This is a genomic window from Aeromonas bivalvium, from assembly GCF_046078285.1.
Classification (GTDB): Bacteria; Pseudomonadota; Gammaproteobacteria; order Enterobacterales; family Aeromonadaceae; genus Aeromonas; species Aeromonas bivalvium.
This window is the reverse complement of the sequence record NZ_JBGXBV010000004.1, coordinates 115,343-170,108: the sequence shown is the minus strand read 5'-3', so window position 1 is coordinate 170,108 and position 54,766 is coordinate 115,343. Positions and strand designations below refer to the sequence as shown.

The 54,766-nt window shown below is 63.1% G+C and carries 52 protein-coding genes and 2 riboswitches (1 of these 54 only partly in view); of the genes, 15 read left to right on the top strand and 37 right to left on the bottom strand.

Annotation, left to right across the window (positions count from 1 at the left end):
* Positions 1-96: 96 nt before the first annotated feature.
* The 6 genes from ACEUCR_RS11805 to moaA form a co-directional block, all read right to left on the bottom strand.
* The gene (locus ACEUCR_RS11805; RefSeq protein WP_041996274.1) at positions 97-687 is read right to left on the bottom strand and encodes a cytochrome c3 family protein; all 591 of its coding nucleotides are present in this window, start codon (positions 685-687) and stop codon (positions 97-99) included.
* 94 nt (positions 688-781) lie between these two features.
* Positions 782-1,237 (bottom strand): nitrate reductase cytochrome c-type subunit, encoded by a 456-nt coding sequence (locus tag ACEUCR_RS11800; protein ID WP_041996271.1) that lies wholly within the window; start codon positions 1,235-1,237, stop codon positions 782-784.
* Between the two features lie 104 nt (positions 1,238-1,341).
* The gene (napA, locus tag ACEUCR_RS11795) at positions 1,342-3,831 is read right to left on the bottom strand and encodes a nitrate reductase catalytic subunit NapA (protein WP_408790321.1); all 2,490 of its coding nucleotides are present in this window, start codon (positions 3,829-3,831) and stop codon (positions 1,342-1,344) included.
* Positions 3,828-4,124, bottom strand: a complete 297-nt coding sequence (locus ACEUCR_RS11790) for a chaperone NapD (RefSeq protein WP_041996266.1) — start codon at positions 4,122-4,124, stop codon at positions 3,828-3,830. Before ACEUCR_RS11790 ends, napA begins: the two co-directional genes overlap by 4 nt.
* The gene (napF, locus tag ACEUCR_RS11785; protein ID WP_408774377.1) at positions 4,121-4,630 is read right to left on the bottom strand and encodes a ferredoxin-type protein NapF; all 510 of its coding nucleotides are present in this window, start codon (positions 4,628-4,630) and stop codon (positions 4,121-4,123) included. Before napF ends, ACEUCR_RS11790 begins: the two co-directional genes overlap by 4 nt.
* A 242-nt stretch (positions 4,631-4,872) precedes the next feature.
* A complete protein-coding gene (gene moaA / locus ACEUCR_RS11780; RefSeq protein WP_408760085.1) occupies positions 4,873-5,856 on the bottom strand; it encodes a GTP 3',8-cyclase MoaA in 984 nt (327 codons plus the stop codon).
* A riboswitch (molybdenum cofactor riboswitch) is annotated at positions 5,844-5,984 on the bottom strand. Its footprint overlaps the gene before it by 13 nt.
* 70 nt (positions 5,985-6,054) lie before the next feature.
* On the opposite strand from moaA, the gene narQ reads away from it, so the two are divergent.
* The 3 genes from narQ (at position 6,055) to ACEUCR_RS11765 (ending at position 9,085) form a co-directional block, all read left to right on the top strand.
* Positions 6,055-7,767: a nitrate/nitrite two-component system sensor histidine kinase NarQ gene (gene narQ / locus ACEUCR_RS11775; RefSeq protein ID WP_111872926.1), complete on the top strand. Its 1,713-nt coding sequence runs from the start codon at positions 6,055-6,057 to the stop codon at positions 7,765-7,767.
* Positions 7,767-8,405 (top strand): two-component system response regulator NarL, encoded by a 639-nt coding sequence (gene narL / locus ACEUCR_RS11770; protein WP_041996255.1) that lies wholly within the window; start codon positions 7,767-7,769, stop codon positions 8,403-8,405. The genes narQ and narL overlap by 1 nt, the downstream gene beginning before the upstream one ends.
* A 104-nt stretch (positions 8,406-8,509) precedes the next feature.
* Positions 8,510-9,085, top strand: coding sequence for an LON peptidase substrate-binding domain-containing protein (locus ACEUCR_RS11765; protein WP_408790318.1), 576 nt, complete (start codon positions 8,510-8,512; stop codon positions 9,083-9,085).
* Between the two features lie 448 nt (positions 9,086-9,533).
* Here the strand turns inward: ACEUCR_RS11765 and ACEUCR_RS11760 are convergent, their stop codons facing one another.
* Together ACEUCR_RS11760 and ACEUCR_RS11755 are read right to left on the bottom strand one after the other, a co-directional pair.
* Positions 9,534-11,621 (bottom strand): PAS domain-containing hybrid sensor histidine kinase/response regulator, encoded by a 2,088-nt coding sequence (locus ACEUCR_RS11760; RefSeq protein ID WP_408790315.1) that lies wholly within the window; start codon positions 11,619-11,621, stop codon positions 9,534-9,536.
* Positions 11,611-12,804: an FIST signal transduction protein gene (locus tag ACEUCR_RS11755; RefSeq protein ID WP_408790570.1), complete on the bottom strand. Its 1,194-nt coding sequence runs from the start codon at positions 12,802-12,804 to the stop codon at positions 11,611-11,613. The genes ACEUCR_RS11760 and ACEUCR_RS11755 overlap by 11 nt, the downstream gene beginning before the upstream one ends.
* A gap of 216 nt (positions 12,805-13,020) precedes the next feature.
* Between ACEUCR_RS11755 and ACEUCR_RS11750 the strand changes: the two genes are divergently transcribed.
* Positions 13,021-13,929: a gluconeogenesis factor YvcK family protein gene (locus ACEUCR_RS11750; protein ID WP_408747335.1), complete on the top strand. Its 909-nt coding sequence runs from the start codon at positions 13,021-13,023 to the stop codon at positions 13,927-13,929.
* 182 nt (positions 13,930-14,111) lie between these two features.
* On the opposite strand, the gene ACEUCR_RS11745 is transcribed toward ACEUCR_RS11750, so the two are convergent.
* The 6 genes from ACEUCR_RS11745 to ACEUCR_RS11720 all read right to left on the bottom strand — a co-directional run bounded on the left by ACEUCR_RS11745 (position 14,112) and on the right by ACEUCR_RS11720 (position 20,687).
* Positions 14,112-14,459 (bottom strand): Hpt domain-containing protein, encoded by a 348-nt coding sequence (locus ACEUCR_RS11745; protein WP_408790312.1) that lies wholly within the window; start codon positions 14,457-14,459, stop codon positions 14,112-14,114.
* A gap of 297 nt (positions 14,460-14,756) precedes the next feature.
* Complete coding sequence (locus tag ACEUCR_RS11740; RefSeq protein WP_111872922.1) at positions 14,757-15,518, bottom strand: Nif3-like dinuclear metal center hexameric protein; 762 nt, start codon at positions 15,516-15,518, stop codon at positions 14,757-14,759.
* Between the two features lie 102 nt (positions 15,519-15,620).
* A complete protein-coding gene (locus ACEUCR_RS11735; RefSeq protein WP_111872921.1) occupies positions 15,621-17,003 on the bottom strand; it encodes a sigma-54-dependent transcriptional regulator in 1,383 nt (460 codons plus the stop codon).
* On the bottom strand, positions 17,000-18,034 hold the full coding sequence (locus tag ACEUCR_RS11730) for a sensor histidine kinase (protein ID WP_408790309.1): 1,035 nt from the start codon (positions 18,032-18,034) through the stop codon (positions 17,000-17,002). Before ACEUCR_RS11730 ends, ACEUCR_RS11735 begins: the two co-directional genes overlap by 4 nt.
* Positions 18,035-18,141: 107 nt before the next feature.
* Positions 18,142-19,563 (bottom strand): sigma-54 dependent transcriptional regulator, encoded by a 1,422-nt coding sequence (locus tag ACEUCR_RS11725; protein WP_392444510.1) that lies wholly within the window; start codon positions 19,561-19,563, stop codon positions 18,142-18,144.
* A gap of 185 nt (positions 19,564-19,748) precedes the next feature.
* Positions 19,749-20,687: a DUF2726 domain-containing protein gene (locus ACEUCR_RS11720; RefSeq protein WP_408790307.1), complete on the bottom strand. Its 939-nt coding sequence runs from the start codon at positions 20,685-20,687 to the stop codon at positions 19,749-19,751.
* A gap of 193 nt (positions 20,688-20,880) precedes the next feature.
* Here ACEUCR_RS11720 and ACEUCR_RS11715 point away from each other — a divergent pair, with 193 nt between their 5' ends.
* From ACEUCR_RS11715 to ppx, 3 genes are all read left to right on the top strand, one after another.
* On the top strand, positions 20,881-21,393 hold the full coding sequence (locus ACEUCR_RS11715; RefSeq protein WP_041996227.1) for a glycine cleavage system protein R: 513 nt from the start codon (positions 20,881-20,883) through the stop codon (positions 21,391-21,393).
* Positions 21,394-21,473: 80 nt separating this feature from the next.
* Entirely contained in the window at positions 21,474-23,546 is a 2,073-nt protein-coding gene (ppk1, locus tag ACEUCR_RS11710; protein ID WP_111872918.1) for a polyphosphate kinase 1, read from the top strand.
* Positions 23,536-25,026 (top strand): exopolyphosphatase, encoded by a 1,491-nt coding sequence (gene ppx / locus ACEUCR_RS11705; RefSeq protein ID WP_408790304.1) that lies wholly within the window; start codon positions 23,536-23,538, stop codon positions 25,024-25,026. Before ppk1 ends, ppx begins: the two co-directional genes overlap by 11 nt.
* Before the next feature lie 61 nt (positions 25,027-25,087).
* Here ppx and mgtE read toward each other — a convergent pair whose 3' ends face one another.
* From mgtE to ACEUCR_RS11635, 14 genes are all read right to left on the bottom strand, one after another.
* Complete coding sequence (gene mgtE, locus ACEUCR_RS11700; RefSeq protein ID WP_408790301.1) at positions 25,088-26,428, bottom strand: magnesium transporter; 1,341 nt, start codon at positions 26,426-26,428, stop codon at positions 25,088-25,090.
* Positions 26,429-26,543: 115 nt separating this feature from the next.
* Positions 26,544-26,713: riboswitch (M-box (ykoK) riboswitch) on the bottom strand.
* Positions 26,714-26,832: 119 nt separating this feature from the next.
* The gene (gene flgL, locus ACEUCR_RS11695) at positions 26,833-28,038 is read right to left on the bottom strand and encodes a flagellar hook-associated protein FlgL (protein WP_408790298.1); all 1,206 of its coding nucleotides are present in this window, start codon (positions 28,036-28,038) and stop codon (positions 26,833-26,835) included.
* Positions 28,039-28,041: 3 nt separating this feature from the next.
* Positions 28,042-30,045, bottom strand: a complete 2,004-nt coding sequence (gene flgK, locus ACEUCR_RS11690; RefSeq protein ID WP_111872914.1) for a flagellar hook-associated protein FlgK — start codon at positions 30,043-30,045, stop codon at positions 28,042-28,044.
* A 3-nt stretch (positions 30,046-30,048) separates the two neighbouring features.
* A complete protein-coding gene (gene flgJ / locus ACEUCR_RS11685) occupies positions 30,049-31,107 on the bottom strand; it encodes a flagellar assembly peptidoglycan hydrolase FlgJ (RefSeq protein WP_392444500.1) in 1,059 nt (352 codons plus the stop codon).
* A gap of 248 nt (positions 31,108-31,355) precedes the next feature.
* The gene (locus tag ACEUCR_RS11680; RefSeq protein ID WP_111872912.1) at positions 31,356-32,456 is read right to left on the bottom strand and encodes a flagellar basal body P-ring protein FlgI; all 1,101 of its coding nucleotides are present in this window, start codon (positions 32,454-32,456) and stop codon (positions 31,356-31,358) included.
* 14 nt (positions 32,457-32,470) lie between these two features.
* Positions 32,471-33,142 carry a flagellar basal body L-ring protein FlgH gene (gene flgH, locus ACEUCR_RS11675; protein ID WP_041996208.1) on the bottom strand — a complete coding sequence of 224 codons (672 nt, stop codon included), beginning with the start codon at positions 33,140-33,142 and terminating at the stop codon, positions 32,471-32,473.
* Positions 33,143-33,155: 13 nt separating this feature from the next.
* Positions 33,156-33,944: a flagellar basal-body rod protein FlgG gene (flgG, locus tag ACEUCR_RS11670; protein ID WP_041996206.1), complete on the bottom strand. Its 789-nt coding sequence runs from the start codon at positions 33,942-33,944 to the stop codon at positions 33,156-33,158.
* A 13-nt stretch (positions 33,945-33,957) separates the two neighbouring features.
* Positions 33,958-34,704, bottom strand: coding sequence for a flagellar basal body rod protein FlgF (locus ACEUCR_RS11665; RefSeq protein ID WP_041996202.1), 747 nt, complete (start codon positions 34,702-34,704; stop codon positions 33,958-33,960).
* A gap of 136 nt (positions 34,705-34,840) precedes the next feature.
* The gene (flgE, locus tag ACEUCR_RS11660; RefSeq protein WP_041996199.1) at positions 34,841-36,181 is read right to left on the bottom strand and encodes a flagellar hook protein FlgE; all 1,341 of its coding nucleotides are present in this window, start codon (positions 36,179-36,181) and stop codon (positions 34,841-34,843) included.
* Between the two features lie 10 nt (positions 36,182-36,191).
* The gene (locus tag ACEUCR_RS11655; RefSeq protein WP_041996197.1) at positions 36,192-36,935 is read right to left on the bottom strand and encodes a flagellar hook assembly protein FlgD; all 744 of its coding nucleotides are present in this window, start codon (positions 36,933-36,935) and stop codon (positions 36,192-36,194) included.
* A gap of 17 nt (positions 36,936-36,952) precedes the next feature.
* Positions 36,953-37,372 (bottom strand): flagellar basal body rod protein FlgC, encoded by a 420-nt coding sequence (flgC, locus tag ACEUCR_RS11650; protein ID WP_041996194.1) that lies wholly within the window; start codon positions 37,370-37,372, stop codon positions 36,953-36,955.
* A gap of 67 nt (positions 37,373-37,439) precedes the next feature.
* Positions 37,440-37,841 carry a flagellar basal body rod protein FlgB gene (gene flgB, locus ACEUCR_RS11645; protein ID WP_041996190.1) on the bottom strand — a complete coding sequence of 134 codons (402 nt, stop codon included), beginning with the start codon at positions 37,839-37,841 and terminating at the stop codon, positions 37,440-37,442.
* Between the two features lie 62 nt (positions 37,842-37,903).
* Positions 37,904-38,728 (bottom strand): CheR family methyltransferase, encoded by an 825-nt coding sequence (locus ACEUCR_RS11640; protein WP_041996187.1) that lies wholly within the window; start codon positions 38,726-38,728, stop codon positions 37,904-37,906.
* Between the two features lie 18 nt (positions 38,729-38,746).
* Positions 38,747-39,658 (bottom strand): chemotaxis protein CheV, encoded by a 912-nt coding sequence (locus tag ACEUCR_RS11635; RefSeq protein ID WP_041996185.1) that lies wholly within the window; start codon positions 39,656-39,658, stop codon positions 38,747-38,749.
* A gap of 234 nt (positions 39,659-39,892) precedes the next feature.
* On the opposite strand from ACEUCR_RS11635, the gene flgA reads away from it, so the two are divergent.
* The 3 genes from flgA (at position 39,893) to ACEUCR_RS11620 (ending at position 41,321) form a co-directional block, all read left to right on the top strand.
* Positions 39,893-40,498: a flagellar basal body P-ring formation chaperone FlgA gene (flgA, locus tag ACEUCR_RS11630; RefSeq protein ID WP_041996590.1), complete on the top strand. Its 606-nt coding sequence runs from the start codon at positions 39,893-39,895 to the stop codon at positions 40,496-40,498.
* A gap of 89 nt (positions 40,499-40,587) precedes the next feature.
* Positions 40,588-40,908, top strand: coding sequence for a flagellar biosynthesis anti-sigma factor FlgM (gene flgM, locus ACEUCR_RS11625; RefSeq protein ID WP_041996183.1), 321 nt, complete (start codon positions 40,588-40,590; stop codon positions 40,906-40,908).
* Positions 40,905-41,321 (top strand): flagella synthesis protein FlgN, encoded by a 417-nt coding sequence (locus ACEUCR_RS11620; protein WP_408790295.1) that lies wholly within the window; start codon positions 40,905-40,907, stop codon positions 41,319-41,321. The genes flgM and ACEUCR_RS11620 overlap by 4 nt, the downstream gene beginning before the upstream one ends.
* A gap of 90 nt (positions 41,322-41,411) precedes the next feature.
* Here the strand turns inward: ACEUCR_RS11620 and yfcE are convergent, their stop codons facing one another.
* Positions 41,412-41,975 (bottom strand): phosphodiesterase, encoded by a 564-nt coding sequence (gene yfcE / locus ACEUCR_RS11615; RefSeq protein WP_408790292.1) that lies wholly within the window; start codon positions 41,973-41,975, stop codon positions 41,412-41,414.
* A complete protein-coding gene (locus ACEUCR_RS11610) occupies positions 41,972-43,630 on the bottom strand; it encodes a peptide ABC transporter substrate-binding protein (RefSeq protein ID WP_408790290.1) in 1,659 nt (552 codons plus the stop codon). Before ACEUCR_RS11610 ends, yfcE begins: the two co-directional genes overlap by 4 nt.
* A gap of 165 nt (positions 43,631-43,795) precedes the next feature.
* On the opposite strand from ACEUCR_RS11610, the gene ACEUCR_RS11605 reads away from it, so the two are divergent.
* Complete coding sequence (locus ACEUCR_RS11605; protein ID WP_408790287.1) at positions 43,796-44,698, top strand: DMT family transporter; 903 nt, start codon at positions 43,796-43,798, stop codon at positions 44,696-44,698.
* A 76-nt stretch (positions 44,699-44,774) separates the two neighbouring features.
* Here the strand turns inward: ACEUCR_RS11605 and rsuA are convergent, their stop codons facing one another.
* On the bottom strand, positions 44,775-45,467 hold the full coding sequence (gene rsuA, locus ACEUCR_RS11600; RefSeq protein WP_392444494.1) for a 16S rRNA pseudouridine(516) synthase RsuA: 693 nt from the start codon (positions 45,465-45,467) through the stop codon (positions 44,775-44,777).
* Between the two features lie 154 nt (positions 45,468-45,621).
* Between rsuA and ACEUCR_RS11595 the strand changes: the two genes are divergently transcribed.
* Positions 45,622-46,806, top strand: coding sequence for an HD-GYP domain-containing protein (locus ACEUCR_RS11595; RefSeq protein WP_408790284.1), 1,185 nt, complete (start codon positions 45,622-45,624; stop codon positions 46,804-46,806).
* Between the two features lie 52 nt (positions 46,807-46,858).
* On the opposite strand, the gene ACEUCR_RS11590 is transcribed toward ACEUCR_RS11595, so the two are convergent.
* Positions 46,859-47,050, bottom strand: coding sequence for a hypothetical protein (locus ACEUCR_RS11590; RefSeq protein ID WP_041996164.1), 192 nt, complete (start codon positions 47,048-47,050; stop codon positions 46,859-46,861).
* A gap of 223 nt (positions 47,051-47,273) precedes the next feature.
* Between ACEUCR_RS11590 and ACEUCR_RS11585 the strand changes: the two genes are divergently transcribed.
* Together ACEUCR_RS11585 and ACEUCR_RS11580 are read left to right on the top strand one after the other, a co-directional pair.
* Positions 47,274-48,167, top strand: a complete 894-nt coding sequence (locus ACEUCR_RS11585; protein ID WP_111872905.1) for an EamA family transporter — start codon at positions 47,274-47,276, stop codon at positions 48,165-48,167.
* 135 nt (positions 48,168-48,302) lie between these two features.
* Entirely contained in the window at positions 48,303-50,108 is a 1,806-nt protein-coding gene (locus ACEUCR_RS11580; protein WP_408790568.1) for an extracellular solute-binding protein, read from the top strand.
* Between the two features lie 88 nt (positions 50,109-50,196).
* Here the strand turns inward: ACEUCR_RS11580 and ACEUCR_RS11575 are convergent, their stop codons facing one another.
* Positions 50,197-50,589 (bottom strand): DUF2750 domain-containing protein, encoded by a 393-nt coding sequence (locus ACEUCR_RS11575; protein WP_041996162.1) that lies wholly within the window; start codon positions 50,587-50,589, stop codon positions 50,197-50,199.
* 202 nt (positions 50,590-50,791) lie between these two features.
* Positions 50,792-51,346 carry a hypothetical protein gene (locus ACEUCR_RS11570; RefSeq protein ID WP_408790282.1) on the bottom strand — a complete coding sequence of 185 codons (555 nt, stop codon included), beginning with the start codon at positions 51,344-51,346 and terminating at the stop codon, positions 50,792-50,794.
* A gap of 210 nt (positions 51,347-51,556) precedes the next feature.
* Between ACEUCR_RS11570 and ACEUCR_RS11565 the strand changes: the two genes are divergently transcribed.
* Positions 51,557-51,808, top strand: coding sequence for a TIGR02647 family protein (locus tag ACEUCR_RS11565; protein ID WP_041996156.1), 252 nt, complete (start codon positions 51,557-51,559; stop codon positions 51,806-51,808).
* A gap of 551 nt (positions 51,809-52,359) precedes the next feature.
* On the opposite strand, the gene ACEUCR_RS11560 is transcribed toward ACEUCR_RS11565, so the two are convergent.
* From ACEUCR_RS11560 to ACEUCR_RS11550, 3 genes are all read right to left on the bottom strand, one after another.
* Positions 52,360-52,569 (bottom strand): cold-shock protein, encoded by a 210-nt coding sequence (locus ACEUCR_RS11560; protein ID WP_005302803.1) that lies wholly within the window; start codon positions 52,567-52,569, stop codon positions 52,360-52,362.
* A 208-nt stretch (positions 52,570-52,777) separates the two neighbouring features.
* The gene (locus tag ACEUCR_RS11555) at positions 52,778-53,875 is read right to left on the bottom strand and encodes a dihydrolipoamide acetyltransferase family protein (protein WP_408790279.1); all 1,098 of its coding nucleotides are present in this window, start codon (positions 53,873-53,875) and stop codon (positions 52,778-52,780) included.
* Positions 53,876-53,969: 94 nt separating this feature from the next.
* Positions 53,970-54,766, bottom strand: the 3' portion of a protein-coding gene (locus ACEUCR_RS11550) for an alpha-ketoacid dehydrogenase subunit beta (protein ID WP_111872901.1). The gene runs 190 nt beyond the window's last position; 797 of the gene's 987 nt are visible here — the last part of the coding sequence; the start codon falls outside the window, past its right edge — the gene reads right to left on this strand; the stop codon is at positions 53,970-53,972.

The following is a 54,766-nucleotide window of genomic DNA, read 5'->3' as shown; positions in this document are numbered from 1 at the left end:
GGAGTTTCATCCGGGGTGGGAGCCCGGCCTGCCCGGGGCAAGACCCCGATGCAAAGAGGCCGGGATCCCCCGGCCTCTCGTTCTGGGTGGGCGGGATCAGAATCCCTTGACCCCTGTCATGTCGGGTAGCTGGTGCGCTATCCCCTTGTGGCAGTCGATGCAGGTGTTCTCACCGCTGGCCAGGTTGGTGGAGTGCATCTGGGCGGCGCGCCTGCCTTGCAGGGAGAAATCCATGTACTCGAAGTTGTGGCAGTTGCGGCACTCGCGCGAATCCGTGTCCTTCATCCGCTTCCACTCCCGCTCCGCCATCTCCCGGCGATGGGATTCGAACTTCTCGCGGGTATCCACCTTGCCGGTCATCTTGCCCCACAGCTCCTTGGATGCCTGCACCTTGCGAATGATCTTGTAGGTCCATTCATGGGGCACGTGGCAATCGGGGCAGCTGGCGCGCACCCCGGAGCGGTTGGCGTAGTGGATGGTATCGCGGTACTCCACGAACACATTGTCCTTCATCTCGTGGCAGCTGGTGCAGAAGGCCTCTGTGTTGGAGGCCTCCATGGCGGTGTTGAAGCCGCCCCAGAAGATGACGCCGCCGAAGAAGCCCATCATCAGCAGTACCCAGAGCGCCGCCTTCGACGGTGACTTGAAGGTGACCCAGAGTCGCTGTAAAAAGCCGGGTAATTTCATCTGTGGACTCCTCAGTTCAGGGCTTCATTCAAGGGGGACTTGAAGGTGTCTCGAAGGCACTGCCAAAAGCCGGATAATTTCATCTATGGACTCCTTAGTTCAGGGCTTCGACCGGCTTGAAGCTGTTGCCCACCAACGGCTTGGCATCCGCTTGCGGCACATGGCACTGCAGGCAGAAGTAGCGACGGGGCGACACTTCCCCCAGGGTCATGCCGTCCCGGGCCTCGAAGTGGGTGGGGCTTATCTTGGGGGCCTTCATGACGCTGGCATTCTTGAAGCTGTGACAGGCCAGGCACTTGTTGACCTTGGTGTCTATCTCGTAGTTGCGAATGTCATGGGGGACCAGCGGCGGCTGATGCATGTACTGGCGATCGTAAAGGTCGCCGTCCTTGCGAAAATTCTTCAGCTGGGCAGCCGGGGCCTCCACCGCCAGATCCGCACTGTTGCGCAGTGACTTGACGCCGCCGCTCTCCGTGGTGATCTGCCCCTGGGCGGCCATCAGACTCCCCGCCATCAGGCAGGCCAGCATTGCTCCAATCAGCTTCTTCATTATTGATTCTCCGAACATTTTTCCACAAAGGGCCAATCAGGCCCCCTGGGCAGCGAGCCCGTGCCCCCGCAAGCGGGGGGCAGGGGCGCTTATCTCCCGTCGCCTCAGGCCTTGACGACCTTGACCGCGCACTTCTTGTAATCCGTCTCTTTCGACAGCGGATCCGTGGCATCCAGGGTCAGCTTGTTGACCAGCTGACTCGCATCGAAGAAGGGCATGAACACCAGCCCCTTGGGGGGACGGTTGCGGCCGCGGGTCTCGACCCGGGTCTTCACCTCGCCTCGGCGGGAGGAGACGATCACCTCCTCGCCACGGCGCACGCCGCGGGCCTTGGCATCTTCCGGGTGCATGAAGAGCACCGCATCCGGGAAGGCGCGATAGAGCTCGGGGACCCGACGGGTCATGGTGCCGGTGTGCCAGTGCTCCAGCACGCGGCCGGTGGAGAGCCACATGTCGAACTCCTGGTCCGGCGCCTCGGCGGCGGGCTCATAGGGCAGCGCGAAGATCACCGCCTTGCCGTCCGGCTTGCCGTAGAAACGCACCCCCTCGCCTGCCTTCACATAGGGGTCGAACCCTTCGCGATAGCGCCACAGGGTCTCCTTGCCGTCCACCACGGGCCAGCGCAGGCCGCGCGCCTCGTGATACTGATCGAACGGCGCCAGATCGTGACCATGACCGCGACCGAAGGAGGCATACTCCTCGAACAAGCCCTTCTGCACGTAGAAGCCGAAGTGCTCGGCCTCGTCGTTCAGGGCCCCCTTGCTCTGCTCTTTCGGGAACTGGTTCACCTGGCCGTTGGCGTAGAGCACGTCGAACAGGGTCTTGCCCTTCACTTCCGGCATCTTGGCGATGAGCTCCGCCGGCCACACTTCTTCCACGGTGAAGCGCTTGGAGAACTCCATCAGCTGCCACAGGTCGGACTTGGCTCCTTCCGGCGCCTTCACCTGCTGGTGCCAGAACTGGGTACGGCGCTCGGCATTGCCGTAGGCCCCCTCTTTCTCCACCCACATGGCGGTGGGCAGGATGAGGTCGGCCGCCTGGGCGGTCACGGTCGGGTAAGGGTCGGAGACCACGATGAAATTGGCCGGGTTGCGATAACCGGGCAGCCCCTCCTCGTTCATGTTGGGGCCGGCCTGCATGTTGTTGTTGCACATCACCCAGTAGGCGTTGAGCTTGCCGTCCTTGAGCATGCGGTTTTGCAACACGGCGTGATAGCCCACCTGCTCCGGGATGGTGCCTTCCGGCAGTTTCCAGATCTTCTCGGCGATGGCGCGATGTTTCGGGTCTGTGACCACCATGTCCGCGGGCAGACGGTGGGCGAAGGTGCCCACTTCCCGCGCCGTGCCGCAGGCGGAGGGCTGGCCGGTCAGGGAGAAGGGACCCGAGCCCGGCTGGGAGATCTTGCCGGTCAGCAGGTGGATGTTATAGCAGAGGTTGTTGGCCCAGACGCCGCGGGTGTGCTGGTTGAAGCCCATGGTCCAGTAGGAGACCACCTTCTTGTCCGGATCGGCATAGATCTGAGCCAGCTTCTCTAGCTTGTCCTTGGGAACGCCGGAGAGCTTGGAGACGGACTCCAGGTCGTAATCCGCCACGAATTTCGCGAAGTCGTCGAAGCTCATGGGGGTCGAGTCGCCGCTGTCCGGGTTCTTGGCTTTCTGCTGGGTCGGGTGAGTCGGACGCAGGCCGTAGCCGATGTCGGTCACCCCTTTGCGGAACTGGGTGTGCTTGTTGACGAAGTCCCAGTTCACCTTGTCGTTCTGGATGATGTAGTTGGCGATGTAGTTGAGGATCGCCAGATCGGTCTGGGGCGTGAACACCAGGCCGTTGTCCGCGAGCTCAAAACTGCGATGCTCGAAGGTGGAGAGCACGTGCACCTGCACATCCGGGTGGGAGAGGCGGCGATCCGAGATGCGCGACCAGAGGATGGGGTGCATCTCCGCCATGTTGGAGCCCCACAGCACGAAGGCGTCGGCCTGCTCGATGTCGTCGTAGCAGCCCATGGGCTCGTCCATGCCGAAGGTACGCATGAAGCCGACCACCGCGGACGCCATGCAGTGACGGGCGTTGGGATCCAGGTTGTTGGTGCGAAAACCCGCCTTCATCAGCTTGGCGGCGGCATAGCCTTCCCATACGGTCCACTGACCCGAGCCGAACATGCCGACCGCGGTCGGGCCCTTCTCTTTTAGGGTGGCCTTGAACTTCTCGGCCATGATGTCGAAGGCCTGATCCCAGCTGATGGGGGCGAACTGGCCATTCTTGTCGAACTTGCCGTTGGTCATGCGCAGCATGGGCTGGGTCAGGCGATCCTCTCCATACATGATCTTGGAGAGGAAGTAGCCCTTGATGCAGTTGAGACCGCGGTTGACCGGGGCATCGGGATCCCCCTGGGTCGCCACCACGCGGCCGGCCTGGGAGCCCACCAGCACGGAACAGCCGGTGCCGCAGAAGCGGCACGGCGCCTTGTCCCAGGTGATGGCGGTCTTGTCGGTACTGGTGATCAGGTTTGCCGCCAGGGTGGGGGCGCTGACACCGGCCACAGCCGCCGCGGCTGCGACCGCGTTGGCCTTCATAAAGTCGCGTCGACTCAGCTTCATGACATTTCCTCACATTGCTTATCGTTGTTATCAAACTGGTGGTAGATGAGGCCGGCAGAGAGCACCCCTGGCATGGCCTGGATGGCATCGATGGCCGCCATGATGGGCCGCTGACTGGGTCCTTCCAGGGTGACCACCAGCTTGCCCTCCTCACTGATCACATGCACTTCGGCCCCGTCGAGGGCGCCAATCTGCTCGGCGAGCCGATGGCGCAACATAGGCTGGGTCAGCACCACCAGGCTGGAGACGTGATACTCCTGCTCCGGGTGCTCATCGGCGGAATGGGATTTCATTCGTGCTCCTTGTGGGCCGGGCTGGCCACCTTGATGCTGCCCACCGGGCAGTCGCCGACACAGGCACCGCATCCGGTGCACAGGTCCGCATCCACGCTCGGGGTGGGGACACGCCCCAAGACGGGGATAAAGCGGATCGCCCTCGCCTCGCAACTGTCCTGGCAACGCTGACAATAGACCTGACCATTGGCCAGGCAGCCTTCGGTTATCTGTGCAATATAGTCCCAGGGACGCTGATCCCTCGGGCGAAACAGGGGCTCCTGGCAGGCGCTGGCACAGTCACCGCAGAAGCTGCACTCGCCCAGGCCCAGGTCGAGGGCGGGAAAGCCGCCATCGCCCTTGATGATGATCTGCTCCGGGCAGGCACTCAGGCAGTCGCCACAACGGCTGCAATCGGCAACAAATTCGGGCCAGGGCAGTGACCAGGGCAGTTGGACGGCGGGGGCCGCAGCCTTGAGATGGCCGCGTAGCAGGTGTCGGCGTGACAGGTTTACCCCATCGGACATATCCACTCCTTGTGAGCCCCGAAAGCCCGACATCGCCAGGCGAAAGAAGAAGGGTATCTTGAATACCTATTCTGATAGTGGGCCTATATTGCGGACTCAACAAGCGGAGGGATATACCACCAGGGGGATAAACAGGGGGGATTATTGCGCTGGATCAAACCCTTGCCGCAAATAACAAAAAGGGATATCCCGCAGGATACCCCCAATGAGGTGATGGGATCGCGACCTGAGCCGCCGCTGACTCAGCCGCCGATGGAGGCGAGGTGGGGCGTCATGCCGGCATTGCCCTCGTGCAGGTGATGGGTGGCCGCCTTGCCGAGCAGGGCGGTGCGGATGCGCTCGATCAGCGCATCCTGCTGCTCGTCACCCGCCAGCAGATCCCGCAGCTCCACCCCCTGCTCGCCAAACAGACACAGGTGCAGCTTGCCCACGGAGGAGACCCTCAGCCGATTGCAGCCGGCGCAAAAGTCCTTGCTGTAGGGCATGATGAGGCCGATGCGCCCCCGGGAGGCCGGGTGCTGGAACACCTGGGCCGGGCCGTCGTCCACCCCCCGCAGCTGGGTCAGCCAACCCTGGGTCAGCAGTCTCGCCTTGATCTGCTCGCCACTGACGTGTCGATCACGAAACAGGCTGTCCATCTCGCCGGTCTGCATCAGCTCGATGAAACGCAGGTCGATGGGTTTGTCGCGGATCCAGGCCAGGAAGGCATCCAGCTGATGATCGTTGAGCCCCCTGAGCAAGACGGCATTGACCTTGACCGAGGGGAAACCCGCCTCGAGGGCGGCCTCTATCCCCGCCATCACCTCCTCCAGCTTGTTCTCGCCGGTGATCTGGTGGAACTGGCGCGGATCCAGGCTGTCGACGCTGACATTGAGGGCCGTCAGGCCGGCGGCGCGCCATTCGCCCGCCCGCTCTTTCAGGCGATAGCCATTGGTGGTCATGGCCACCTTGTCGATGCCCGGGGTATTGGCCACCGTCTCTATGATGCGGGTGAAATCACGGCGCAGGGAGGGCTCGCCCCCGGTCAGGCGCACCTTGCGGGTGCCCATGGCGGCGAAGCCGGACACGATGCGGCGGATTTCGTCCAGAGAGAGAAACGACTTGCGCCCATCCGAAGGGCGGTAACCGTCCGGCAGGCAGTAGGTACAGCGAAAATTGCACACGTCGGTGACCGACAGGCGCAAATAGTAAAAGCGACGGGAAAAACCATCTTCGAGTGGCAACATAAACACCTTTCCAAATACGGGAGGCCAGGGCATTTCTTTCCTGACCCTTACAGCGCGATACCTCGGCTGTCGGCGATTCCCCCCCTATCCGAAGACTTAGGTGAAAATGCTCGGAGTTCATCTAGTTTTTCGATGCTAGCACAACTTCGAGTACACTCCCACGCAACTTATGGGGTATTTCGAAGGGGTAGCGGCGCCATGGGACAATGGTTCAGAGTGCATTCGGTCAGCAGCGCCATAGGCCGCTCCATGATGCTGATCCTGTTCATGGCGAGCCTGATCGCCCTGGTGGCCATGGTCACCCTCTTCTACTCGGTGCCGGACGCCAAGGCGATCAACCTGTCGGGTTCCCTGCGGATGCAGGCCTACCGCATGGCCTACGAGATTGGCCAGGGCCAGGCCGCCATCAAGCGCTTGGAGCAGTTCGAGCAGACCCTCAACGCCGAGGAGCTGCAAGAGACCCAGCGCTGGATCACCCCGGCGGCCCTGCGTCTAACCTATGGCGAGGTGTTGCGCCAGTGGCAGCTGATGCGCGGCCACATAGAGCAGGCCACACCCCAGCGTTACATAGACAACACTGAGCAGTTCGTCGCCGCCATCGATGATTTCGTCAACCAGATGCAGTATCACGTGGAGTTCAAGGTGCGCATGCTGGCCCTGGCCGAGGGATTGGGGCTCATCGCCATCATCACCATCGCCTGGTTCACGGTGCGCTTCACCCGCCAGCAGGTGGTGGCGCCCCTCAATCAGCTGGTCCATTGCGCCCGCCAGATCCAGCGCCGGGAGTTCGATCTCACCCTGCCCCCCCACTGTGACAACGAACTGGGGGAGCTGTCAGGCGCCTTCGCCATCATGGCCACCGAGCTTGGCAAGCTCTATCGGGATCTGGAGAGCAAGGTGGAGGAGAAGACCGCCAAGCTGCAGCAGGCCAACGACACCCTCTCCTTCCTCTACACCACGGCCCAGAAGCTGCACGCCGCCCCCCTGAGCAGCCATACCCTGCAGAAATTGCTGGACAGGGCCGCCGCCCACCAGCAGATAGCCCACATCCGCCTGACCCGCTTCGAGCACGACGCCATGCCCGTCTACCTGACCGGGCGCAGCGGCTGGCCCGGGGATCTCGAGGCCATGGAGCACTTCGACCTGCAGATGGGGGACAGGGAGTTTGGCCGCCTCGACCTCATCAGTCGCCACCCCATCGACGAACGGCTGATGAAGAACTTCTCCATGCTGCTGGCCCAGGTGCTGCACAAGGATCAGACCCTGTTGCAGCAGCAGCGACTGCTGCTGATGGAAGAGCGCGCCGTCATCGCCCGCGAGCTGCACGACTCCCTGGCCCAGGCCCTCTCCTACCTCAAGATCCAGTCCACCCTGCTCAAGCGGGCCTTCGCCAAGGGGGACAACGACAAGACCCAGGCCGCCATGGAGCAGATCGACGAGGGGCTTGGCAGCGCCTACCGCCAGTTGCGCGAGCTGCTCGGCACCTTTCGCCTCAGCATCGGCGATGTCAATCTCGGCGAGGCGATCGGCGTCATGCTCGACCAGCTCAAACCCCAGACCCAGGCCGAGATCAGGCTTCATTACGGTCTGGCCCACGCCAACCTGGAGGCGGGTCAGCACATCCACATTCTGCAACTGATCCGTGAGGCAGTGCTCAATGCCATCAAGCACGCCAACGCGCAACTGATTGATGTTAGCTGTGAGACCCTCGCCGATGGTAACATCCAGATACAGATCACCGATGATGGAGTCGGGATCGGCGACGCCCGCTCGGCCATCAACCACTATGGCCTCAGCATCATGAACGAGCGGGCCAGCAAGCTCCACGGGGAGCTGACGATCGGCAACGGTCACCCCAAGGGCACCCGGGTGCACCTGACCTTTCCCACCAGCCTAACAAGAGATGCCTGATGGACGAGATGAAATACACGGTTCTGGTGGTCGATGACCACCCCCTGATGCGCAAGGGGATAGTTCAACTCCTGGCGCTGGAAGAGAATATGGAGCTATGCGGCGAGGCATCCAACGGCACTGATGCCATCGCCATGGCCAAAGCGTCCGAACCGGACCTGATCCTGCTCGATCTCAACATGAAGGGCCTCTCCGGTCTGGATACCCTCAAGGCCCTGCGCGCCGAGGAGATCACCTCCAGGGTGGTGATCCTGACCGTGTCGGACGCCCGCCAGGATGTGGTCGCCCTGCTCAAGGCCGGCGCCGATGGCTACCTGCTCAAGGACACAGAGCCAGAGGCGCTGCTGGCCCAGCTCGGCGAGGTGATGACAGGGCAGCAGATCCTGAGCGAACCGCTGCGCCCCTACCTGGAGAACATCTACGAGCTGGATCACCTGCAGCAGAAGCTGGAGAGCTTAACGCGTCGCGAAATGCAAATACTGCGCGAGATTGCAAAGGGCCTCTCCAACAAGCAGGTCGCTTCCGTGCTCCATATCTCCGAGGGCACCGTCAAGGTACACGTCAAGAGCCTGCTCAAGAAACTCGAGGCCCAGAGCCGGGTCGAGGCCGCCGTCATGTACCTGGAACAGCGCCACTAAGGGCCATTTCTCCCCCCAAAAAGCCACCGCCAGGTGGCTTTTTTCATCCTCTGGCACAGTCGCTGCATTGTCATATTCAGCAATGACTCAATGGAGGACGGAACATGAAAAATACCCAACTTGCACTGTTCCCTTTGCCGTCCCACATACTGCCGGGCGGCAAGCTGCCACTGCGATTGTTCGAGCCGCGCCACCTGCAGATGCTCAAGGAGTCGTTCGAACAAGACCGAGGCTTTGGCATAGTGATGGAAGAGGCGACCTCGGCGGGCACCGCCGGGCGCATACTCCCCGTTGGCACCCGGGTCAAGGTGACCGACTTCTATACCCTCAATGACGGTCTGCTGGGGGTCACGGTACTGGGGCTGGATCGCTTCTGCATCCACAGCATGACCACAGACGCCCAGGGGCTGTGCCGCGCCGAGGTGGAACCTCTGCCCAACTGGCCCAGCATCCACAGCGACTTCAGCGACGATCTGCTGGCCGACCGGCTGCGAGAGGTGTTCGAGCAATATCCAGAGCTCGATGAGCTCTACCCGGACAAGCAGTTCGAAGACGCCACCTGGCTATGCCAGCGCTGGCTGGAGATACTGCCCATGCCCATCTACGAGAAGCAGATGCTGATCGCCAAGCAAAATAGCGAGGCCGCCAGACAGTTCCTTCGTCGCTTGATTGCTCGCTGACGGGATAAGGCCATCCGGATCCTTGATGGCTTGCTGACGGGGTGCTGACAGGACAAGGATGGGGTGTTGGCCACTGACAGCAAGCGCCGGGAGAAGGGGCCGACGAGATCAATTGCATAATGCGAAAAATCTCATAATGAAAAGAAGATATTCGCAATTTGCAAATATCACCTGTCAAACACCGGCAGGTGCCCGCGGTGAATGTTCAGCTGAGGCCTGCTCCAGCCCGCCATCGCGGCACATGGTTCGACATGGAAAAGTTGGCACGTATTTTTCATATAGCTTTATACAACCCGATTTATCCCGTGCTCTCTTCAGTATTTGCTGAAGAATTGGTCAACTACCCAGTTGACCATTTTTTTTGCCTGCCATTCCCCCCTCTTCCCCGTCCACTCAGCCCCCTCTTCCCCGTCCACTCAGCCCCCTCACCATGACGGCGCCATGACATTCAGCAGTGTCGTTGCAGGCAGTCACGCAGCCGGGCGAGGCTGATGGGCTTGGCCAGGAAGTCCGTCATGCCTGCGGTCAGGCAGCAGGCCCTGTCTTCGGCCATGGCATTGGCGGTCAGCGCCACTATGGGCATGCGGTAACCGAGCTCGCGCAGCAAGCGGGTCGCCTCCAGTCCATCCATCTGCGGCATTCGCATGTCCATCAGGATGAGATCCGGCGCCTGCTCTGCCACCTGGGCGAGGGCCTCCAGGCCATTGCCGGCAAGCCGCACCCGGCTCACCAGCTTTTCCAGCATGAGGGAGACCACCAGCTGATTGATGGGGCTGTCTTCCACCACCAGCACGTCCAGGGGGCGCAGTGCGTTGCTGGGCGGGCTCGCCCGCACCTCGCTCTCGCAGGGCAGGCCCAGACCGGGCAGGGAGAACCAGAAGCAGCTGCCGACCCCGAGCCGGCTGGTGAGACAGAGCTCGCCCCCCATCAGGGCGACCAGCCGCTTGCTGATGCTCAGGCCAAGGCCGGTGCCGGCGCGGTGGCGAGTGGCCGAGCTGTCGACCTGGGTGAAGGGCTCAAACAGGCGGGCCTGATCCGCCTCGGCGATGCCGATCCCCGTGTCCTGCACCTCGACTCGCAGGCACTCGTCCCGCCAGCCGATCTTGAGCACCACGCCCCCCTGCTCGGTAAACTTGAGGGCATTGCCAAGCAGGTTGTTGATGATCTGGGACAGGCGCACGGGATCGGCGAACAGGGCCTCGGGCAGGGCCTTATCCAGCTCGCAGGTCAGGGTGAGTCCCTTCTCCCTGGCCTGAGCCTGCCAGGGTTCCATGATGGCCTGGCTGAGGGGGCGGGGAGTGAATCGCTCGCAGTGCAGCGCCAGGCTGTGGGCCTCTATCTTCGAGAAGTCGAGCACGTCATCTATGATGGTCTGCAGCAGCCTGGCCGAGTGGGAGGCGTGATCCAGCAAGGTCTGCTGGGCCGGGGCCATCCCCTCGTGCTGCAGCAGATCCAGCATACCCATCACGGCGTTCATGGGAGAGCGGATCTCGTGGGTCATCATGGCCAGGAACTGGGACTTGGCCCGGTTGGCGGCCTCGGCCTGATCCCGCGCCTGAGCCAGCTCCTGCTCGCGCCTTATCTGGCGCCCTATGTCGCGCGCCGTGCCACTGTAACCGCAGAAATGGCCCTGCCTGTCGAACAAGGGTTCGGCGTTCACCTCCATCCAGCGCACCAGGCCGCCGGCATTGATGCGTACCCGTTCGGCGCGGATGGCTTGGCGCCCCTCCACCAGGCGGCGGTACTTCTCCCACGGCTCCCCTTCCCGCTCATGGGTCACCTCGTAGAGGCTGCGACCCGTCTCCATGGTCATGACTCCCCCCTCATAGCCGGGGGCAGAGACATAACTGAGCCTGTGCTCGCCATCGGTTTCCCAGAACCAGTCCGAGGCCATGGCGGCGAAGCGGCGAAACCGGCGCTCGCTCGCCTGCAGCTCCCGGGTCTTGAGCGCCACCTGCTGCTGAAGCCGGGCCCGATAGGCGATGTTGACCAGAGCCTGGGAGATGAGGGGCTGGCAGCGGGCCAGCGCCGCCTTGCTCTGCAGATCCAACCCTCCCCTGACCGAGTGGCGGCAGAGCAGTATGCCGGTAAAGCCCGGGGCATGCAGGCCGGTCAGCATCAGGCTGGCCCAGCCCGGCTTGCCCGCCAGCCCGGCAAATTCGGGCAGCTGAGTCGGGTCATAGATGACCAGGGTCTCCCCCTCCAGGGCGCGGGCGAAGAGGGAGGAATGCCGCCAGCCCTGGCCGCACTCGGCGGGCTCTGTGCTCAGATGGGTGACGCCGGCCTCCCCTTCCCAGCTCAGGACATCCGCCTGCTCGAAGCCGATGAAGGGTTGCAGGCTGCGGATCAGGCTCAGCAGCACCTGCTCCAGGGTGCGGGCATCGGCCAGGGCGCCGAGGCCGGCCAGCAGGGTCTGGGACTCCTGCCGGTACTGGGCCTCCCGGGCACGGCAATGGACCAGCTCCACCAGGGTTGCTTGCAGCTTGTCGTTCAGGGCTTCCAGCGCCTTGCTGTCACTGCCCGCCTCAGGATGCATCGGCACCTCCCAGCAACACCACGGCGGAGACCATGAGGTTGCCATGGGCCAGCTCCCCATGGGGCAGCCGTCCCTGCTCGCCAAAGGTGAAGGGGGTAATGAAAGGGATGGCCCCCAGCTGCGCCTCGAGCAGGCTGCCAAACCCCTGGATCCGCTCCCCCAGGGCGAGCCGGGAGCCGGCGCAGAAGATGAGCAGGGCCCCCAGGGGACGCACGGCGTCGCAGCCACCGTAGCCGGGTGCTATGTGCGCCGCCAGGCTGCGGGCCAGCAACCCCTCGGCGCTGCCATGCATCAATATCAGCCGCTCCCCCGGCTCGATGGCGGTGAAGAGCCGCAGGCCGCCCCGGGCCGTGACGGCCTCGGGGTGGGAGAGCTTGTAATAGGGCACCCCATCCAGGGTGCCCCGCTGGCGCGCCAGGGGGGCCAGGGTGCTCTGGCCCAGGATGGGCCCCACCGGAAAGGGGGCCAGGCCGCGCCAGTTGGCATAGACCCAGGCAGCCGGCGCCCCATCTATGGTCAGCACCTCGCGCCCGTCGCACGCGGTCACCAGACCATGCCGGGCGGTGGCCAGATAGCCGGAGTGGAACTGAAACGCCAGCTCGCAGTCGGGATAGAGCAGGGCCAGCACCACCCCCTCTCGCCCCTCCCCCCCTTGCCAGCAGAGCTGCCAGTCGCCGCGGATGGCATCATCTGCGGCCGAGCCCCCCACCACGGGCACCCGGCACCCGAACTCCTCCTCGATGGCCGCGAGCAGCTCCTCCTCCCGACCCGGGCTCGCGTGCAGCAGCACCATGGCCGGCAGCTCGCCGGGGCGCCCCGCCTCGGCCATGGCGCCGTGCAGCAGAGCCCGCATGTCGACCGCCTCCCCCAACCCCCCGGCGACCCCGTAGCACCCCTTCTCATCGAACAGGGCCGCCACCGCCAATCCCCAGCCATGGGCACTGTGATAACCGCTCTGGGTCTGCACCCCGTGGCAGGAGCTGCAACCTATGAGGCGGACACAGGGGTAGCGCCCGGTCAGCGCCTGACGCAGAACGCCGGCATCGTGGGCCTGGGTAAAATAGACGATCAGCAGGGATGGTGCGGCGGCAGGGGCCAGTTCCTCCAGGCGATCGCACACCTCGCGGCAGGCGAGGGCCGAGCTGGCTGCGAGGGAGTGAGCCGTCAGAAAGTTCACTGCTATCTCCTGTTGGGTCTCATTGGTCGATGGGGCAGTCATGACAGCGGCACGCCCGCCAGAATGTGACGGATCACGCCTTCCCCGCCATGAGCAAGAAAATCAGGTGCAGCAACCAAGCAAAAGTCATACCCTTTGCAAAAAAATCCCGCCGCCCTTCCAGGGGCGACGCCGGGGAGCACAACAACATGAGGCCCATCATGAGCCTGCACGGGGACACTTATGTGGCAGAAAAATATCAATGACTTCCAGCGGGTGGTGGCCATCGGCGGTGGCCATGGTCTGGGGCGGGTGCTCTCCTCCCTCTCCTTCCTGGGGGCCCGCCTGACCGGCATAGTGACCACCACGGACGATGGCGGCTCCACCGGCCGGTTGCGCCAGAGCCAGGCCTGCATCGCCTGGGGAGATATGCGCAACTGCCTCAACCAGCTGGTGACCGAACCCAGCATCGGCAGCATGCTGTTCGAACACCGTTTCGCCGGTCGGGGCGAGCTGGCCGGGCACAACCTCGGCAACCTGATCCTGCTGGCGCTGGACAACCTGTCGGTACGTCCCCTCGACGCCATTCGTCTCATCAGCAACATGCTGAAAATAGAGACCCAGTTGCTTCCTATGTCCGAATTTCCCACCGACCTCTGTGCCCGCACTGCCTGCGGCAACCGGATCCTGGGGGAGGTCTCCATCGACCAGCTGGAGAGCCCGCCCCTCTCCCTTTCCCTCAGTCCCAGAGTCACGGCGACCCGGGAGGCGGTACATGCCATCGCCGAGGCCGAGATGATCATCCTGGGCCCGGGCAGCTTCCTCACCTCCATCATGCCCCCCCTGCTGCTGGAGGAGATCGCCCAGGCCATCAGCCAGAGCCGGGCCCGCCTGGTGTTCATCACCAATCTGGTGGCCGAGCCGGGCCCCGCCGGCCAGATGGATCTCATGACCCAGTGGCGCTGGCTGGAGCAGCAGATTGGCAGCGGCCGCATCGACGCCATCATAGGCCCGCAGGGTCACTACCCGGCGGCGCTCGATGGCCTGCTGATGACGGCCGATCTGGGGGAAACCGCCCTGCCCCATCGCCACGACAGGGCCAGGTTGAAGGCGGCTCTGGACAAGGCCATCCATTGGCGCAGCCATCACTGATCACGGCGTGTCACCGCCACAGGCGGACCGGAACCAGGTGATCCCCTGGCGCAGCCATCATTGATAACGGCGTGTCGCCGCCACAAGCAGCCCAGAACCAGGTGATCCCCTGGCATTGGCACAGCCAGCACCGACGCCTGTCTCACGCAAGGGCGCACCTGAGCAAGGGGATGGGAGGCGGCTCAGGCGGGGGGATGGCAGTAGTCGTGCAACTGGGTGAAGACCTGGGGCAGGGATTGCTGCAACTGGCCGATGAGCAGGCCGCTCTCGGCGCTATCCTGGCGCTTGCAGGCCTGCTCCAGGGCGATCACCTGTTGCAGGCTCTGGCGGGCGCCATAGCTGGCGCAGGAGGATTTGAGGCTGTGAGCGAGTCGCCCCAGGGAGTGCCACTGGGCCTGTTCGAACAGGGGTGGCAGCTGGGCCAATTGCTCCCCCACCTCCTCGATAAATACCTCGATCACCACGGGCATCATCTCTTCGCCAATGTCTTCGGCCAACTGGGCCAGAACCGCCTCGTCCAACAGTGTCATCTTGCCTCCTGCAATGTGGTACCCAAATAGAACATACATCGCTATCGGCTAACAAGGGAGTCAAATCGTCCCCAAGAGAGCGACGAGCGCAGGATGGCAAAAGTGTGATCGGGCTCAATAATCGCGCACATATAGCCCCAGGGCCTCGTCGGAGCCGCGACAAAGGGGTTGCAACAAAATTAACATTCAAGCAACAATGCACCCCATGAGACAGAGCACGGCTCGACAACACCTCATCCCTTTTTGCCTGTATGGCTGCTGCGAAGAACCAGGGTAGATATCTACCCTGGTATTTTTTTAGACCGGATTGTCGATGTCTATGAAGATCACCTCGAGCCCATGCTCGGCGGCCAGCCACTCCCCCAACGCCTTGACCCCGTAGCGTTCGGTCGCATGATGACCGGCGGCGAAGAAGTGCATCCCCATCTCGCGGGCCGTGTGTATGGTCTGCTCCGAGGCCTCCCCCGAGATGAAGGCATCTATGCCCTGTTCGGCAGCCAGGGTGATATAGCTCTGGCCGCCCCCGGTACACCAGGCCACTGTCTCGATGAGGGCGGGGCCGCTCTCGCCGCAGTGCAGCGGCGTGCGTCCCAGCCGCTCTCCGATCCTGGCCGCCAGGGCCTCTCCGCTCATGGGCTCGGCCAGCTTGCCGACCATGGCGACGCTCTTCTTGTCCCAGGGCTCCAGGCCGCGGCGTACCTGGATGTCCAGCAGGCGGGCGAGCTGGGCGTTGTTGCCCAGTTCAGGGTGAACATCCAGGGGGAGATGATAGGCAAACAGGTTGATGTCGTGGCTGAGCAGGGTCTTCAAGCGGCGCTGCTTCATGCCGGTGATCACCTCGGACTCCCCCTTCCAGAAGTAACCATGGTGTACCAGGATGGCGTCGGCCCCCTGGGCCACGGCGGCGTCGAGCAGCGCCTGGCTGGCGGTGACCCCTGTGACTATCTTGCGGATCTCGTCGCGACCCTCGACCTGGAGGCCATTGGGACAGTAGTCCTTGATGGCGTGGGGTTCGAGCAGCGTATTGAGCAGATTGGTGAGTTTTTGGCGGCGGATCATAGGCCCCTCTGTGTGCCCTCACGGGCGCGATGACAAAAGGCCATGATAATCGAGCCCGCCGACCAAGGCCATGGCGGCGGGTTCGAGGCGGTGGGCAACGACTCAGACGGGCAGCGGGATCCCGGCCTCGCGCATCTGCGCCAGCTTGTAACGCAGGGTGCGCGGGCTGATGCCAAGGCGCTCGGCCACCGCCTTGCGACTGCCATTGCAGTCGTGGAGGGTGTCCAGGATGATCTGGTGCTCCTGCTGCTTGAGCTCGCTGCCGAGTCGATCGCCGCACAAGGGACGCTCGGGTTCGGCTGCGACACCCTGCGGCCCCTCCCCTGGCTCCCCCGCCAGGGCCGAGAAGGCCTCCTCGGCGCCGGGCTCCAGGATCAGCTGGGAGGCGCCTATCTCGCCCTCGGTGGAGAGGATCAAGGCCCGTTGCACCACGTTGTCCAGTTCGCGCACGTTGCCGGGCCAGGGGTGCGCCAGCAAGCGGGCCGCCGCCTGGGCTGCCAGCCTGGGGGTCGGCAGGCCCTGCTGCTGGGCATGGAGCGCCAGCAGGTGCTCCGCCAGGGGCAGGATGTCGCCGGGCCGCTCGCGCAGGGCACGCCAGCGCAGGGGGAAGACGTTGAGCCGGTAGTAGAGATCCTCGCGCAAGCGCCCCTCCTGCACCGCCTTGTGCAGATCCCGGTTGCTGGTGGCGATGACCCGCACGTCCAGGGGGATCATCTTGCGGCTGCCGAGCCGCTCCACCTCTTTCTCCTGCAGCACCCGCAGCAGCTTGGCCTGCAAGGAGAGATCCATCTCGGTGACCTCATCGAGCAGCAGCGTGCCCCCCTGGGCCTGCTCGAACTTGCCGGGACAGCCCTGAACGGCACCGGTAAAGGCCCCCTTCTCGTAGCCGAACAGGGTCGCCTCCAGCATGTTTTCCGGGATGGCGGCACAGTTGATGGCCACGAAGGCCTGCTCGCTGCGGGGGGAGTTGTCATGGATATAGCGGGCCAGCACCTCCTTGCCGGTACCGCTCGGCCCGGTCACCATCACGGTGGCCTCGCTGCGGGCGACCCGGGTCGCCAGCTGGAACAGTTCGGCGCTGCGGGGATCCCCGTAGACCACGGCCCGCTTCTCCACCCGCTGGGCCGGCACATAGCGACTCACCTGATTGAGCAGCACCTCGGGGGAGAAGGGCTTGGCCAGATAGTCGATGGCCCCTTCCCGCATGGCGCGCACGGCGCCATCTATGTTGGCATGGGCCGTCATCAGCAGCACGGGGATCTGGGGGTAGGCCTGGCGGATGTTGCCCAGCAGGGTGAGGCCATCCATGCCCCCCATCTGAATGTCGGAGATCACCATGTCGAAGGGCTGACGCGACAGGGCCAGCAAGGCCCGCTCGCCGCTCTCGGCCTCGCGGCACTGGTAGCCCCCGAGCATCAGGGTATCGATCAGCGCCTCGCGCAGACCGGCGTCGTCTTCCACCACCAGGATACGGGCTTGCGTCATGCGACACCTCCAAGCTGCTGCGGCTGTTGATGCAAGGGAAACGAGAGGGTGAAGCAGCTGCCGTCACCGGGGACGGAGGCGACTTTGACCTCCCCCTGATGGGCGCGCACCACGGACTGCACCACCGCCAGCCCCAGGCCTGTGCCCTGGCTGCGGGTGGTGAAGAAGGGCTCGAAGATCTGGGCGAGCTGCTGATGGCTCATGCCCTTGCCGTTGTCTATCACCCTCAGCTCGACCCGGTTGTCGCAGCGCACCGCGCTGACCATGAGGGAATCGGCGCCCGCCTGGGCACCGTTGGCGATCAGGTTGTTGATGGCACCCGCCAGGGCGCTGCTGTTGGCCAGCAGGCAGAGATCCGGCTCGGGCGCCTCCATGTGCAACCGGCAACCCTGCTGTTCACAGAAGACCTCGGCGCCGGCCTGCACCTCGGCCAGCAGCCCCTGGACCGAGAGGGGGGCCACCACCTGGCTCTCGCCACTGCGGGCAAACAGCAAGATGTCCCCTATCTGCTTCTCCAGATCCTGCAGCCTGGCCATCAGCTTCTGCTGAAACAGGATGCGGGACTCGGGTTTCAGGGTGCGGTTGGCCAGGTTGGCGCCATAGAGCATGGCCGCCGACAGGGGGGTGCGGATCTGGTGGGCCAGGGAGGCCGCCATGTTGCCCAACGCCGAGAGGCGTTTCATGTGGTTGACCCTGTCTTGCAGACGGCGGGTCTCGGTGAGGTCGGTGAGAAACACCAGCTGGCCGGGCTGATCCGGCAGCGGCTGGGTCGAGAGCTGCACCCGGCGGCCATCTCGCAGGGAGATCTCGTGGCCATCGTCGGCCCGTGGCTCGAAGCAGCGCCCTATGATGGCACGCCAGCTCATCCCCTCCAGGGGCTCGCCGAGCAGGGCATGGGCGGCGGGATTGGCCCGGGTGATGATCCCCTGACCGTCGAGCAGGAGCACCCCGGTCGGCAATGCCGTGAAGATGGCATAGAGCTGACTGACTTCGTGGGACTGGACCGGGTTGTCTTGCTGCTGGCTCGTCATAAACCTGACCTCAAACAAAGAATGCGATCAGGTTATTCAAATTCTATGCCATGTGATTTATTTGATATAAATCATGTAGTTAAAAACATGGCGTCAAGGGGTTGACCCTAGGCCTCCTTGCTCATGCCATATTTTTTCATCTTCTCCACCAGGGTGGTGCGCCGCATGCCGAGCAGATCGGCGGCCCGGGCCACCACCCCCTCCTGGGACTCCAGGGCCTGGCGGATCAGCTCCACCTCCAGGTCGGCCAGCATCTCCTTGAGATTGACCCCCTCCTGGGGAAGCTGCATCAGGTTGCTGCCCGACGCACCGACCACCAGCTCGGGGGGATCCTGGAACACGGCGGCCAGGGCATCGCGCTCATCCATCTCGGTCAGGCGCGCATCTCGCGGCTCACAGGGCAGCAGGCGGTAACGGCTCGGCAAGTCGGCGACATCCACTATCTGCTGGGGATAGAGGATCAGCAGGCGTTCGAGCAGGTTGGAGAGCTCGCGCACGTTGCCGGGCCAGGGGTACTGCATCAGGGACTCCATGGCGCGCTGGGTCAGACGAATGAAGCCCTGGTGCTGCTCCGAGTGGCGATTGAGCAGCTCTTGCAGCAGCAGCGGGATATCATCGGCCCGATCCCGCAGCGGCGGCGTCTCTATGGGGAAGACGTTGAGGCGGTAATAGAGATCCTCGCGAAACTCCTGGGTGCGGATCATGGCCTCCAGATCCCGGTGGGTGGCCGCTATGATGCGCACATCCGCCTGGATGGGTTTGCCGCCGCCGACCCTGTCGAACAGCCGCTCCTGCAGCACCCGCAGCAGCTTGACCTGCATCGGCATCGGCATGTCCCCTATCTCGTCGAGAAAGAGGGTGCCCCCCTGAGCCAGCTCGAAGCGGCCACGCCGCGCCGCGATGGCGCCGGTGAAGGCGCCCTTCTCGTGCCCAAACAGCTCGCTTTCCAGCAGTTCGGCCGGGATGGCGCCGCAGTTGATGGGCACGAAGGGGCCGTCGGCACGGCCGGAGAGTTCATGGATGGCGCGGGCCACCACCTCCTTGCCGGTGCCGGACTCGCCGAGGATCAGCACGTTGGCATCCGTCTGGGCCACCTGGCCGATGAGGCGGCGCACCTCCTGGATCCCCTTGCCCTTGCCCACCAGCAAGCGCAGCAGGGTCTGCCCCTTGTCATGGGTCTGCTGTCTGGGATGCAGGGAGACGAACGCCTGACAGAAGTGCAGGTGCCGGGTCAGGGATTCGTAGGAGAAGGGCGCCTCGGCCACACCGATGAAGTTGCTGTTGGGCAGCTCGGTCTCGATCAGGGAGACGAAGGGGGTACGGGGATACTGCTCGAGCAGCGTGCTCAAGGGGCGATCCGCCAGCTCGCCTATCAGCACCCCTTGCAGGGGGCTAGACGCTTCTATGGCCATGTCCAGATCCGCGGGAGCCACCTCCTGCCAGGGCAGTCCCATGAAGGAGAGCACTGTGCCCAGCTGCTGGCGTCTAGCGACATCCGAATCCACTATCAGCACGCCCATTGCCATCATAACCTTCCCTCTCGACCATGTGTTTTTGTTATACCCGTCCATGCCCTGCCAGGGGAGCCATGGTCACAAGGCGCACAAACTGCCAAAATTCCGGCGCCTTGTCAAAAACTGTCGCGCCAGAGTGTGTCCTGGCAAGCATAGTCGCAACAAGAGTATTCAATCAGATCCTTTTCTGTGGTCCGGCCTCAGGGTTCCAGCGTCTGTTTGAGGCTCGCGTAGCGGCACTCGGGAAAACGGGTGCAGGTCAGAAACTGCTTGCCGGCATAGGGGCCCTTGCGCGCCTCGCGCGCCTGCAAGGGGGCGGTGCAGCGGGGGCAGGCATGGGGTGCTGCCGCCGGTTCGGCGGAATCGGCCTCCTCTTCCCCGGGCAGGGCGCTGAAGGTGGCCAGGGGCGCCTCGTCTTGCGCGGCGAGCGGCGCGGCACTGAGCGGCCCAAGGGCTGGGTCATGCTGCGGCGCCTGCGGCGCCCGCTCGTGGCGCTTGCCCCTGACCCGCACGGCAGGGCGTGGCGACGGCCGCTCCTCCCGAACTCCGGCCCTGGGGGTCTCCTCCAGCTCGACCGATGCCAGGGCATCGGGATTGAAGGTGGGTTCGCGCCGCTCGCCCCCGGGGGAGAGCGGCGTCTCCAGGGACGCCTCCTCCTCGGCCAGCAGGGCCAGCACCCTCTCCTTGAGCTCCTCCAGATCCCCCTGCTCGCCCCCTTCCAGCACCAGCAACGGCAGGCTGGCACGCTCGCACAGGGCCATCAACCAGCGATCCCGGCTCGGCCGACGCTTGCCCTGCCCCGGCGCCAGTCGCTCCAGGGCGCAGAGCAGGGAGAGATCCTCGGGATGACAGAGCAGATAATCAAACTGCCTGTCCCCCAGGGCCTGCAGCTGCTTTTGCCACTTGCCCTTGCCGACCCCCTTGCCAGGTTGCAACACATCCTTGAGCCGGACGTGGGTAAACAGCCTGACCTCCCCCTGCAGCAGGGTCTGCAACGCATCGAATTCACGGTGGCGCTCGGGGGACATGAGTGTCTCTTGCAGGGTGCAGGAGACGACCCTGGCACGGCGGGCACGCCAGAGCAGCAGGACAAGAACCAGGGCCAGCAGGAGCAGGCCGGGCAACAGCAGGGCATTCATGGATGGAACAATCCGACAGTCATAAAGAGGGGCATAATATTACCACAGCCAGACGCGACAACCCCTATCCCTCATGCCAGCGCCACCGGGACGCGGGGCAGGCAGAAGAATTTCGGTTTTGCCCCCGCCAGGGGGTTCATCTGGCCTGCAACGGCAGGCACAATGACATGGACTCACACACAAGGAGAGCAGGATGCAAAAGCAATTGGTAGTCACCGTCATCGGCACGGACAGACCCGGCATAGTGGAAGAGCTGGCCTCCCTCATCAGCGCCCAGGGGGGTAACTGGCTGGCCAGTTCCATGAGCGAGCTGGCCGGTCAGTTTGCCGGCATCCTCCAGGTCGGCGTGGACGAGAGTCACTATCGCCCCCTGTGCGAGGCCCTCTCCCTGCTTGACGGGCTCAAGGTGAGCTTCGCCGAAGGGGTGCTCGGCGCCGAGCCGGAACGCCAGCTGATGCTGACGGTCACCGGCAACGACAGACCCGGCATAGTGCACGAGGTGGCGAGCATATTGCGCCAGCTCGGGGCCAACGTCATCGATCTGACCACGGGCTGCGAGGCCGCCCCGCACTCGGGCGCGCCCCTCTTCTATGCCCATACCCTGGTCTCCCTGCCCCAGGGCCTCGCACTCTCGACCCTGATCGAATCCCTGGAGTCCCTCTCGGACGACCTGGTGGTCGACATCGATCAAGACGCGGAAGATTGATGGGGTCGTCATTAAATTGTCATAAAAACGTCATCTAATGAGGCCCATTCACCCATGGGATGGGATAAGCAGAGGCATAGATGAGCACCGACAAGTTGTATGAAGAGAAAGAACTGAGTTGGCTCTCTTTCAACGAGAGGGTATTGCAGGAGGCGATGGACAAGACGGTACCGCTCATCGAGCGGATCCGTTTTCTCGGCATCTTCTCCTCCAACCAGGACGAGTTTTTCAAGGTGCGGGTCTCGGAGGTGAAGCGCCGCATCCTCATCAACGAGGTGCACGGCGGCGATGACGACGCCAAGGTGTTGCTGCGGGCCATCCAGCAGAAGGTGATGGCGCTGGGGGAGGCGTTTGACAACACCTACAAGGAGTTGCTGATCGCCCTGGCCCGCCACAACATCTTTCTGGTCAACGAGGGCCAGCTCTCCGAATCGATACAGCAGTGGCTGCGGGTCTTCTTCCGGGAGAAGGTGCAGCGCCACCTCATCCCCATCCTCCTCAACAAGGAGGTCAACCCGGTCAAGTTTCTCAAGGACGAATACACCTACCTGGCGGTAGAGATGAAGAAGCAGGGCCAGGTGATCCAGTACGCCCTGGTGGAGGTGCCCACCGACGATCTGCCCCGCTTCGTGCAGCTGCCCGCCGAGGGCACCCGCCGCAAGAAGCAGATCATCATCCTGGACAACATCATCCGCTTCTGTCTGGACGACCTGTTCAAGGGGTTTTTCGACTACGACGAGATAGCCGCCTACGCGGTCAAGCTGACCCGGGATGCCGAGTATGACCTCTCAGACCAGCTCGACCTCAGCCTGGTGGACAAGATGAGCGACGGCTTGAAGCAGCGACTCACCGCCATGCCGGTGCGCTTCGTCTACGAGCGGGAGATGCCGGCGGCCATGATAAGCTTCCTCAAGCTCAAGCTGCAGATCAGCTCCTACGACGCCATCATGTCCGGCGGGCGCTATCACAACTTCAAGGATTTCATCGGCTTCCCCAATGTGGGCCGGGACTATCTGGAAAACCCCAAGCTGCCGGCCCTGGAATGCCGCGACTTTGACGGCTTCGTCAACGCCTTCGATGCCATCGCCAGGCAGGACATACTGCTCTACTACCCCTATCACAAGTTCCACCACTTCACCGAGCTGGTGCGCCAGGCGGCGTTCGACCCTGCGGTCAGCGCCATTCGCATCAATATCTACCGGGTCGCCAAGAAGTCGCGCATCATCCACTCCCTCATCGATGCCGCCAACAACGGCAAGAAGGTGACCGTGGTGGTGGAGCTGCGAGCCCGCTTCGACGAGGCGGCCAACATCGACTGGGCCAACATCCTCACCGATGCCGGGGTCAAGGTGGTGTTCGGGGTGCCCAGCCTCAAGATCCACTCCAAGCTCTGCCTCATCACCCGGCTCGAGCAGGGGGAAGCGGTGCGCTACGCCCATATCGGCACAGGCAACTTCAACGAGAAGACCGCCAAGATCTACACCGACTTCTCCCTGCTGACCCGCAACCCGGACATCACCGCCGAGGTGGAGGGGGTGTTCGAGTACATCGAATATCCGTATCGGCGCTACAAGTTCAACCATCTGCTGGTCTCCCCCATCAACAGCCGACGCCAGCTCTACCGGCTGATTGACAACGAGCTGGCCAACGCCAAGGCGGGCCAGCCCAGCGGGATCACCCTCAAGATCAACAACCTGGTGGACAGAGACCTCATCAATCGCCTCTATGCCGCCGGCCAGGCCGGGGTGCCCATCCAGATGATAGTGCGCGGCATGTGCGCCCTGCGTCCCGGGGTGCCGGGCCTCAGTGACAACATCCGGGTCATCAGCATCATAGACCGCTTCCTCGAGCACCCCAGGGTCATGGTGTTCCACAACAAGGGCAATGTGCAGCTCTACATCTCCAGCGCCGACTGGATGAGCCGCAACATCGACGGCCGCATCGAGGTGGCCACCCCCGTCTATGACGAACGGCTCAAGCAACGCATCCTCGACATCCTCGATCTGCAGCTGAGCGACACCTGCAAGGCGCGGGTCATCGATGCCGAGCAGCAGAACGAGTACGTGAAACGGGGCAATCGCCGCAAGATCCGCTCCCAGGTCGCGATTTACGACTACCTCAAACGCATCGAGTCAGACCCCCATGGACACTAGCCTCTACGCCGCCGTCGATCTCGGCTCCAACAGCTTTCATATGGTGATCGCCCGTCTCACCGACGGGCGCATGCAGATCATCGACCGGATCAAGGAGCGGGTCAGGCTGGCGGAGGGCATGGACGAGGGGCGCAACATGTCGCCCCAGGCCATGGCGCGGGGCCTCGACTGCCTCGCCCTGTTCGCCGAGCGGCTCACCAACATCAAGCCGGATCAGATCCGCATCGCCGGCACCTATACCTTGCGCCGGGCCAGCAACGCCCGCGACTTCGTGCGCGAGGCGGCCAAGGTGCTCAACCATCCCATCGAGATCATCAGCGGCCAGGAGGAGGCGCGCCTCATCTATCAGGGAGTGGCCCACACCCAGCACCTGGAGGGACGGGTGCTGGTGGTGGACATAGGCGGCGGCAGCACCGAGCTCATCATCGGCGAGGGGTTCTCCCCCCTGGCCCTCACCAGCCGCAAGATGGGCTGCGTCAGCTTCACCCAGCAGTTCTTCCCCGCCGGCAGGCTGGGGCCATCCCAGTTCGAGGCGGCCGTGCTGGCGGCCCGCCACCAGCTCGACCCGGTGCGGGAGCAGTACCGCACTCTGGGCTGGCAGAGTTGCCTCGGCAGCTCGGGCTCCATTCGCACCGTTCATGACGTCCTGGTGCAGGAGGGACTGACCGAGGGGGGCATCACCCGGGAGGCGCTGGCGCGCCTGAGCGGGCGCATCCTCGGCCACAAGAAGGTGAGCGCCCTCAGGTTCGATGGCCTGCCCAGCGAGCGCCAGGAGGTGTTCGTCGCCGCCGTCGCCATCCTGACCGCCCTGTTCGACGCCTTGCCCATCGAGCGAATGGATTACTCCGATGGCGCCCTGCGCGAGGGGCTGCTCTACGAGTTCGAGGAGCGGCTGCAGCACCACGACATTCGCGAGCGCACCGCCCTGGCCCTGGCGAGCCACTACCGCATCGATGGCCGTCAGGCGGCCCGGGTCGAGGCCAGCGCCCTCGCCCTGTTCGATCTGCTGGCCCCCGACTGGCAGCTCGAAGCCGATCCCTATCGCGCCATCTTGCGCTGGGCCGCCCAGCTGCACGAAATAGGCCTGGCCATCAACTACGGCGGCATCCATCGCCACTCGGCCTATATCCTGGCCAACACCGATCTGCCCGGCTTCAACCAGGATGATCAGAGCCTGCTGGCGGCCCTGGTCCGCTTCCATCGCAAGTCCCTCAAGCTGGGGGATCTGCCCCCCCTGCCCAACCATGACCAGCAGGCGGTGCTGCGCTGCATCCGCATCCTGCGCCTGGCGGTGGCCGCCAACCACAGGCGCCTCGATGGACTGCTGCCCCCCTGGCAGGCCAGGGCCCGGGGAGAGGGCCTCACCCTCACCCTGCCCGCCCCCTGGTGCGAGGAGAATCGCCTGCTGATGCAGAACCTGGAAAAGGAGCAGGCCTACTGCGCCGAGCAGGGCTGGCGGCTCGACTTTCAGCTCTCCTGACGCGCCGCCATGACGACACAAGGCAGCCCCTGGGCTGCCTTGTGTCGTTGCTTGCCGTCCGTCAGTTGAGTTCGGGCAGGATCAGCTTGGCAATCTCGAAGTAGATGATGAGGCCGGTGCCATCCACCAGGGTGGAGATGAAGGGGGCCGACACCACCGCCGGATCCATCCGAAGGCGGCGCAGCAGCAAGGGGATGATGGAGGCGACGATGGCGCTCCACAGCACGATGGCGATGATGGTGAGGGTCACCACCAGGCCCACCTCCATGCCGACCCCCAGGCTCCAGGCCCGTACCCAGGCCGCCAGGGCGATGGCCGCCGACACCAGCATGGCGGTGGAGATCTCCTTGCGCAGCACTGTGCCGAGATTGCGCAGGGAGACCTCCCCCACCGCCATGGCCCGCACCAGGGTGGTGGTGATCTGGGTGCCGCTGTTGCCGCCGGTGCCGATCAGGAGCGGAATGAAGAAGGCCAGGGCGATGGCCGCCTCCAGCTGCTCCTCGAATGCCCGCAGCACAGTGCCCGTGTAGGCCTCGGCCACGAACAGGATCAGCAGCCAGGCGATGCGCTTGCGCCACAGCTGCCAGGGGGTCGCGTGCAGATAGGGGATCTCGAGGGGGGACGAGCCCCCCTGCAACTCGGCATCCTCGGTGGATTCGAGCTCCAGAATGTCGGCGGCATCATCCAGGTGGAAGATGCCAAGCAGACGACCATCGCACTCCACCGGCAGGGAGAGCAGGTCTCGCTCCACCAGAATGCGGGCCGCCAGCTCCTGATCCATGCGGACGTCGAGGCGAATGAGATCGGACTCCATCAGCTCGCCGACCCTCTGCTCGGGATCGGCCACCAGCAGCGCCTTGAGGGAGAGGGCGCCGAGCAGCCTCCCCGCCTCGTTCACCACATAGATATCCTGAAACACCTCGGCATTGTCCCAGGCATCATGGGTGCGCTGCCGGGCGCGGGCGATGGACTCCTCCCCCTTGAGGGTGAAGAAATCGTGGCGCATATGGGCCCCGACCGACTCGCTCGGCCAGCGCAGCAAGCCCTCGAGCTGGGTGGCCACCGCCTGGGGCAGGTTCGCCATCAGGGTGGCGCGATCCCGCTTGCCGAGGCTGCGCACCATGGCCAGCAGATCCCGGCGTGCCACCCCGGCCTGCACCAGGGCGAGCACGCTCGGGTGCAGGCGCAGCAGGAGCCGGGCACAACAAGGGGTGGCGAGCAGGGCGAGCAGACGGGCGCTGCTCGGGCCCAGGGTGTCGAACAGGCAGTTGAGCTCTTCCTGGCGCAGGGCGAGCAGTTGATCGGCCCGCGCATCCGGGGCCAGCTCGTTGTCGAGCCAGGCTTCCAGGCTCGGCAGATCGAGCAGTTGATGGCGGTTCAGTAACAGGTGTGTTTTCTTCATCACGAATGAGCCTCTGTGATCCCGGCGTACCGGGCTATCCCGTCGCGGGATGGGCAGACAAGAAAACAGCAATTGATGGACGAGATATCGGCAGGAAATGACGCCGTTCGGCGTGTCATCATCCCCACGTGCCAGCTTTAGCACTGCATAACGTATCCGGCATGCCGGAAGCCACTTGGGTTGACACCTTAATCCGATGAAAACTGTCCTGATCCTGGGCGTCTCTCGACGTCGTGAGATCAGTGGCCTGTGTTTATGCAGGAGCCTCGCCTAACGAGATGCTGCGAACAGACAGGCCGGTGTCATGCACCGGCCTGCTCGAGAATGGTCGGCCAGAGCCGGCCTGGAGTCAAACGATATGAGCCTTTATTAACAATCCCTTACAACTCCGCCTTGGCCGGGGGTCAGCGGATGTAGTCAAACAGGGTCAGCTTGCTGATGTTGCTGAACGCCTGCTGGGAGGCGCTCATGGCGGCGTTCTCCTTGGAGAGGGCGGAGATCACCTCATAGAGATCGATCTCCGAAACCTTGGCCCTGGCCTGCTGGTTGAGGGTGTCGAGCCCGGTGTTGGAACTCATCACCTGCTCCAGGCTGTTCATCCGCCCCCCCAGGCTGCCAATCCCGGTATCCACCCGCTGACGGGCATTGCCGAGGTGGATCTGGGCATCTTGCGCCTTCAGTTGAAAATCCCCATTGGAGAGGCTGGGGTCGCGCAGGGCATCGATGAAATCGGAGATGCCGTTGAGTATGTTGTCATTTTTCGGCTTGTCGAGGGAGAACTCCTGCACCGTGCCCGCCACCTGATCCAGGCTGAGGGTGAGGCCGTTGAAGTTGATCTCTCCCCCCGCCACATAGTCGCCATTTTGCAGTACAGTACCGCCCGGGTCCGTGATCTGGTAGCTGTCCGGCGTCCCCGCCACCGTGGTGACCGTGTACTTGTTGCTGGCCAGGGCGCTGTCGTAGCGGGTGCGGTAGAAGTTGTCAAACTGGCCCTGATCGCTCACCTTGACCTGGATGTTGGCCGTGTCAGCGCTGGCGGTTCGCCGGGTCGGTATCGTCTCGAACAGATCCTGACCCGAGTCGTTGGCGGGGATGCGCACCGTGGGGGAGACCTGGATCTCCCGCTGGCCCGTGTCCCCCTGGAACGCATAGTTGCCGTCGACGTCCTTCACGAACGGCTGGTTCTTGCTCTGGTTACCGCCGAAGATGTACTCCCCCTGGGAATTCCGGCTGTTCATCAGGTCGAACATCTGCTGCTGCAGCCCTTCCAGCTCCTTGGCCACCGACTCCCGATCCGCCTGGCTCAGGGCGGAATCGTTGGATTTTTGCATCAGGGTCTGGGCGCTGAGCATGGCCTCGTTGATGGAGGTGAGTATGGTCTCCTCATGGCCCAGGCTGTTCTCCAGCAGGCTGCCGTTGACGCTGTACTGCTGGAACAGGTCGATCTCCTTGGTCAGCGCCATCTTCTGGCCCATGCCGGAGGGATCCTGGCCCGCGGTCTTGAACTTGTTGCCGGAATAGAGCTGCTCGTAGGCGGTATTTTGCCGCTCCGTCGCCGCGCTCAGGGAGGAGAGCCCCCGGTTGTACATCATGTTGGTGGTGATACGCATGGCTTACCTCACGGATGACAACAGGGTGTCGAAGATGGTTTTGGCGGTGGTCACCACCTGGGCCGAGGCGGCATAGGCCTGCTGGAAGCGAATGAGATTGCCCGCCTCCTCGTCCAGGCTGACCCCGGAGACACTCTCGAATATCTCGCTGCTCTGTTGCAGCTTGCCCTTGTTGGCCAGCATCTCGGTATTGGCCTGGCTGGTCTTGTTGCCCAGAGCGACCACCAGCCCTGTGTAGGCCTCGTTGAGGGTCATCTTGTCGTTGCCGCTGGCGGCGCTGCTGCTCTTGCGCACCAGATCCTTGTTCTGCAGCTCGGCCAGGGCCAGGCCGTTGGCGTTGTCGGAGAAACCGTTCTGGTTGTAGCTCAGGGTAAAGCTGTCATTGGCGGCAACCTGGCCCGTGATGCTGAATTCGTAGCCGGGGTCATTGCCGGGATCCCCATAGACCTTGGGACCGCCGAGGGGGTTTTCGAGGGCGGCCATCAGGTTCTGGCCCTTGCTGCTGGCGGGGGCCACCCCGATCAGGGTGGTGCCGTCGCTGCCATAGACCTCGTAGTTGCCGCTGGCGTCTATCTTGACCACCTGCGGTGCATTCGGATCCAGGCTGTTGCTGGCAAAGCCCGAGCCCGCCCCCGTGTTGCCGATGGCGCCGAGGGCGATGGTGGCCGAGCCATGGTTCTGGCTGCTCTTGTCGGCCTTGAGCGGGGAGGCCAGCGCCAGATCCTCGGCGCGGTTGATCAGCTTCTCCAGACCCGCGGCCGCCTGCTTGGTCGGCTGCAGCAGGATCTTGTCCCCCGCCGCCGGAGTGCCGGAGAGATCCAGGGAGATGCCGTGTCCCGGTACCTCGAAGGCGCTGACGGGCACAGTGTTGCCGGTGGCGACCGAGGTGCGCTTGCCGTCGACGCCGATGGCAAACACCTCAAAATCGGTGGCGCTGCTGAAACTCACCTCGTAATCGAGGGCGGTCACCTCGCTCCCCTTGCCGGGAATGAAGTTGACCGTGGTCGCCCCCGTGCCGCTGTTATTGCCATAGGGCAGCCCCTCGCTGCTGGGCAGGGAGAAGAGATCCCCTCCCAGTTCGTTGTCGAGATCCATCCCCAGCCGGTTCTGCTGGTTCATGGCATCCCCCAGGGCAACCGCCAGCTGACCCAGCTCGCGCTTGGTGGGCTCCAGATCGCGGCGGGCGGCGAACAGGCCGCCCAGGCCGCCCCCCAGGGTCTTGTTGTCTATGCTGGTCTGACTCTTGCCCAGGCTGAGTTGCAGCTCCTTGTCCCTGGAATCGGGATCCCCGGGGACGACGCTGAACTGGGCGACCGAGCCATCGAGCACCAGGGAGTGACCCGTGCTCATGTTGACCAGGACGCTGCCGTTGGGCTGGGTGACGGTGCGGATGTCCATCTTGGCGGCGAGCTGGGCGATGGCGTCGTCGCGCTGATCGTAGAGCATCAGGTTCTCTTCCGCCGTGCCCTGGGTACGCACTATGGCCTTGTTGATCTCGTTGATGTTGTTCAGCAGGCTGTTGACATGCTTGGTCTCGTCGTCGATGCGATCGTTGATGACGTCGCTCTGCTTGTCGAACTGGGACGAGAGGGTGTGAAAGCGATTCACCATGCTGGTGAGCTCGGTGAGGGTGCTGGCGCGCGACCCCAGATCCGCCGGCGATTCGTTGGCGGTGTGGAATCCCTTGAAGTAGGCGGTAATGGCGGTGCCGACGCTGTTGCTGGTGTCCCCCAGCAGGCTGTCCACGGTGGAGAGTTGCTCGAAGCGCATGGAGGAGGCGCTGAAGGCGGAGGTATCCCGGCGCAGTTCGCCCTGGGCATACTGGTTGATCACCCGCTCGCTCATGCTCTCGCCGGTGCCAAAGCTGATGGCATTGGTGTAGATCAGGGTGCGTTCACGCACATAGCCCTGGCTGTTGACGTTGACGATGTTGTTGCTGGTGGTCTGCAGCAGCTTCTGATGCGCCAGCACCCCAGATGTTCCTATCCCAAGCAGATCGCTTGCCATGCTTTACAGCTCCGTCTCTGTGTACTGGGCAATGGGCCCACTGCGCAATACCTGTTTCAATTTACTGGCGTACTGGGGGTCGGTGGCGTATCCGGCCTGCTGCAGCGCCTCGAAGTAACGATCCGGGCTGTCCACCTTGGCCAGGGCCCCCTTGTAACGGCTCCCTGACGTCAGGAAGTCGACATAGTCATTGAAGCTCTCTTCAAACGATCCATAGGAGCGAAACGCCGCCTTCTGGCGCGAGGCCACCCCTTGCTCGTACTCCAGGGTGCTGACTACGGCCTTGTCACCCTGCCAGCGCGGATCCGCCTTGATGCCAAACAGGTTATGGCTCATCTGGCCGTCACCATCCTTGATGACCCGCTTGCCCCAGCCGCTCTCCAGAGCCGCCTGGGCCACCAGCACCGCCGGGCTCAGTCCCAGCTTGTCGGCCGCCTTCCTGGCCAGGGGCATCAGCTTGCTGACGAAGTCACTCGGTGACTCGAAGGCGGTGATGGCCCCGCCAGCCTGGCTGCCCTGCTCCGCTTTGGGCCCCATGGGGGGCACACTGCGGGCCCGCCTGCCTGCCGTCTGCTCGGTCAGGGCCGTCTCATTCATCTCCTTCTCAGCAAAATCCTTGCCAACTTTGGAGGCTTCAATCAGGCCATGTTCGCCGGGGGCCGGGGCCACATAGGGCTTGTAGACCCGCTCGGTGCGCTGGGGCAGCTTGAGGACGCGGCCATCCTCGTGCTTGAAGCTGTCGGGGGAGAACTGCTTGACCACCATGTCGGCCAGCCCCAGTCCCCCCTTGCCGGACATGTCCGACACCCGCTGCTGGTCGAGCATACCCTCGTAGAACTGGGTGTAGCTGCTGCTGAAGGGGTTGTCCGCGGTCAAGGACTGGCTCGCCTCGCGCATCCCCTTGAACAGCATCTGGCTGAAGATGGACTCGAACTGGCGGGCCGCCGACTGGAGCGCCTGTTGCTTGCCCTCCTTGCTCATGCTCATCTGGCGCAGCTTGTCCAGGTTCTGGATATCCTGCACCATGCCCAGATCCACGCCTTTATTGTCGATATTCGCCATCTTGCCTACCTTCTTTGCCGCCTGTGGCAACCCCTTGCCGGGTGACCCTGCCTGTTTGCCCACTACATGACCGACTGCCTGCCACCCTTTACAGAATGACCAGCTGACCCTCGATGGCTCCTGTCCGATACCGCAGCAGGGCCATCGCCTGGCTCAACCCGGTGCCATTTACAGAATGACCAGCTGACCCTCGATGGCTCCTGTCCGATACCACAGCAGGGCCATCGCCTGGCTCAACCCGGTGCCACTTACAAAATGACCAGCTGACCCTCGATGGCTCCTGCCTGCTGCAGGGCCTCGAGGATGGCCATCAGATCCCCCGGGGCTATGCCCACCTGATTCACCGCCCGCACCAGATCGTCCAGGGTGGCGCCGGTGTCGAGCTTGAACATGCGCCCGTCTTCCTGCTGCACATTGATGGTGGAGTTGTTGGTGACCGCGGTATCCCCGCCCGCCAGGGGGTTGGGCTGCGAGACCTGCTGGTTCTCGGCGATGGTCACCGTCAGGCCGCCGTGGCTGATGGCCGCGGGTTTGAGCCTGACCTGGCTGCCGATGACGATGGTGCCGGTACGGGAGTTGACGATGATCTTGGCCGCCTCGGCGCCCGGATCCACCTCCAGGTTCTCTATGGTGGCGAGATAGGCGACCCGTTGACCCGGATCCCGCGGGGCGAACACCTTGACCGAGGTGGCATCCAGCGCCTGGGCCGTGTTGGGGCCCACCAGGTTGTTGATGGAGTCCGCCAGACGGCGCGCCGTGGTGAAGTCGGAACGGTTGAGGTTGAAGGTGATGGTGTCTCCCTGGCTGAAGGAGTTGGGCACCTCGCGCTCCACGGTGGCGCCATTGGCGATGCGACCCACGGTCGGGGTATTGATCACCACCTTGGAGCCATCCGCCCCCTCGGCCCCCAGGCCGCCGACCACCAGGCTGCCCTGAGCCACCGCATAGACCCGGCCATCGAGCCCCTTGAGGAAGGTCTGCAGCAGGGTGCCGCCTCGCAGGCTCTTGGCCTCACCGATGGCGGACACCGTCACGTCTATGGTCTGGCCCGGCTTGGAAAAGGGGGGCAGATCGGCGTGAATGGCCACCGGCGCCACGTCCTTGATCTTGGGCTTGATGTTGTCCGGCACCTTGATGCCGAAGTTGTTGAGCATGGTGCGGAAGGTCTGCTCGGTGAAGGCGTTGTTCTTCTCGCCTGTGCCGGGCAGGCCCACTACCAGGCCGTAGCCCAGCAGCTGGTTGCTGCGCACCCCTTCCACCGAGCTGATGTCCTTGATGCGGGCGGCGCTGGCCGTCTGGGGCAGCAGGGTGAAGAGGCAGCACAGGCACAATACGCTGAGTCGTTTCATGGGAAGTCCTAGCACTAGAGCGGCCACCAGGGACCATTGAAGAAGCTGGTCAGCCAGCCCTGCTCCTGGGTATTGGCCAGATCCCCGGTACCACCGTAGTGGATGCGGGCGTTGGCCACCTTCTGGGAGGAGACAGTGTTGTCCGAGGTGACATCTTCGGGGCGGATGAGACCCGTGATGCGGATGTATTCGTTACCGTTGTTGAGCATGATCCACTTCTCGCCGCGCACCACCAGGTTGCCGTTGGTGAGCACCTTGGCCACGCTGACCGAGATGCTGCCCTGCAGGCTGTTGCTCTGATCCGCCTTGGCCTGCCCCTTGAATGCGCTGTCCTGGCCGATGGAGGCAGACATGTTGTAGGCACCGGCCGTGATGGGCACGCCCCCCAGGCTCACCGGATCCAGGTTGAACTTGTTGTCCTTGCCGGTCTGGGTGTTGGCCTTCTTGGAGGCGGAGGTGGATTCCGCCAGCTCTATGGTGATGATGTCGCCGACCTTGTGGGCCTTGATGTCCGAATAGATGCCATTGACCTGATCGGGCTGGAAGATGGCGCCGGTCGGTCGCACCGAGACCGGCTCGGACTCGCCATAGACGGGGGCGAAATCAGGGTCGTCCGGCTTGGCGGTATTGAGGGTGCTGGTACAGCCCCCCAGCGCCAGCAGACTCAGCATCCAGATGGTTTTCATCATGAGACTCCCGTTACAGCCGCTGGGTCAGGTAGGACATCATGGAGTCCACCGCCGAGATCACCTTGGAGTTCATCTCATAGACCCGCTGGGCCTGAATGAGGTTGACCAGCTCTTCGGTGACGTTGACGTTGGAGACTTCCAGCATCCCCTGCTTGATCACCCCGAGGCCATCCGCCCCGGCCACCCCTTCGATGGGGGCGCCGCTCGACTGGGTCTCGAGGAACATGTTCTCCCCCATGGGTTGCAGGCCGGAGGCGTTGACGAAGTCGCTGATGTTGATCTGGCCTATCACCTGGGAGGCGCCATCCCCTTTGAGCTGGATGGAGACCTGGCCATCTTCCCCTATGGTGACGCTCTGGGCGTTCTCGGGGATCTGGATCTCCGGTTGCAGCGGGTAGCCGTTGCCCGGGGTGACGATAGTGCCCTCGTCATTGAGGGTGAACTGGCCGTTGCGGGTGTAGGCGCTGCTGCCGTCCGGCAGTTGCACCTCGAAGAAGCCGCGGCCGCTGATCATCAGGTCCAGGGAGTTCTCCGTGGTCTGCACATTGCCCTGGCTGAAGCTCTTCTGGGTGGCGACCACCTTGGCCCCCGCCCCCAGCATCAGGCCGGAGGGCAGCTCGGTATCCGCCGAGGAGCGCCCCCCCGGCTGGTTGATGTTCTGATAGAGCAAGTCTTCGAAGATGGCGCGGGATTTCTTGTAGCCAACCGTGCTGGCGTTGGCGAGGTTGTTCGAGGTGACGGCGATGTTGGTCTGCTGTGCATCCAGCCCCGTCTTGCCTATCCAAAGTGCAGGATTCATGTCTGGCTCCTAATTAGCTGATACGCAGCAGTTGGGTTTGCGCTTCGTCGTTCTCCTGGGCCGTCTTCATCATCTTGACCTGGGTTTCGAACTGACGCTGCAAGCGAATGAGGTTGGTCATCTCGTCGACCACATTGACGTTGCTCCCCTCGAGCGAGCCGGCAATCAGGCCCACCTCGGCGGAAGCGGGTTCCGGCTGACCATCCTTGCGGCGAAACAGGCCATCCTGCCCCTTCTCCACCGCATCGGCGGCCGGGCGCACCAGCTTGATACGCTGAAAGTCCTCCGGCAGGCTGGGAGCGGCCCCCTCGGGGCGACCCGTGATGGTGCCATCCCGGTTGATTTCCAGCTTCTCCAGGGGCAGCGGCAAGACGATGGGCCTGCCGGCCTCGTCCACCACATTGAGGCCAGTACTGGTCTGCAGATTGCCGGTGGCGCTCAGCTCCAGGTTGCCCATGCGGGTGAAGGCCTCGCCCCCCTTGCCGTCCTGCACCGCGATCCACCCCTGCCCGTCTACCGCCACGTCCAGATCCCGGCCCGTGGTCGTCAACATACCGTGTTGCAGGTTCTGACCGGGGCGCTCCGTCATGGCGAAGACCCGGGTCGGCAGCCCTTCGCCGAACGCCTGCATGGCGCGTGCCTGCTCGAAGTCGGACTTGAAGCCGGTGGTGTTGGCGTTGGCCAGGTTGTTGCCACGCACAGCCAGGCTGTTCATGTTCTCCTTGGCACCGGACATGGCGATATAAAGCAGGTGATCCATGGGATCCTCCGTCAAACAGATGACTCTGACAGGAAGAAAGCAATTAAGGTGCCAACAGCGTGAGCATGTTTTTAACCTATTGATATATAAAGAAAGGGCGCCAAAGCGCCCCTTGTTGAACCCATGTCGCCGCCCGTCAGCGGATCTGCAGTATGGTCTGCTGCAGCGAGCTGTTGATTTCCAGGGAACGGGAGTTCGCCTGGAAGTTGCGCTGGGCTGTGATGAGATCCACCAGCTCAGAGGTCAAATCCACGTTGGACTGCTCCAGGGCCGAGGACTTGACGGAACCGAAAGTGCCCGAGTTCGGGGTGCCCGGCAGGCCATCCCCGGAGAGCAGGGACTCGCGCCAGGAGGTATCGCCAATCTGGGTCAGCCCCTGGGGGTTGGCGAACTTGGCCATGGCCACCATGGCCACCTTGACGGTGGTGGCGTTGCTGTAGGTGGCGGAGACGATGCCGTCCGGGGTGATTTCCACCTTGGTCAGCCGGCCCACGGTCGAACCATCCTGGGTCAATTTATTGACTTCAAACGGCGACGAGTACTGGGTCACGGTACCGAACTTGATCTCTATCTCCTGAGTCGGATCGGCACCGTTGTCGATGACGCCGGCCCCCGGGGTACCCAGGGCTACCGTCTTGATGGTGGCCGGGGTGATGGTGTTGACCTTGCCATCGGCATTGAAGGTGATGTTGGCACTCAGGGGCGGCGTGGCCAGGCCCCCCGCCGGGGTGGTCGGGTTGCCACCGGCGATGTCGATGGGAGTATCCCCCTCGTACAGGTACATGCGCCAGGAGGTGGGGCTGGCCGCCTTGGTGGGATCCAGGGGGTCGGCATCCTTGACGAAATACTGGGTGATGGTGTGAGGCTCGCCCAGGGAGTCGTACGCCACCACAGAGGTGGAGGAGGAGTAGGTGGTCGAGTCCTTGGGATTGAAGGTAGCCGGGTTCACCACCTGGGGCGTGGCGGTGGAGGGCAGGTTGAAGCTGGCCTCCACCAGGGTGGTCTGCTTGGGCTCGCCGGCCCGATCCGGGATCTGGATGGGTTTGGTGGCGTTGAGGCTCACCGCCTTGGGGGTGCCGTCGGCGTTGATCTCGTACCCCTGCAGATAGCTGCCGGAATTGTTGACCATGTAGCTGTTTTCGTTGAGCTTGAAGGCACCGGCCCGGGTGTAGGTGCGATCCAGGGCATTCACGCCGTCCGAGGTGACGAAGAAGCCGTTGCCCTGGATGGCGAGATCCAGCGAGTTGTTGGTAATTTGCAGCGCACCCTGGTGGAACTGCTGCGCCACGGCCCCGGTCGCGACACCATTCCCCACCTGGGTCTTGGAGTTGACGAAGATGGAGTTGGCATAGATGTCGGCAAACTCGGCGCGGGACTCCTTGAAGCCGATGGTGTTGACGTTGGCAATGTTGTTCGCGGTGACGTTCAGGTCTTTCTGAGCCGCATTGACGCCGCTGAGGGCATTGTTGAATGACATGTCTTTCTCCTTAGATCACTGCGTTATTGGTCGCTTTGGGCGTCGAGTCTGTGGTCGACTTGCTGCCCGCACCGGCAATTTCCAATACATCGGTCAGATAGATGCCCCCCAGTCCCTTGAGCTTGAGGGTGCTGGGTGAGCTGGCCGAGCCCAGGGTGACGCTCTCGACCTGGGCGTAGGCCAACACGGGCAGGCTTTCGGATTTGCCCGCCACGGTGGCGCTGGCCTCAATCTGGTATTTGCCGCTCTTGGCCGGGTTGCCATCCTTGTCCAGGCCATCCCAGTTGAAGGCGACGTTGCCCTGATGGGCCCCCTCGATGCCGAACTCCTTGATCACCTGGCCGCTCGCGTCTTTCACCGTCACCTTGATGTTGCTGCCGCCATCCCCGGTGGCGATCACGCCATTGACCGTGCTCCCCTTCTCCAGATAGCCGGTATTGGACGGGATCAACACCTCCTGCCCCACCAGGGCCGAGGCCTGCAACGCCTGGCTCGAGGTCATCAGGCTGTTGAGGCTCTCCATCTGGGAGGAGAGACTGTTGATCCCCTCCGAGGTGGACATGGAGGTCATCTGGGACAACATCTGGGCGTTGTCCACCGGCTTGAAGGGATCCTGGTAGGAGAGCTGCATGGTGAGCAGCTTGAGAAACGACTCCTGATCCAGCTCTTTCTTCTGGGTCGTCTTGGTGGTGGAAGCGGTCTGGCTCGAGGTCGTTCGGTTGACGCCAAGCACGCTGTCATAGGTATCTGCCATTTAGGTGCCGCCCCCTGTCAGGACTTGCCGAGATTGAGGGTCTGCTGCAGCATGCGCTTGGCAGAATCGGCAATCTGGACGTTGGTTTGGTAACTGCGCGACGCGCTGATCATGTCCGCCATCTCCTCCACCATGTTGACGTTGGGCTTGAAGATGAAGCCATCCTTGTCCGCCATGGGGTGATTGGGGTTGAACTCCTTGAGCAGCGGTGCCTTGCTCTCGACGATGCCCTTCACCTCGACCCCGACCGAGCCCTGGCTGTCGCTCATGGCCTGATCGAGCTGGGCGGCAAAAACTGGCCGCCTGGCATGGTAAGTTCCTTCCACGCTGGAGCTGACGCTGTCGGCGTTGGCCATGTTGCTGGCCACGGTATTGAGCCGCACCGACTGGGCGCTCATGGCCGAGCCCGCGATGTCGAAGACCTTGAACAAACTCATTGCTGTGCTCCTTGCAAGGCCTTGAGGCCACTGGCGTTAGGATTCATGTACGGATGGAGGCGCGGCATCACTGCTCTCCTTTCAGGGCTTTGAGCAGGCCGCTTATCTTGCCGTTCATGAATTCGACCGAAGTCTGGTATTCGAGGCTGTTGCGCAAAAATTCGCTGCGCTCCTGCTGCAGATCGACGGTATTGCCGTCGCCGGTATCGGGCTGGAGCGGGTTGCGGTACTGGGTCGTGCCCGGTGCATCCATGTTCAAGGCGAAGTGACGCTCGCTGGTGGTGGCCAGACTGAACCCCTGCTGGTGCTGCTGCGCCTGGGCCATGGCATCGGCGAAGTTGATGTCCCTGGCCTTGAAGCCCGGGGTATCCGCGTTTGCTATGTTGCTGGACAGCACTTCCGCACGTTTGGCGCGCACGCTCAACGTGTATTGATGAACACCAAATGCCTTGTCGAATGAAATTGCCATAGCACACCTCCTGCTTGCTGGATTCTTAGCAAGAGGTGTGCCAAAGGAGGAAGTGAGGAGGGTTATTTGACCTTGTAAACGATGCCCGGGTTGCAGCGGATCATCTCGAACCGGTCGGTGAGACCGGCCAGGGACTCCGAGGCCCCCAGCATCAGGTAACCGCCCGGATTCAGGCTGGCGGCGAACTGGTTGAGGATCTTCGACTTCACCTCGGGGGCGAAGTAGATGAGCACGTTGCGGCAGAAGATGATGTCGAACTTGCCGAGCAGGCTGTAGCTCTCCAGCAGATTCAAGGGGCGAAACGTGGTCAATTTTCTGACACGCTCAGTCACCCGCATCCGGTTGTCGCCACAGGGTTCGAAAAACAGCTTCTTGCGCTCGGGGGAGAGCCCCCGGGCCAGCGCCAGGCTGTCGTAGACCCCCTCCTTGCACTGGTTGAGCATGGTGGTGGAGATATCCGTCCCCACTATCTGCACGCCCCCAGGCAGGGTGCCTGGCCGCTTCATCTGCTGCTCCAGCGCCGTCATGGCGATGGAGTAGGGCTCCTGGCCGGAGGAGGATGCCGCCGACCAGATCTTGATGGGACGCCCGCTCTTGCCAAGCTCGGGAAACAGCTTGTCGGTGAGCAGCTGGAAGGGATAGCCATCCCGAAACCAGAGGGTCTCATTGGTGGTCATGGCATCGACCACCGCCATCTTCAATTCCCGCTCACGCACGTTCATGGCGCGGGTCACCAGTTCAGACAGACTCTCGATGCCAAACTGAGCCATCAAGGGGGACAGGCGGCTCTTCACCAGATACTGCTTGTTGTCGCCCAGCACAATTCCGCTCTGCAGCGCCAGAAAGCTGCTGAATTGCTTATATAAGTCGTCTGACAGTGTCTTCATGTATCCACGCTTCTTGTTTTAGAGTGCGCCCTGAACGGCCTTGGCCAGCTCATCGGGCTGAAACTTGGCGATGAAATTGTTCGCCCCGACTTTCTGCACCATGGCCTGGTTGAACACACCACTGAGAGAGGTGTGCAGGATAACATGTAAATCCTTCAGGCTGGGATTGTTGCGGATCTCGGCGGTGAAGGTATAGCCATCCATCTCCGGCATCTCTATGTCCGAGATGACCAGGGCAATCTGATCCTTGATGGGGCCATTCTTGGCCATCTCCAGCAACATGTTGAGGGCCTCGCGGCCATCTTTTGCCAGCACGCACTGCACACCGATGGCATCCAGCGCCCGCTGCACCTGCTTGCGCGCCACCGAGGAGTCGTCTGCCACCAGCACGGGGCGACCCTGGGTGTTGTGCTCCACGCTCGCCTGCACCAGATCCTGACTCACCTCGGTCGAGACGGGGGAGATCTCGTTGAGGATGCGTTCCACATCCAGGATCTCCACCAGCTCGCCATCCACCTCGGTGACCGCTGTCATGTAGTTGATGCGCCCCGCCCCCTTGGGAGGCGGCAGGATGGACTCCCAGTTCATGTTGATGATCCGTTCGACCGAATGGACCAGGAACCCCTGGATGGAGCGGTTGTACTCCGAAATGATGATGAAGCACTTGGAGAGATCGGCGATGGGGCGCTTACCCATGGCCATGCTGAGGTCGATCACCGAGATGGTCTGGCCGCGAATGTGCGCAACACCACGAATGCAGGAGTTGAGCTTGGGCATGACGGTCAGGGGCGGGCACTGCAACACCTCGCGCACCTTGAAGACGTTGATGCCAAATCTTTGACGTCCATTGAGCCGAAACAGCAGCAACTCCAGGCGATTTTGCCCGACCAGTTGCGTCCGTTGGTTTACCGAGTCCAGAATACCGGCCATACACACTCCCTAAAAACGTCTGGCATTAATCATGCATGAGATGCATGCGCCATGTTGGCTCGCGCCAGAGGATTGCCGACCCCAGGCGTCGGACCTGGCGCAAGCATAGTTAACATTGGTCATATACGTCATTCACTTATCGACCAGCGGACGAAAATGATTAACAGACTTTTGCTCATCTCCTTGCTCCTTGGCGGGGTCGGCTCTGTTCGAGCCAGCGACGTCAATGCCGGGCTGCAAACCCGGGCGGAAGAGTTCGTACGCGATCAGCTCTCTCTCCCCCTCGATGCCAGGGCACAGATCAGCGCCGCCAGCATAGATGAACGGCTGCAACTCAGCGCCTGCGACCAGGATCTGGAGATCAGCCTGCCCGCCAGAATGGAGATCCGCCGCAACACCACCCTCTACCTCCAGTGCCACGAGACACCGGGCTGGGATCTCTATCTGCCGGTACGGGTCAGCATCCAGAAACCCTACATCACAGTGGTGGAAGCCATCGCCAAGGGAGACATCCTCGGCCGCAACCAGCTGGTGCAGGCCTATGAGGATCAGACCCTGATCCGCGGCGACTATGTGCAAGACCTGGAGGCGCTGGTCGGCACCCGCAGCAAGCGCGAATTGAGGCCGGGTCAGCCGGTGCGCCTCAACCAGATCTGCGTGGTGTGCAAGGGAGACCAGGTCACCCTCATCGCCGAAAACAGCAGCATGCAGATCAAAACCATGGCCCGCGCCTTGCAAGATGGCAGCTTCGGCGACATGATCAAGCTCATCAATACCCGCTCCGGCAAGACGGTTCAGGGCAAGGTGAGCTCAGTCGACACCGTCATCGTCACCTTCTGACGGATTTTTTTGGGTATTTTTCCTAAAGTTCCGGCAGGTTAGACCGATAACCGGGATAAGCAGGCAGCAAAGCGAACAAGGTAACCAAGATGGCTATTAACAATATCAACAACTTGGCGGGTAACCGGGTACAAAATACCGGTAACAGCCAGAGCAGCGTGGCCAAGTCGACCAGCGGCGGACAAGACGCCCGCGCCCCCCAGGTCAAGGTCGATTCAGTCTCCCTGACCAGCGAGGCGCAACAGTTGCAACAAGTACAGAAAAACCTCAACTCGGCATCGACCGGGAATGAGAGCCGGGTGGAGAGCCTGAAGCGGGCCGTGGCCAGTGGTGACTACCAGGTCAACAGCCAGGCCGTTGCCAAGAAGATGTTCAGCCTGGAAGCCCAGCTGGAGAAAACCCTGGGATGATGGACCTGGCTGAGCTGCTGCAACGACAGCATGATCAGCTCGCCCAGATGCAGGCGTTGCTGACCGAAGAGTTCGCCCTGCTCACCCAGCGCCGAGCCCTCGAGCTGCCTCCCCTGGCCCAGCGCAAGCAACAGCTGCTTGGCGCCATCGAGGCGCTGGATGACACTCTGACCCAGCAGTCGGATCTCCCTGCCCAGCTCGCCAGCCAGCCGGATCTCATGGCCCGGATCACCGACAGCCTGGCCGCCTGCCAGCAGCAAAACGACATCAATGGCCGCCTGCTGGAGCTAAGCATGGTCGCCAATCGCCGTCTCGCCGGTTTCCTGAGCCAGCTGCGGGATCGCAACTCCCTCACCTATGATGCCAAGGGCAACACCCGCTCAGGCACCCGCTCCCCCGCCATCAAGGCCTGATCGCCGGGGCGGCGCGCCAGCCCCCTGCCCCGATCCCCGTCTCCTCGTACCGTTTGCCGACAAGCCTTCTTGCCAGATTCCCTCTCTGTGTCAGCCCCCGGCCAGTGACAGCCGCTGCAACACCCGCCCGTCCTGCGCCGCCCGCAGGCTCAGCTCGCCCCCTTCATAACAGACCAGGCTGGCGGGCAGATCGCCCCTGGGGAAGCAGATTGAACCCGGGTTGACCCGGATCCGCTCCGCTTCCCCCAGGCCGGTGCGGGTCAGCTCGGGCAGATGGGTGTGGCCGCTCAGATAGAGGCTGCCGCCAGGCAGGGGCACCTCGTCCGGCCGATAGAGATGGCCGTGGCTCATGAACCAGCGCCGTCCGTCCACCAGCAGCTGGTTGTAGGGGGCCAGCATGGGAAACGCCAGCAGCATCTGATCCACTTCCGAGTCGCAGTTGCCCCGCACCGCCAGGATCCGGCTGGCCATGGCATTGAGGCGCTCGGCCAGGGCCGCCGGCTGATAGCCTTCCGGCACCGGGTTGCGCGGGCCATGGTTGAGCAGATCCCCCAGCAACAGCAGATGGTCCGGCTGCCAGGGGGCGAGCCAGTCCATGACGCGGTCGAAGGCCGTCAGGCTGCCATGGAGATCGGAGAGGATGGCGAGTCTCATTGGTCGGCTCCCTGGGAGGTGGCGAAGTAGAGGTCCTTGCTGGCGATCGCCCCCTTGAGGTTGGCGGTGGGCAGACCCCGCAGCCGGGGATCCACCAGCCGCGTCTGATGGTAGTGGTAGAGGGGGATGACGGGGACATCCAGGGCCAGCAGCGCCTCCGCCTGCCGATAGAGCCGGACTCTGCGCTGTTCGTCCAGGGTAGCGGCAGCCCGCCCCAGCAGCTGATCATAGCGGGGGTTGCAGTAGCCGCTCTCGTTCTGCGGATCCTGGCAGCGCAGGGCATTGAGCATGGCGGAAGGATCCACATAATCTCCAAACAGGAAGGAGCGCGCCACCATGAAGTCGCCGCTGTCCTTGGCCACCTGATAGGCATCCCACCCCAGAGGTTGCAACTCCACCTCGACCCCCAGGGGTCGCCACATGTCGGCCACCGCCTGAGCCATGCGTCTGTGGTGCTCGGCGTCGTTATAGGTGAGGGTCAGGCGCAGGGGATGGGCCGCATCTATGCCCGCCTCCTTGAGCAAGCTGGCCGCCATGGCCGCACGGCTGGCGGCATTGGCGTGTGGATCAGGCAAGGCGACATAGCCAGGCATGTCCGGCAACAGACCCCAGGCAGGCCGCTCCCCCTGGCCGCTCACCGTTTCGGTCAGCCGTTGGCGATCGACAGCCAGGCTCAGGGCCTGACGCACCCGTACGTCCCGCAGCTCGGGTTTGCCCAGGTTGAAACTGTAGAGGTAAGTGCCCAGCAAGGGCTGGCCCCAGAGCCGTTCGGGATGGCTGATCCTGACCTTGTCATAATACTCCTGGGAGACCCGGTTGCTGAGCTGGAGCGTCCCCGCCTCGTAGCGCTGACGCTCCGCCTGCTGGGAGGCGAGGGGCAGGTAGCTGACCCTGTCTATCCGGCTGTGGGCGTCGTTCCAGTAGGCGGGATTGCGCTCGACCTCCAGCCGCTCCTGGGGTCGCCACGCCACGAGCCGGTAGGGGCCGTTGCTGACCAGATGGCCGGGCTGGGTCCAGCCCTTGCCATATTCGGCAATCGCTTGCCGCGGCACGGGCACGAAGGGGCGCTGGCTGATGAGCCGCAAGAAATAGGGCACGGGCCGCTCCAGGGTCACCTTGAGGATCTGATCCCCCTCGGCCATCACCCCCAGGCTTTCCATCTCCAGGGCCCCGGCATAGATGGCGCCGGCGTTGTTGATCCCGGCGGCCAGCAGCAGGCCCGCCGAGGGGGACGCCAGGGCGGGATCGAGCAGGCGACGCCAGGCGTAGACGAAGTCCTCGGCCTTGAGGGGCGTCCCGTTGGACCAGCGCAGATCGGGACGCAGGAAGAAGCGCCACTCCAGACCATCCTGGCTCTGCTCCCACCTCAGCGCCTGGGCGGGCACTATCTTGCCCTCCCCGTCTTCGCTCACCAGCCCCTCGAACAGGTCGGTCAGGATCACTTCCCCGGGAAAGCCGCTGCGGATCAGGGCCGGATCCAGGGACTCAGGCTCGGCCCCGTTGCCCCTGGTGAGGGTCTGGGGCTCGCTCGGCGCCTGGCCGGGCGACAGCTGTTCGGCAAGGGCGCCGTGACCGAAGCAGGAGCCCAGCAGCAGGCCGCACAACAGGGAGGAAACCCGGCGCCATGACGCCGGGCGGGCAAGGGGGTGACACATACGACTGACCTCTTTTCACAATGCACGACCAACAGAAGGGGAAGGCCGACGGCGCGCCTGATGATGAATGCATGATGCCGTCCTTGTTATCCCCGAAAACGCCCCGTATTGTATCGGGCTTGCCCCGCGGAGGGAGTCCTGCGGGCTGTTTTTTTGGGAGTTTTTATGGGTTACGAATGGCTGGCACTGGCCGCCGCCAGTTTGTGGGCGATCGCTGCCCTGATTTCGGTCAAACCGGCCCGCCACCTGGGCGCCTTTGCCTATAGCCGCTGGCGCATGTTCCTGGTCAGCCTGATGCTGGGAGGGGCCAGCCTGGCGAGCGGCGGCTGGCAGAGTCTTGGCGCCGGCGCCGTGCCGCTGCTCATCCTCTCGGGCCTCATCGGCATCTTCATCGGCGATACCGCCCTGTTCGCCTGCATGAACCGGATGGGACCCAGGCGCAGCGGCCTGCTCTTCTCCTGTCATGCGCTTTTTTCCGCCCTGCTCGGACTCTGGTTGTTTGAGGAAACCCTGACCGGCTGGCGCCTGGTCGGCGCCCTGCTGGTATTTGGCGGCGTCATGCTGGCCATCCTGTTTGGCCGCCGCGGCCAGTCCCACGACTGGGAGCAGGTGCGCGGCCCCATCGCCATCGGCATCGGGCTCGGCCTGACCGCGGCCCTGTGCCAGAGCCTGGGAGCCATCATCGCCAAGCCGGTGATGACGGGCGGCGACGTGGATCCCGTCAGCGCCTCCGGGGTGCGCATGGCCAGCGCCCTGCTGGCCCACTGCGTGCTGCGCCTGTTGCGCCTGCCCCTCGCCATGCCACTCAACCCCATCAATCGCCCCATCCTCGCCATGATTGGGGTCAACGGTTTCCTGGCCATGGCCCTGGGCATGACCCTCATCTTGGTCGCCCTGCGTCAGGGGGACGTGGGCATGGTGGCCATCCTCTCCTCCACCACCCCTGTGGTTCTGCTGCCACTGCTGTGGTGGCATTCGGGCCAGCGCCCCAGCCTGCCCGCCTGGGCCGGAGCCCTGCTCGCCACCCTGGGCACCATACTGGTGCTGGGCATGAGTGGTAACCATTAGGCCTCTGCCCCAAGTACCAGCAAAAACGGCGGGGCCTGCCAGGCCCCGCCGTGTTGCATCCGCCCCCCTGACCCCGTCAGAACAGGGCTATCTCCTCGGCGGTCAGCTCACGGTATTCGCCGGGTGCCAGCGTCTCGTCCAGCGCCAGGGTGCCGATCTGCTCGCGATGCAGCCCCACCACCTTGTTGCCGATGGAGGCAAACATCCGCTTGACCTGATGGTACTTGCCCTCGTGAATGGTGAGGCGCGCCTCGCACTCCCCCAGCAGCTCGAGCTGGGCGGGGCGGGTCTTGTCGGTTTCGTTGCGCAGGAAGACGCCGTCGGCAAACAGGGAGATGGCGTCCGAATGCACGGGATCGGCCAGCCAGACCCGATAGGTCTTGGCGCACTCGTGACGGGGCGAGGTGATGCGATGGGACCACTGACCATCGTCGGTCACCAGCACCAGGCCCGTGGTGTCGAGGTCGAGACGGCCCACCACATGAAGTTTGCCCATGGCCGGCTCGTCGAGCAGCTGGAACACAGTGGCGTGATCCGGATCCTCGTTGGAGCAGACGTAGCCCTCCGGCTTGTGCAGCATGAAGTAGCGGTTGCCCTGGCTCAGGGTCAGCAGGACGCCGTCAAATTCCACCTGGCTCTGCTCGTTGATGTGAAAGGCGGGCTGCTTGACCACGATGCCGTCCACCACCACCTCGCCCTGCCGGATCAGCTTGCCTGCCAAAGAGCGGGTCAAATCGGAACAATCGCACAGAAACTTGTCGAGCCGCATTCACTACCTCAATTGCCGTCGGGAAAAAGGCGACATTATATCGGCCAAGCGTGACAACTCCAGCAATAACGCCCCATGGGCCTGTGATGGCGCACGAACCGGGTGATAGACTCGCGCCCATCTCGCTTCGAGTATCACGCAAGCCGGTGACCCTATGCCTCCATCCTCCGCCCATCCCGTCATCGCCGTCGACGAACTCGCACCCGGCATGTTTGTGGTCGCCATCGTCAGCCAGCGTGCCGGCCTGGAGATAGCCCAGAGCGGCCTGGTCCACTCCCGGCAGCAGATAGCCAGCCTGAAGGCCCGTGGCGTGCTGACGGTACGCATCGATCCCGAGCGCAGCCAGCGGAACCAACCCGAGCCCGAGGCCCCCGCCGGACAGGAGCAGGCCCCTGGCACATCGGGGCGAGTCAAGGGCGAGGGACGCCCCCCCAAGATCCGCCGCCTGTATCAGGAGGCCCGCGAGCTGCAAGGCAAGTTCATTCGCCATCTCAAGGCGGGGGAACCCATCGACATCACACCCCTGGCGGCGGTGGCCGAGGAGATGGTGGACACCATGTTCACCCATGGGGACGCCATGCTCTGCCTGGCGCGGATCCGTGCCAAAGATGCCTACCTGATGGAGCACTCCATGAACGTGGCCATACTGCTGGCCAACTTCGGCCGCTACCTCGGCCTGGCGCGCAGCGTGCTCAAGGAGCTGACCCTGGGGGGCCTGCTCCATGATGTAGGCAAGATCATGACCCCCAATGAGGTGCTCAACAAGCCGGGCAAGTTGACCGATGAGGAGTTCGCCATCATGCGCGAGCATGTGGTGCACAGCCATGACATCCTCATCGCCACCAGCGGCATCACCCCCACCATGCTGGAAGTGGCCACCAACCACCACGAGCGGCTCGACGGCTCAGGCTACCCCCGTCGACTCAAGGGGGAGCAGCTCTCCCTCTATACCCGCATGAGCGCCATCGTCGATGTCTACGACGCGGTGACGGCAGACAGGGTCTACAAGCAGGGAATGCCGCCGACCCAGGCGTTTCGCATCCTGCTCAAGGGCGCCGCCAGCCACTTCGACGAGGAGCTGGTGACGCGCTTTATCAAGTGCATGGGGGTCTATCCGGTGGGGACTCTGGTGCAACTCTCCAACCAGCGGCTGGCCATAGTGATGCAGCGCAACGAACAGCAGCCGCTCAAGCCGCTGGTCAAGGTGATCTATCACGCCAGCCGGCGCCACTATCTCGATGTCCAGTGGCTGGATCTGGCCAAGCCAGGTACCCAGGAGCGCATAGAGAGTACGGTGGATCCCAAGGACTACGGCATCAATCTCGCGAACTTCGTGTGATCCTGTGCCATCGTCTGCAAGCGAAGGCGCTCATACGCCCCGCCTGGGTCCTTCATATCGGCTCGTCGGGATGCCTGTCTGGCCTGCTCCAGTGGCGCATCAGGAATTCTCCATCGAGGGGGGAGAGATCAAAGCGCAGACAGGCCTCCTCGATGGCATGAGGGTCATTGGCGTGCCCCTGTGCCAGCCAGCGCACCGCCCGGCGCAGATCCTCACCATGGGGTAACAGGGCATGATCGCTCATCGGGAGCCTCCACTCGCTGCATGGCCCACCGACTCGGGCCGTTACGAATAGTTTAGCCCGCAGCCTCCTGATCAGCGCCCTGGCCTCGAGGCCCTTTGCCGGGGACGAGCGTCCCATCCAGCAACCGCTCCCGATTGACGCCGCCCCCCCGATGGGGGTTATGCTCGGGGCCTTATCCCCTCGCCCGGACAACCCAGGCCCCCATCTCGCACAAGGAAACCCAATGCAAACCAAGGACAAGTGTCTGGCCGCCCTGGTCATTCTCTGCTGGGGGCTCAACTTCGTGGCCATCAAGTGGGGGCTGGAGGGAATACCGCCGCTGTTGCTGGGGGCGCTGCGCTTCGTCGGCGTGGTCTTCCCCGCCATCTTGCTGGTACCCAGACCCGCCATGCCCTGGCGCTGGCTGCTGGCCTATGGCGGCGCCATCAGCCTGGGGCAATTTGCCTTTCTGTTTTGCGCCATGAAGTTCGGCATGCCGGCCGGCATGGCCTCCCTGGTGCTGCAATCCCAGGTGGTGTTCACCCTGCTGTTCGCCATGATCTGGCTGGGGGAGCGCTGGCAGCCTCATCACTGGGTGGCCCTGCCCCTGGCGGGAGCAGGTCTTTATCTCATCGCTACCCATGGCGAGGGCAACCTGACCCTGCTCGGTTTCGTGCTGACCCTGTGTGCCGCCGCCTGCTGGGGCCTTGGCAACGTCATCAACCGCCAGATTGGCCTGCGCTATCAAACCTCATTACCCAGCCTGATCGCCTGGGGCGGCCTGGTGCCCATCCTGCCCTTCTTCGCCCTCTCCTGGCTGTTCGAGGGGCCGGATGTCATTGCCAGCAGCCTGCTCCACATCAGCTGGCAGGGGCTGCTCTGCGTGCTCTACCTGTCTCTGGTCGCCACCTGGCTCGGTTATGGCCTGTGGGGACGGCTGCTGATGCGCTACCCGGTGGCACAGGTGGCACCGCTCTCCCTGCTGGTACCCTGCGTCGGCATGGTGGCCGCCGCCCTGCTGCTCGACGAGCATCCCACGACCTTGCAGTGGCTGGGTTCGGCCCTGGTGCTGCTCGGCTTCGTGGTCCATCTGCTGGGCGGAAAAGTGAGGTTGTTCAAGGCACAAGCCGAGCATTGACCTCGGTAGGGAAACTTCCCATCATGGGGCGAGCCCACTCGGCCCCACATGTTGACCCGGCAGGACGCCCATCATCAGGAGAGCAAGGACATGCTGCACAATTCACCCTCGGTCATTCCCTCATTACCGCGAGCCATGCGGATCGCGGTCATGGTGCTCCCCCTCTGCTGGAGCGCCGTTGGCTGGAGCGCCACCCTGCCGGCGGATCTCGCCTGGGAAAGCAACGATACCGATCCCGTCTATGCCGATCCTGCGGCCAGGCGGGGCGGGACCTTCCACACCTTCATGACCAGTTTCCCCCTGACCCTGCGACTCTACGGGCCCGACTCCAACGGCGGCTTCGCCGGCTATGTCAGGGAGACCAACCTGCCGCTGCTCAGCACCCACCCCATCACCGGCAACCCCATGCCGATGCTGGCAAACCAGTGGGCCTTCGGCAGCGATCACAAGACCCTCTATTTTCGCCTCAACCCCAAGGCCCGCTGGTCGGACGGCAAGCCGGTGACCGTCGATGATTTCCTGTTCACCCTCAAGATGCTGCGCAGCAAGGAGATAAACGACCCCTGGTACAACAACTACTACAGCACCCAGATAACCGAGGTCACCAAGTTCGATGAGCGCACCCTCGCCATCACCAGCGGCAGCGAGAAGAGCCGCCAGGATCTGCTGGAATCCCTGCCCTTTACGCCCGTCCCCAGCCATGCCATCAAGCTGACGACCAACTGGGTCAAGGAGTACAACTGGAAGGTGTTGCCGGTCAGCGGCCCCTATCAGATCGGCGAGGTGAAGAAGGGCAAATCCATCACCTTCAGACGAGTCAAGGATTGGTGGGGGGACGGGGAGCGCTACTTCCAGCACCGCTTCAATCCGGATCGGATCGACGTCAAGGTGCTCAGGGATCAGAACATCGCCTGGCAGCACTTCCTGCGCGGCGAGCTGGATACCTTCGGTCTGGTCATGCCCAACTGGTGGCACGACAAGACCAGAACGGCGGAATTTGAAAAGGGCTATATCGAGCGACGCTGGTTCTACAACCAGACACCTCAGTCCCCCATGGGACTCTACCTCAACACCGCCGATCCCCTGCTAAAGGATCGCAATGTACGGCTCGGCATCCAGCACGCCCTCAATCTCGACAAGATGCTCGCCACCCTGCTGCGAGGGGATTATCAGCGCCTTCACAGCTATGGCTCAGGCCAGGATGACTTTACCAATACCGAGATCAGGGCGCGCCCGTTCGATCCCAAGCTGGCACGGGACTACTTCGCCAAGGCCGGTTTCACCCAGGCCGGGCCCAACGGCATATTGCAAAACGACAAGGGCCAACCCCTCTCTCTCAGCATCACCTACACCACGGCGGAGCATGCCCAGCGCCTCACCCTGCTGCGGGAGGAGGCGAAGAAGGCGGGACTCAATCTGGAGCTGAATCTGATGGATGCCTCCGCCGGTTTCAAATCCATGCTGGAGAAGAAACACCAGAGTGCCTGGATGGCCTGGAGCGGCGGCCGCTACCCCGCCTACTGGGAGTTCTTCCACAAGGTCAATGCCAACAAGCCCCAGACCAACAACATCATGAACATAGATGATGACGCCATCACGACCCTGGTGGAGCAATACGACAAGGAGTTCGATTTTGCCAAGAAGGCGGCGCTGTCACGGCAGATCCAGCAGCGCCTCTATGAACTGGCCAGCTTCGTGCCCGCCTATCAGGTACCCTACACCCGGGAAGGGGCCTGGCGCTGGATCAAGCTGCCCAAGGTGCCCGCCACCCCCAAGAGCGACCTGCTCTACTGGCCTCTGGACGGGGGCAACAGCGGCTACAGCTATGGCGGCCTGCTCTGGATTGACGAAGAGGCAAAAGCGCAGACCAAAGCCGCCATCAAGGCAGGCCAGTCCTTCCCGGCAGTCACGCTGACCGACACCACCTATCAGCAGAAATGAGGCGCTCCCGCGGGAGCTGTGCACACCCGGCAAAACAAAAGACCCCGCCTGCTGGCGGGGTCTTTTGTTGCAGCCTGAAGCGGGGCGATCAGCCGCGCTTGGCCTGCTTCTGGGCGATGGCGTCGGCCACGTCGGCGGGCTCGAGCACTATGCCTTCCTGATCCGGGGTCGGGAACACGGCCACGCACAGTTCATCTTGCTCCATGCCGTCGACCCAGCGCTCCAGCCACACCTTGAGGGTGATGGACTGGGGCTTGCAGTCGGCCCACTCCCCTTCGGCCCACGCCTTGGCGTACTCGGGGTGCGGCCAGACAGGGATGCAGTCTTCATCTTCCGTGGTCAGCATCATGACGCCGTGCTCATCGGTCAGGACAAACAGCTCTTCGTGCTCGACCAGCTTGCTGATGAAGTGATCAAAGCGGTAGTCGGCGTTCAGTTGCAGCGCGGCATTGCGCTCGGTATCGGTCAGTTCATAGCTCATGATCAAGCCTCTTGTGGGTACTTGTGGGCGTGGCAGTGAGCCAATCGAGGGCAGAAAAGACCCGGATCGGCGCCGCTCGCGCAATAAAGGGCGCCATGTTCACATCTTGCCACGGCCTTGTCCAGTGACAGGGGCGGATCCCGCCGCCTTGCGCCTCTGCCACCCGCACACCTTGCCCATCACCCTGAGCCTGGTTGTGTGTTTACTCAGGCATCGCCGGGGTCAACAGCTCCACCCCCTCCTGCTCGCTCAGACGCTGGCGCAACCAGTAAGCCGATTCGACCTCGACGAAACAGAGCAGATCCTGCCCCCCGGCCGCCGCCATCAACTGGCTCAGCCTCAGCGCTTGCTGCTGCTCCCAGGCCGCCGCCAGCTGGGTGCCGTGCGCCTCATCCACCACCTCCCGCCGCAGCTCGAACAGGTTATCGGTGATCGGGTGGTTTATTTTGGCGGGGTGGCGCCAGTAGAGATGCAGGTTCTCCTGCATCTCTTCGTCATAGCTGGCCAGGGCGTCCAGCTCGGGCGTCTCACCGCCGCCAGTGGCAAACTCGCACCAGCCGGGGGCCAAGGAGGCGAGCTCGCGCAGCATCCGGGGGGGAGTGACGGCCTTCAGAGCTGCCACATCCGCGCTGGCCAGAGGCGGCAACCATACCTCCCCCTCATGGTCCCGGATCAGCGGCACGAGTTGCGCCACCGGATAGATGGGGAAGCGGGGAGCGAGCTGATGCAGCAAGGAGATCAGGGTGATGCGGGTCATGATGGCAACCTTGGAAAAGAGATGATGGGGCCGGGCCGGTGAGGCCCTATCCTATCACGGCGTGGCACAATGCTCATCTGTGCCAACTGTTTGAAAAAACACCATTCAACTTGCCCGCTTGCCGTAATGGCCAATAGTTTGACCCAGCGCCCACTAAACTCCCTAGGGGAGTGCTAATTTGCATACATCATTAGCGTAAGGAGCCTGTCCATGATTGGGATCGACCAGATTTCCGAAGAGTTTGTTCACGAGCTGAAAATACTGGCCTGCTTTGATCCGGCGAATATGAGCGTGGGGATCAAATTACGCAGTGATATGAGCGATGCCCTGTGCCAGGCAGCACAACGCCTGCACAGCCAAGGCCTGATCAGTGCCATCGATGGTGGTTACCTGACCCCCTTTGGCATGACGATGGTGGAACACCTGCAGCACCTGCTGGTCGCCCTCAAACCGGAGGCCTAGCCGCCCAGAGTGCGAAGTCGAGCAGCTCCCAGCGCGCCCCTTGGCGCAGATGACACGCAAACAGCAAAGGACCCTCGGGTCCTTTTACATTGCCGCCCACCCACCATTGCTCGGCCTGAGCGGGCACGGGGCGAGTCTCGATACTGATGGGGGTTGTCTCAACCCCCAGACGAACATGCACGAAGCGCAGACAGGTCATCCTGGCCTGCTCGGCGCCAACCACATCAGGGCTGGCGGCGCTCGGCTCAGGAGCCATGAGTGAGGAAGGTGACCCCTGTGCCGTCGCGAGCACCAGACTTGCGGCCAACCAGGCCCCTCTCTTCATAGGCTTGCGCAAACGATCACTCTCCTCTCTCCCCTGACATGGGACGAGACGCGCCAGAGCTGGCGGAACATACCTTGCTCTCCATGGCACTATGAAGAGCCTGGAAACGGCTGCTTGCATCGCCCGCCAGCGTGGCGCATGCCACACCATGACGGTCGCCTGGATGCCAGAAAAACAAAAAGCCGTGGTACCTGAGGCACCACGGCTTTCTTAAATTCTGTAACAATTACAGAGCGGTTACGTTCTCAGCCTGCGGGCCTTTCTGACCTTGGGTCACGGAGAACTGTACGCGCTGACCTTCAGCCAGGGTACGGAAGCCGTTACCTTGAATGGCGCTGAAGTGTACGAACACATCCGGGCCGTTTTCTTGCTGGATGAAGCCGAAGCCTTTGGTTTCGTTGAAGAATTTAACGGTACCGGTGATCATGTTAGACATATCTATAAACCTGTATTCAAAAATTACTCGTGCCTTGAAAGGCGGACAAAGCTTCGAAAGAGGGAGTGACTTATGAACAACAGGAAAAGATGCAGGACATCGTATTCATTGACATAAACATCGCCTTTTTCAAGCTCGATTGATTATACGTGGCTTTGCTCATTACGCAAACATATTTGTGCCCCGCCAACGCGGGGCACAGCGACTATCAACTCGCCGCTTCCAGCGCCTGCACCAGCGCCTTGAGGAAGCGCGCCGCCTCGCCGCCGGTACAGGCCCTGTGATCAAACGTCATCGACAATGGCAACGCCCTGATCGGTCGCGCCTCTCCCTGCACGAACACCACCTTTTCGAACAGGGTGCCGGCCCCTACGATGGCCACCTGGGGCGGGGTCACGATCGGGCTGGCATAGCGACCGGCAATGGCACCGAAGTTGGTGAGGGTGATGGTGGCCCCCTGCAGCATCTCCCTCGGTACGGCCCGCGCCTTGACGTCCGCTATCATGCGATCCAGCCCCTGGCGAATGTCGGCGGGTTCGCGCTCGGCCACATTCTCCATCACGGGGACATAGAGTCCATGGCGTGAATCCACCGCGATCGCCACATTGACCTCATCAAACAGGCGCCGCGACAGGGTCTCCCCATCAAACCAGGCATTCATCGAAGGCTCGGCGCGGCAGGCGACTCCGATGGCCTTGATGAGGCGCACGGTCACATCTTCATCGGCTCGCCAGGCGCGCAGGTCGACCTCGTCCGTGATGCTGACCGGCACCACGGTACGGTGGGAATGTTCCATTGCCTTGGCCATGGCCCGGCGTGCCCCCTTGAGAAATTCGTTGCCGCTGCCTTGCTGGGCCTCGAACGCCAGCTGCACGTCCTGCTCCAGCACCAGGCCACCGGCACCGCTGCCCTTGAGGCCGTTGATCTCCACCCCCAGCTGCTGAGCCAGCAGGCGCACCGCAGGCATCGCCTGTACCAGTTGCCCGCCGGACGCCAACACCCCGGCCACGAAGTGATCTTCCATGTGTTGCTGAGTGCTGCTCACCTTGCCGACCACGGTGCCGTCGTCTTCGCCTCCCTCAAACTCCACCAGGGGGGCGCCGATGTGCAATATATCTCCCTCCTGGCCACAGAGCCGGGCAATGACGCCATTGACCGGGGAAGGCACATCCACCAGCGCCTTGGCGGTTTCGACCGAGAGCAGCACCTGATCCACCTTGACCTCATCCCCGGCGGCCACCTTCCACTCCACGATCTCCGCCTCGGCCAGCCCTTCGCCAAGATCCGGTAATTTGAAATATTTCATGACCCTTTCTCCATCCGCTGGGACATCACCACATGCTGAACACCCTCATGGCGCTTTGTTGATGGGCGGCCAGATCGCCACATTGTGAAACGTGTCATCGCCATTTGTTCTCCATCAGCTGGTGAGCCGCCTGGGCTATATCCTGTTCCGTGATGAGGTAGTGCTCCTCATTGCGGTAATAAGGCACGGCGGCATCGACACCGGTCAGACGCCTGGGGGGCGCCTTGAGACTGGGGAGCGCCTCCTCCGTGACCCTGGCCACTATTTCTGCGCCCACCCCGAAGCTGCCGCACGCCTCATGGACCACCAGCAAGCGACCCGTCTTGCGTACCGAGGCAAGGATGCTCGCCATGTCCAGGGGCTTGATGGTGGCCAGATCCAGCACCTCGCACTGGATGCCCTCTTCACTGAGGATCTGGCTCGCCTTCATCACCTCCAGGAGACAGGCGCCCCAGGCCACCACCGTCAGGTCATGGCCGGAACGCAGGGTAAAGCAGACGTCCAGCGGCAGGCCCACACCATCGTCCACCACGTCCGATTTCATGGCGCGATAGATGCGATCCGGCTCGAAGAACATCACGGGATCCGGGCAGCGGATGGCTGACAGCAGCAGGCCATAAGCCCGTTTGGGGCTTGATGGGATCACCACCCTCAACCCCGGGATGTGGGCAAACAGCGCCTCGACGCTCTCGCTGTGGTGTTCGGGTGAGTGGATGCCTGCCCCATAGGGAGAGCGATAGACGATGGGGCAGCTCAGGCGCCCCCGGGTGCGATTGCGCATGCGCGCCGCCTGGCAGACGATCTGCTCCATGCCGGGGAAGACGAATCCCTGAAACTGGAACTCGGCCACCGGCTTGAGCCCCTGGGTCGCCATGCCGACCGCCACCCCGG

What these genes read in the sequence shown, in the direction of transcription:
- ACEUCR_RS11805 (WP_041996274.1), bottom strand. Translation starts at nt 687, where the DNA reads ATGAAATTACCCGGCTTTTTACAGCGACTCTGGGTCACCTTCAAGTCA.
- ACEUCR_RS11800 (WP_041996271.1), bottom strand. Translation starts at nt 1,237, where the DNA reads ATGAAGAAGCTGATTGGAGCAATGCTGGCCTGCCTGATGGCGGGGAGT.
- napA (WP_408790321.1), bottom strand. Translation starts at nt 3,831, where the DNA reads ATGAAGCTGAGTCGACGCGACTTTATGAAGGCCAACGCGGTCGCAGCC.
- ACEUCR_RS11790 (WP_041996266.1), bottom strand. Translation starts at nt 4,124, where the DNA reads ATGAAATCCCATTCCGCCGATGAGCACCCGGAGCAGGAGTATCACGTC.
- napF (WP_408774377.1), bottom strand. Translation starts at nt 4,630, where the DNA reads ATGTCCGATGGGGTAAACCTGTCACGCCGACACCTGCTACGCGGCCAT.
- moaA (WP_408760085.1), bottom strand. Translation starts at nt 5,856, where the DNA reads ATGTTGCCACTCGAAGATGGTTTTTCCCGTCGCTTTTACTATTTGCGC.
- narQ (WP_111872926.1), top strand. Translation starts at nt 6,055, where the DNA reads ATGGGACAATGGTTCAGAGTGCATTCGGTCAGCAGCGCCATAGGCCGC.
- narL (WP_041996255.1), top strand. Translation starts at nt 7,767, where the DNA reads ATGGACGAGATGAAATACACGGTTCTGGTGGTCGATGACCACCCCCTG.
- ACEUCR_RS11765 (WP_408790318.1), top strand. Translation starts at nt 8,510, where the DNA reads ATGAAAAATACCCAACTTGCACTGTTCCCTTTGCCGTCCCACATACTG.
- ACEUCR_RS11760 (WP_408790315.1), bottom strand. Translation starts at nt 11,621, where the DNA reads ATGCATCCTGAGGCGGGCAGTGACAGCAAGGCGCTGGAAGCCCTGAAC.
- ACEUCR_RS11750 (WP_408747335.1), top strand. Translation starts at nt 13,021, where the DNA reads ATGTGGCAGAAAAATATCAATGACTTCCAGCGGGTGGTGGCCATCGGC.
- ACEUCR_RS11745 (WP_408790312.1), bottom strand. Translation starts at nt 14,459, where the DNA reads ATGACACTGTTGGACGAGGCGGTTCTGGCCCAGTTGGCCGAAGACATT.
- ACEUCR_RS11740 (WP_111872922.1), bottom strand. Translation starts at nt 15,518, where the DNA reads ATGATCCGCCGCCAAAAACTCACCAATCTGCTCAATACGCTGCTCGAA.
- ACEUCR_RS11735 (WP_111872921.1), bottom strand. Translation starts at nt 17,003, where the DNA reads ATGACGCAAGCCCGTATCCTGGTGGTGGAAGACGACGCCGGTCTGCGC.
- ACEUCR_RS11730 (WP_408790309.1), bottom strand. Translation starts at nt 18,034, where the DNA reads ATGACGAGCCAGCAGCAAGACAACCCGGTCCAGTCCCACGAAGTCAGT.
- ACEUCR_RS11725 (WP_392444510.1), bottom strand. Translation starts at nt 19,563, where the DNA reads ATGATGGCAATGGGCGTGCTGATAGTGGATTCGGATGTCGCTAGACGC.
- ACEUCR_RS11720 (WP_408790307.1), bottom strand. Translation starts at nt 20,687, where the DNA reads ATGAATGCCCTGCTGTTGCCCGGCCTGCTCCTGCTGGCCCTGGTTCTT.
- ACEUCR_RS11715 (WP_041996227.1), top strand. Translation starts at nt 20,881, where the DNA reads ATGCAAAAGCAATTGGTAGTCACCGTCATCGGCACGGACAGACCCGGC.
- ppk1 (WP_111872918.1), top strand. Translation starts at nt 21,474, where the DNA reads ATGAGCACCGACAAGTTGTATGAAGAGAAAGAACTGAGTTGGCTCTCT.
- ppx (WP_408790304.1), top strand. Translation starts at nt 23,536, where the DNA reads ATGGACACTAGCCTCTACGCCGCCGTCGATCTCGGCTCCAACAGCTTT.
- mgtE (WP_408790301.1), bottom strand. Translation starts at nt 26,428, where the DNA reads ATGAAGAAAACACACCTGTTACTGAACCGCCATCAACTGCTCGATCTG.
- flgL (WP_408790298.1), bottom strand. Translation starts at nt 28,038, where the DNA reads ATGCGTATCACCACCAACATGATGTACAACCGGGGGCTCTCCTCCCTG.
- flgK (WP_111872914.1), bottom strand. Translation starts at nt 30,045, where the DNA reads ATGGCAAGCGATCTGCTTGGGATAGGAACATCTGGGGTGCTGGCGCAT.
- flgJ (WP_392444500.1), bottom strand. Translation starts at nt 31,107, where the DNA reads ATGGCGAATATCGACAATAAAGGCGTGGATCTGGGCATGGTGCAGGAT.
- ACEUCR_RS11680 (WP_111872912.1), bottom strand. Translation starts at nt 32,456, where the DNA reads ATGAAACGACTCAGCGTATTGTGCCTGTGCTGCCTCTTCACCCTGCTG.
- flgH (WP_041996208.1), bottom strand. Translation starts at nt 33,142, where the DNA reads ATGAAAACCATCTGGATGCTGAGTCTGCTGGCGCTGGGGGGCTGTACC.
- flgG (WP_041996206.1), bottom strand. Translation starts at nt 33,944, where the DNA reads ATGAATCCTGCACTTTGGATAGGCAAGACGGGGCTGGATGCACAGCAG.
- ACEUCR_RS11665 (WP_041996202.1), bottom strand. Translation starts at nt 34,704, where the DNA reads ATGGATCACCTGCTTTATATCGCCATGTCCGGTGCCAAGGAGAACATG.
- flgE (WP_041996199.1), bottom strand. Translation starts at nt 36,181, where the DNA reads ATGTCATTCAACAATGCCCTCAGCGGCGTCAATGCGGCTCAGAAAGAC.
- ACEUCR_RS11655 (WP_041996197.1), bottom strand. Translation starts at nt 36,935, where the DNA reads ATGGCAGATACCTATGACAGCGTGCTTGGCGTCAACCGAACGACCTCG.
- flgC (WP_041996194.1), bottom strand. Translation starts at nt 37,372, where the DNA reads ATGAGTTTGTTCAAGGTCTTCGACATCGCGGGCTCGGCCATGAGCGCC.
- flgB (WP_041996190.1), bottom strand. Translation starts at nt 37,841, where the DNA reads ATGGCAATTTCATTCGACAAGGCATTTGGTGTTCATCAATACACGTTG.
- ACEUCR_RS11640 (WP_041996187.1), bottom strand. Translation starts at nt 38,728, where the DNA reads ATGAAGACACTGTCAGACGACTTATATAAGCAATTCAGCAGCTTTCTG.
- ACEUCR_RS11635 (WP_041996185.1), bottom strand. Translation starts at nt 39,658, where the DNA reads ATGGCCGGTATTCTGGACTCGGTAAACCAACGGACGCAACTGGTCGGG.
- flgM (WP_041996183.1), top strand. Translation starts at nt 40,588, where the DNA reads ATGGCTATTAACAATATCAACAACTTGGCGGGTAACCGGGTACAAAAT.
- ACEUCR_RS11620 (WP_408790295.1), top strand. Translation starts at nt 40,905, where the DNA reads ATGATGGACCTGGCTGAGCTGCTGCAACGACAGCATGATCAGCTCGCC.
- yfcE (WP_408790292.1), bottom strand. Translation starts at nt 41,975, where the DNA reads ATGAGACTCGCCATCCTCTCCGATCTCCATGGCAGCCTGACGGCCTTC.
- ACEUCR_RS11610 (WP_408790290.1), bottom strand. Translation starts at nt 43,630, where the DNA reads ATGTGTCACCCCCTTGCCCGCCCGGCGTCATGGCGCCGGGTTTCCTCC.
- ACEUCR_RS11605 (WP_408790287.1), top strand. Translation starts at nt 43,796, where the DNA reads ATGGGTTACGAATGGCTGGCACTGGCCGCCGCCAGTTTGTGGGCGATC.
- rsuA (WP_392444494.1), bottom strand. Translation starts at nt 45,467, where the DNA reads ATGCGGCTCGACAAGTTTCTGTGCGATTGTTCCGATTTGACCCGCTCT.
- ACEUCR_RS11595 (WP_408790284.1), top strand. Translation starts at nt 45,622, where the DNA reads ATGCCTCCATCCTCCGCCCATCCCGTCATCGCCGTCGACGAACTCGCA.
- ACEUCR_RS11590 (WP_041996164.1), bottom strand. Translation starts at nt 47,050, where the DNA reads ATGAGCGATCATGCCCTGTTACCCCATGGTGAGGATCTGCGCCGGGCG.
- ACEUCR_RS11585 (WP_111872905.1), top strand. Translation starts at nt 47,274, where the DNA reads ATGCAAACCAAGGACAAGTGTCTGGCCGCCCTGGTCATTCTCTGCTGG.
- ACEUCR_RS11580 (WP_408790568.1), top strand. Translation starts at nt 48,303, where the DNA reads ATGCGGATCGCGGTCATGGTGCTCCCCCTCTGCTGGAGCGCCGTTGGC.
- ACEUCR_RS11575 (WP_041996162.1), bottom strand. Translation starts at nt 50,589, where the DNA reads ATGAGCTATGAACTGACCGATACCGAGCGCAATGCCGCGCTGCAACTG.
- ACEUCR_RS11570 (WP_408790282.1), bottom strand. Translation starts at nt 51,346, where the DNA reads ATGACCCGCATCACCCTGATCTCCTTGCTGCATCAGCTCGCTCCCCGC.
- ACEUCR_RS11565 (WP_041996156.1), top strand. Translation starts at nt 51,557, where the DNA reads ATGATTGGGATCGACCAGATTTCCGAAGAGTTTGTTCACGAGCTGAAA.
- ACEUCR_RS11560 (WP_005302803.1), bottom strand. Translation starts at nt 52,569, where the DNA reads ATGTCTAACATGATCACCGGTACCGTTAAATTCTTCAACGAAACCAAA.
- ACEUCR_RS11555 (WP_408790279.1), bottom strand. Translation starts at nt 53,875, where the DNA reads ATGAAATATTTCAAATTACCGGATCTTGGCGAAGGGCTGGCCGAGGCG.